At 67.1% G+C, this 55,258-nt stretch carries 56 protein-coding genes, 1 pseudogene and 1 riboswitch (2 of these 58 running past the window's edge); of the genes and pseudogenes, 28 read left to right on the plus strand and 29 right to left on the minus strand.

Annotation, left to right across the window (positions count from 1 at the left end):
- Positions 1 to 180, minus strand: the start of a protein-coding gene (locus CFB40_RS25400) for an ABC transporter substrate-binding protein (protein ID WP_174974265.1). The gene continues 786 nt to the left of window position 1, outside the view; only the first 180 of its 966 coding nucleotides appear in the window; its start codon is at positions 178 to 180; the stop codon falls past the left edge of the window.
- 300 nt (positions 181 to 480) lie between these two features.
- Between CFB40_RS25400 and CFB40_RS25405 the strand changes: the two genes are divergently transcribed.
- From CFB40_RS25405 to CFB40_RS25420, 3 genes are all read left to right on the plus strand, one after another.
- The gene (locus CFB40_RS25405; protein ID WP_089427434.1) at positions 481 to 1,398 is read left to right on the plus strand and encodes an alpha/beta hydrolase family protein; all 918 of its coding nucleotides are present in this window, start codon (positions 481 to 483) and stop codon (positions 1,396 to 1,398) included.
- Positions 1,395 to 1,826, plus strand: a complete 432-nt coding sequence (locus CFB40_RS25410) for a MarR family winged helix-turn-helix transcriptional regulator (RefSeq protein WP_089432723.1) — start codon at positions 1,395 to 1,397, stop codon at positions 1,824 to 1,826. Before CFB40_RS25405 ends, CFB40_RS25410 begins: the two co-directional genes overlap by 4 nt.
- Positions 1,827 to 2,283: 457 nt before the next feature.
- On the plus strand, positions 2,284 to 3,729 hold the full coding sequence (locus CFB40_RS25420; RefSeq protein WP_089427431.1) for a sialidase family protein: 1,446 nt from the start codon (positions 2,284 to 2,286) through the stop codon (positions 3,727 to 3,729).
- Positions 3,730 to 3,798: 69 nt separating this feature from the next.
- Here CFB40_RS25420 and adhP read toward each other — a convergent pair whose 3' ends face one another.
- Positions 3,799 to 4,827, minus strand: a complete 1,029-nt coding sequence (gene adhP, locus CFB40_RS25425; protein WP_089427430.1) for an alcohol dehydrogenase AdhP — start codon at positions 4,825 to 4,827, stop codon at positions 3,799 to 3,801.
- A 579-nt stretch (positions 4,828 to 5,406) separates the two neighbouring features.
- Here adhP and CFB40_RS25430 point away from each other — a divergent pair.
- From CFB40_RS25430 to otsA, 4 genes are all read left to right on the plus strand, one after another.
- On the plus strand, positions 5,407 to 7,485 hold the full coding sequence (locus CFB40_RS25430) for a TonB-dependent receptor (RefSeq protein WP_256976898.1): 2,079 nt from the start codon (positions 5,407 to 5,409) through the stop codon (positions 7,483 to 7,485).
- 466 nt (positions 7,486 to 7,951) lie between these two features.
- The gene (locus tag CFB40_RS25435) at positions 7,952 to 9,571 is read left to right on the plus strand and encodes a methyl-accepting chemotaxis protein (protein WP_089427428.1); all 1,620 of its coding nucleotides are present in this window, start codon (positions 7,952 to 7,954) and stop codon (positions 9,569 to 9,571) included.
- Between the two features lie 111 nt (positions 9,572 to 9,682).
- The gene (locus tag CFB40_RS25440) at positions 9,683 to 9,889 is read left to right on the plus strand and encodes a hypothetical protein (RefSeq protein ID WP_174974261.1); all 207 of its coding nucleotides are present in this window, start codon (positions 9,683 to 9,685) and stop codon (positions 9,887 to 9,889) included.
- A gap of 330 nt (positions 9,890 to 10,219) precedes the next feature.
- A complete protein-coding gene (gene otsA, locus CFB40_RS25445) occupies positions 10,220 to 11,626 on the plus strand; it encodes an alpha,alpha-trehalose-phosphate synthase (UDP-forming) (RefSeq protein ID WP_089427426.1) in 1,407 nt (468 codons plus the stop codon).
- Positions 11,627 to 11,642: 16 nt separating this feature from the next.
- Here otsA and CFB40_RS25450 read toward each other — a convergent pair whose 3' ends face one another.
- Both CFB40_RS25450 and ftsH read right to left on the minus strand, forming a co-directional pair.
- Positions 11,643 to 12,110 (minus strand): OsmC family protein, encoded by a 468-nt coding sequence (locus CFB40_RS25450; RefSeq protein ID WP_089432727.1) that lies wholly within the window; start codon positions 12,108 to 12,110, stop codon positions 11,643 to 11,645.
- A gap of 83 nt (positions 12,111 to 12,193) precedes the next feature.
- Positions 12,194 to 14,169, minus strand: a pseudogene (gene ftsH, locus CFB40_RS25455) (ATP-dependent zinc metalloprotease FtsH).
- 482 nt (positions 14,170 to 14,651) lie between these two features.
- On the opposite strand from ftsH, the gene CFB40_RS25465 reads away from it, so the two are divergent.
- Entirely contained in the window at positions 14,652 to 16,316 is a 1,665-nt protein-coding gene (locus CFB40_RS25465; RefSeq protein WP_089432729.1) for an acid phosphatase, read from the plus strand.
- A gap of 101 nt (positions 16,317 to 16,417) precedes the next feature.
- On the opposite strand, the gene CFB40_RS25470 is transcribed toward CFB40_RS25465, so the two are convergent.
- Both CFB40_RS25470 and CFB40_RS25475 read right to left on the minus strand, forming a co-directional pair.
- On the minus strand, positions 16,418 to 17,914 hold the full coding sequence (locus CFB40_RS25470) for an FAD-dependent oxidoreductase (protein ID WP_089432730.1): 1,497 nt from the start codon (positions 17,912 to 17,914) through the stop codon (positions 16,418 to 16,420).
- Positions 17,915 to 18,180: 266 nt separating this feature from the next.
- On the minus strand, positions 18,181 to 18,390 hold the full coding sequence (locus CFB40_RS25475; RefSeq protein ID WP_089427420.1) for a hypothetical protein: 210 nt from the start codon (positions 18,388 to 18,390) through the stop codon (positions 18,181 to 18,183).
- Between the two features lie 461 nt (positions 18,391 to 18,851).
- Between CFB40_RS25475 and CFB40_RS25480 the strand changes: the two genes are divergently transcribed.
- The 5 genes from CFB40_RS25480 to CFB40_RS25500 are packed head-to-tail and all read left to right on the plus strand — an operon-like array spanning position 18,852 to position 22,769.
- Positions 18,852 to 19,268 carry a nuclear transport factor 2 family protein gene (locus tag CFB40_RS25480; protein WP_089429092.1) on the plus strand — a complete coding sequence of 139 codons (417 nt, stop codon included), beginning with the start codon at positions 18,852 to 18,854 and terminating at the stop codon, positions 19,266 to 19,268.
- A 3-nt stretch (positions 19,269 to 19,271) separates the two neighbouring features.
- Complete coding sequence (locus CFB40_RS25485) at positions 19,272 to 20,129, plus strand: SDR family NAD(P)-dependent oxidoreductase (protein ID WP_089427419.1); 858 nt, start codon at positions 19,272 to 19,274, stop codon at positions 20,127 to 20,129.
- Between the two features lie 40 nt (positions 20,130 to 20,169).
- A complete protein-coding gene (locus CFB40_RS25490; protein WP_089432731.1) occupies positions 20,170 to 20,928 on the plus strand; it encodes an SDR family oxidoreductase in 759 nt (252 codons plus the stop codon).
- Positions 20,929 to 20,965: 37 nt separating this feature from the next.
- Entirely contained in the window at positions 20,966 to 21,802 is an 837-nt protein-coding gene (locus tag CFB40_RS25495) for an SDR family NAD(P)-dependent oxidoreductase (protein WP_089432732.1), read from the plus strand.
- Between the two features lie 58 nt (positions 21,803 to 21,860).
- Positions 21,861 to 22,769, plus strand: coding sequence for an NAD-dependent epimerase/dehydratase family protein (locus CFB40_RS25500; RefSeq protein ID WP_089432733.1), 909 nt, complete (start codon positions 21,861 to 21,863; stop codon positions 22,767 to 22,769).
- 97 nt (positions 22,770 to 22,866) lie between these two features.
- Here CFB40_RS25500 and CFB40_RS25505 read toward each other — a convergent pair whose 3' ends face one another.
- From CFB40_RS25505 to CFB40_RS25530, 5 genes are all read right to left on the minus strand, one after another.
- Positions 22,867 to 24,732 (minus strand): phosphoenolpyruvate carboxykinase (GTP), encoded by a 1,866-nt coding sequence (locus CFB40_RS25505; RefSeq protein WP_089432734.1) that lies wholly within the window; start codon positions 24,730 to 24,732, stop codon positions 22,867 to 22,869.
- Positions 24,733 to 25,257: 525 nt separating this feature from the next.
- The gene (locus tag CFB40_RS25515; protein ID WP_089427414.1) at positions 25,258 to 26,034 is read right to left on the minus strand and encodes a glucose 1-dehydrogenase; all 777 of its coding nucleotides are present in this window, start codon (positions 26,032 to 26,034) and stop codon (positions 25,258 to 25,260) included.
- 107 nt (positions 26,035 to 26,141) lie between these two features.
- Complete coding sequence (locus CFB40_RS25520; RefSeq protein ID WP_089427413.1) at positions 26,142 to 26,897, minus strand: SDR family NAD(P)-dependent oxidoreductase; 756 nt, start codon at positions 26,895 to 26,897, stop codon at positions 26,142 to 26,144.
- Positions 26,898 to 26,906: 9 nt separating this feature from the next.
- Positions 26,907 to 27,773 carry an SDR family NAD(P)-dependent oxidoreductase gene (locus CFB40_RS25525; RefSeq protein WP_089432735.1) on the minus strand — a complete coding sequence of 289 codons (867 nt, stop codon included), beginning with the start codon at positions 27,771 to 27,773 and terminating at the stop codon, positions 26,907 to 26,909.
- A 55-nt stretch (positions 27,774 to 27,828) separates the two neighbouring features.
- Positions 27,829 to 28,329: a nuclear transport factor 2 family protein gene (locus CFB40_RS25530; protein WP_089427411.1), complete on the minus strand. Its 501-nt coding sequence runs from the start codon at positions 28,327 to 28,329 to the stop codon at positions 27,829 to 27,831.
- A gap of 212 nt (positions 28,330 to 28,541) precedes the next feature.
- On the opposite strand from CFB40_RS25530, the gene CFB40_RS25535 reads away from it, so the two are divergent.
- A complete protein-coding gene (locus CFB40_RS25535) occupies positions 28,542 to 29,054 on the plus strand; it encodes a nuclear transport factor 2 family protein (RefSeq protein ID WP_089432736.1) in 513 nt (170 codons plus the stop codon).
- 51 nt (positions 29,055 to 29,105) lie between these two features.
- Positions 29,106 to 29,822, plus strand: coding sequence for an EthD domain-containing protein (locus CFB40_RS25540; protein WP_089432737.1), 717 nt, complete (start codon positions 29,106 to 29,108; stop codon positions 29,820 to 29,822).
- 231 nt (positions 29,823 to 30,053) lie between these two features.
- Here the strand turns inward: CFB40_RS25540 and CFB40_RS25545 are convergent, their stop codons facing one another.
- The 3 genes from CFB40_RS25545 to CFB40_RS25555 form a co-directional block, all read right to left on the minus strand.
- The gene (locus CFB40_RS25545; protein WP_179255305.1) at positions 30,054 to 30,683 is read right to left on the minus strand and encodes a HEAT repeat domain-containing protein; all 630 of its coding nucleotides are present in this window, start codon (positions 30,681 to 30,683) and stop codon (positions 30,054 to 30,056) included.
- A 253-nt stretch (positions 30,684 to 30,936) separates the two neighbouring features.
- Complete coding sequence (locus CFB40_RS25550; protein ID WP_089432739.1) at positions 30,937 to 31,845, minus strand: alpha/beta hydrolase; 909 nt, start codon at positions 31,843 to 31,845, stop codon at positions 30,937 to 30,939.
- Between the two features lie 56 nt (positions 31,846 to 31,901).
- Positions 31,902 to 32,609, minus strand: coding sequence for a TetR/AcrR family transcriptional regulator (locus tag CFB40_RS25555; protein WP_089432740.1), 708 nt, complete (start codon positions 32,607 to 32,609; stop codon positions 31,902 to 31,904).
- A gap of 395 nt (positions 32,610 to 33,004) precedes the next feature.
- Here CFB40_RS25555 and CFB40_RS25560 point away from each other — a divergent pair, with 395 nt between their 5' ends.
- From CFB40_RS25560 to CFB40_RS25575, 4 genes are all read left to right on the plus strand, one after another.
- Positions 33,005 to 33,508: a YbaK/prolyl-tRNA synthetase associated domain-containing protein gene (locus CFB40_RS25560; RefSeq protein ID WP_089432741.1), complete on the plus strand. Its 504-nt coding sequence runs from the start codon at positions 33,005 to 33,007 to the stop codon at positions 33,506 to 33,508.
- Positions 33,509 to 33,571: 63 nt separating this feature from the next.
- Positions 33,572 to 34,210 carry a helix-turn-helix transcriptional regulator gene (locus CFB40_RS25565; protein WP_011355097.1) on the plus strand — a complete coding sequence of 213 codons (639 nt, stop codon included), beginning with the start codon at positions 33,572 to 33,574 and terminating at the stop codon, positions 34,208 to 34,210.
- Between the two features lie 61 nt (positions 34,211 to 34,271).
- Complete coding sequence (locus CFB40_RS25570) at positions 34,272 to 35,246, plus strand: threo-3-hydroxy-L-aspartate ammonia-lyase (protein WP_089427405.1); 975 nt, start codon at positions 34,272 to 34,274, stop codon at positions 35,244 to 35,246.
- Positions 35,247 to 35,363: 117 nt separating this feature from the next.
- A complete protein-coding gene (locus CFB40_RS25575) occupies positions 35,364 to 35,612 on the plus strand; it encodes a hypothetical protein (protein WP_089427404.1) in 249 nt (82 codons plus the stop codon).
- Between the two features lie 34 nt (positions 35,613 to 35,646).
- On the opposite strand, the gene CFB40_RS25580 is transcribed toward CFB40_RS25575, so the two are convergent.
- From CFB40_RS25580 to CFB40_RS25600, 5 genes are read right to left on the minus strand one after another with little or no spacing between them, the layout of a single operon-like run.
- Positions 35,647 to 36,471, minus strand: coding sequence for an SDR family NAD(P)-dependent oxidoreductase (locus tag CFB40_RS25580; RefSeq protein WP_089432742.1), 825 nt, complete (start codon positions 36,469 to 36,471; stop codon positions 35,647 to 35,649).
- A 5-nt stretch (positions 36,472 to 36,476) separates the two neighbouring features.
- Positions 36,477 to 37,352, minus strand: coding sequence for an SDR family NAD(P)-dependent oxidoreductase (locus CFB40_RS25585; RefSeq protein ID WP_089432743.1), 876 nt, complete (start codon positions 37,350 to 37,352; stop codon positions 36,477 to 36,479).
- A 31-nt stretch (positions 37,353 to 37,383) separates the two neighbouring features.
- The gene (locus tag CFB40_RS25590) at positions 37,384 to 38,376 is read right to left on the minus strand and encodes an NADP-dependent oxidoreductase (RefSeq protein ID WP_089432744.1); all 993 of its coding nucleotides are present in this window, start codon (positions 38,374 to 38,376) and stop codon (positions 37,384 to 37,386) included.
- A 49-nt stretch (positions 38,377 to 38,425) separates the two neighbouring features.
- Positions 38,426 to 39,058, minus strand: coding sequence for a Dabb family protein (locus CFB40_RS25595; protein WP_089432745.1), 633 nt, complete (start codon positions 39,056 to 39,058; stop codon positions 38,426 to 38,428).
- Positions 39,048 to 39,392: a hypothetical protein gene (locus tag CFB40_RS25600; RefSeq protein ID WP_089427399.1), complete on the minus strand. Its 345-nt coding sequence runs from the start codon at positions 39,390 to 39,392 to the stop codon at positions 39,048 to 39,050. The genes CFB40_RS25595 and CFB40_RS25600 overlap by 11 nt, the downstream gene beginning before the upstream one ends.
- Positions 39,393 to 39,559: 167 nt before the next feature.
- Here CFB40_RS25600 and CFB40_RS25605 point away from each other — a divergent pair, with 167 nt between their 5' ends.
- The 8 genes from CFB40_RS25605 to CFB40_RS25635 all read left to right on the plus strand — a co-directional run bounded on the left by CFB40_RS25605 (position 39,560) and on the right by CFB40_RS25635 (position 47,059).
- Positions 39,560 to 40,618, plus strand: coding sequence for a helix-turn-helix domain-containing protein (locus CFB40_RS25605; protein ID WP_089432746.1), 1,059 nt, complete (start codon positions 39,560 to 39,562; stop codon positions 40,616 to 40,618).
- A gap of 89 nt (positions 40,619 to 40,707) precedes the next feature.
- Positions 40,708 to 40,900: riboswitch (cobalamin riboswitch) on the plus strand.
- An 89-nt stretch (positions 40,901 to 40,989) separates the two neighbouring features.
- The gene (locus tag CFB40_RS38795; protein ID WP_174974230.1) at positions 40,990 to 41,157 is read left to right on the plus strand and encodes a hypothetical protein; all 168 of its coding nucleotides are present in this window, start codon (positions 40,990 to 40,992) and stop codon (positions 41,155 to 41,157) included.
- Between the two features lie 83 nt (positions 41,158 to 41,240).
- Positions 41,241 to 43,169, plus strand: a complete 1,929-nt coding sequence (locus CFB40_RS25610) for a TonB-dependent receptor domain-containing protein (protein WP_089433312.1) — start codon at positions 41,241 to 41,243, stop codon at positions 43,167 to 43,169.
- A 235-nt stretch (positions 43,170 to 43,404) separates the two neighbouring features.
- Entirely contained in the window at positions 43,405 to 43,974 is a 570-nt protein-coding gene (locus CFB40_RS25615; protein WP_089432747.1) for a YdeI/OmpD-associated family protein, read from the plus strand.
- Between the two features lie 113 nt (positions 43,975 to 44,087).
- Positions 44,088 to 44,933, plus strand: a complete 846-nt coding sequence (locus CFB40_RS25620) for a GNAT family N-acetyltransferase (RefSeq protein ID WP_089432748.1) — start codon at positions 44,088 to 44,090, stop codon at positions 44,931 to 44,933.
- Positions 44,934 to 45,028: 95 nt separating this feature from the next.
- Positions 45,029 to 45,601, plus strand: a complete 573-nt coding sequence (locus tag CFB40_RS25625) for a TetR/AcrR family transcriptional regulator (RefSeq protein ID WP_089427396.1) — start codon at positions 45,029 to 45,031, stop codon at positions 45,599 to 45,601.
- 29 nt (positions 45,602 to 45,630) lie between these two features.
- Positions 45,631 to 46,626 carry an alpha/beta hydrolase gene (locus tag CFB40_RS25630; protein ID WP_089427395.1) on the plus strand — a complete coding sequence of 332 codons (996 nt, stop codon included), beginning with the start codon at positions 45,631 to 45,633 and terminating at the stop codon, positions 46,624 to 46,626.
- A gap of 19 nt (positions 46,627 to 46,645) precedes the next feature.
- On the plus strand, positions 46,646 to 47,059 hold the full coding sequence (locus CFB40_RS25635; protein ID WP_089432749.1) for a DUF6331 family protein: 414 nt from the start codon (positions 46,646 to 46,648) through the stop codon (positions 47,057 to 47,059).
- Here the strand turns inward: CFB40_RS25635 and CFB40_RS25640 are convergent.
- On the minus strand, positions 47,052 to 47,684 hold the full coding sequence (locus tag CFB40_RS25640; protein WP_089432750.1) for a LysE family translocator: 633 nt from the start codon (positions 47,682 to 47,684) through the stop codon (positions 47,052 to 47,054). The genes CFB40_RS25635 and CFB40_RS25640 overlap by 8 nt on opposite strands.
- A 65-nt stretch (positions 47,685 to 47,749) precedes the next feature.
- Between CFB40_RS25640 and CFB40_RS25645 the strand changes: the two genes are divergently transcribed.
- Positions 47,750 to 48,262: an Lrp/AsnC family transcriptional regulator gene (locus tag CFB40_RS25645; protein WP_441299788.1), complete on the plus strand. Its 513-nt coding sequence runs from the start codon at positions 47,750 to 47,752 to the stop codon at positions 48,260 to 48,262.
- 122 nt (positions 48,263 to 48,384) lie between these two features.
- Here the strand turns inward: CFB40_RS25645 and CFB40_RS25650 are convergent, their stop codons facing one another.
- The 9 genes from CFB40_RS25650 to CFB40_RS25695 all read right to left on the minus strand — a co-directional run.
- Positions 48,385 to 49,725 carry a collagen-like triple helix repeat-containing protein gene (locus CFB40_RS25650; RefSeq protein WP_089432752.1) on the minus strand — a complete coding sequence of 447 codons (1,341 nt, stop codon included), beginning with the start codon at positions 49,723 to 49,725 and terminating at the stop codon, positions 48,385 to 48,387.
- A 325-nt stretch (positions 49,726 to 50,050) separates the two neighbouring features.
- Positions 50,051 to 50,842 carry a DUF2182 domain-containing protein gene (locus CFB40_RS25655; RefSeq protein WP_089432753.1) on the minus strand — a complete coding sequence of 264 codons (792 nt, stop codon included), beginning with the start codon at positions 50,840 to 50,842 and terminating at the stop codon, positions 50,051 to 50,053.
- Positions 50,839 to 51,483, minus strand: coding sequence for a DUF1326 domain-containing protein (locus tag CFB40_RS25660; protein WP_089432754.1), 645 nt, complete (start codon positions 51,481 to 51,483; stop codon positions 50,839 to 50,841). The genes CFB40_RS25655 and CFB40_RS25660 overlap by 4 nt, the downstream gene beginning before the upstream one ends.
- Before the next feature lie 190 nt (positions 51,484 to 51,673).
- A complete protein-coding gene (locus CFB40_RS25665) occupies positions 51,674 to 51,973 on the minus strand; it encodes a hypothetical protein (protein WP_043186617.1) in 300 nt (99 codons plus the stop codon).
- 267 nt (positions 51,974 to 52,240) lie between these two features.
- The gene (locus CFB40_RS25675; RefSeq protein ID WP_089432756.1) at positions 52,241 to 52,489 is read right to left on the minus strand and encodes a hypothetical protein; all 249 of its coding nucleotides are present in this window, start codon (positions 52,487 to 52,489) and stop codon (positions 52,241 to 52,243) included.
- 98 nt (positions 52,490 to 52,587) lie between these two features.
- The gene (locus CFB40_RS25680) at positions 52,588 to 53,115 is read right to left on the minus strand and encodes an acyltransferase (RefSeq protein WP_089432757.1); all 528 of its coding nucleotides are present in this window, start codon (positions 53,113 to 53,115) and stop codon (positions 52,588 to 52,590) included.
- 3 nt (positions 53,116 to 53,118) lie between these two features.
- Complete coding sequence (locus tag CFB40_RS25685) at positions 53,119 to 54,063, minus strand: electron transfer flavoprotein subunit alpha/FixB family protein (protein WP_089432758.1); 945 nt, start codon at positions 54,061 to 54,063, stop codon at positions 53,119 to 53,121.
- Between the two features lie 16 nt (positions 54,064 to 54,079).
- Positions 54,080 to 54,829 carry an electron transfer flavoprotein subunit beta/FixA family protein gene (locus CFB40_RS25690; RefSeq protein WP_089432759.1) on the minus strand — a complete coding sequence of 250 codons (750 nt, stop codon included), beginning with the start codon at positions 54,827 to 54,829 and terminating at the stop codon, positions 54,080 to 54,082.
- Between the two features lie 38 nt (positions 54,830 to 54,867).
- Positions 54,868 to 55,258, minus strand: partial view of an SDR family NAD(P)-dependent oxidoreductase gene (locus CFB40_RS25695; protein WP_089427384.1) — the final stretch only. The gene runs 398 nt beyond the window's last position; only the last 391 of its 789 coding nucleotides appear in the window; its start codon lies beyond the right edge, outside the window; it ends in the stop codon at positions 54,868 to 54,870.

The raw sequence follows: 55,258 nt of genomic DNA on the forward strand, positions 1-55,258 counted from the left end.
GGCCTGGAAATGCTTCCACTCGATCGTGTAAGGCAGGTCCTTCAGCACGCCGGACGCCTCCATCGACGCCTGGATGTTGAAGTAGTTCTGTTCACCGACGCGCAGCGTGACGGTGTCCTTGGCCATGCCCGGCTGCGCGGCCAGCGCCAGCAAGAGTGCCGTGACGATTCGACTCAACAACGTGATCTCCCGGAGGGTTGGCGGGCGGCCGCGCGAGAGCGGCGCCCGTGGTCCGCCGTGCACGGTGGTCGGCGGAACGGATGGAACCGCTGAAGATACGTCGATCTTCATCATGAAACAAACGCAATATTCTTCTATGCAAAGATGCAAATGTTTTATGACATGGCCGGCGTCGCCGGATGCCGCCGGTCGCACTTAAGGGAATCCGGTTCGAATGAATCCTCGACAGATATTTCGCGCACGAAATAAATCACGAACTATATTTCGCATACGAAATAACTACCCGTAACGAGGACAGCCATGACCTCCGAGCCCATCGAGTTTTCCGCCGCCGACGGCTACGCGCTGCACGGCACGCTGTGGTCGCCGGACGCGCCGCCGCGCGCGCTGGTGCTGATCCATCCGGCAACGGCCGTGCCGGAGCGGCTGTATGCGGGCTTCGCGCGCTTCCTGACCGAACGCGGCTTCGCGGCGCTCACCTACAACTATCGCGGCATCGGCGCGTCTCGCCCCGCGCGCCTGGGTGCGTTGAAGGCCCGCATGCGCGACTGGATGGAACTCGACGTGGGCGCCGCGACCGCGTGGGCGCGGCAGGCGTACGAAGAATTGCCGCTGCTGGCGGTCGGCCATAGCGTCGGCGGGCACGCGATCGGGCTGTCCGCCGCGACGCCGCACCTGCGTGCGGCCGTGCTGGTCGCCGCGCATGCGGGCAGCACGCGGCTGATCACGCAGGCGGCCGAACGCCTGAAGGTGCGGCTGATCCTGCGCGTGCTCGGCCCGCTGATGTCGGCGCTGCTCGGCTACGTGCCCGGCAAGCGGCTCGGGCTCGGCGAGGACATGCCGGCCGGCGTGTTCCGCGAATGGAGCCGCTGGACCACGCTGCCGCACTATTTCTTCGACGATCCGACACTCGGCGCGGCCGAGCGTTACGCGAAACAGCAGTTGCCGATCCTCGCGCTCGGCTTCGACGACGACCCGTGGGCGAACCCGCCGGCGATCGGGCTGCTGGTAAGCTATCTGACCCGCGCGGCGGTCGAACGCCGCCAGATCGATCCGCACGCGGCGGGCAGCGGCCCGGTCGGGCACATGGGCTTCTTCCGCAGCCGCCCCGGCACCGTGCTGTGGCCCGACGTGGCCGACTGGCTCGCGCAGGCGCTCGACTCGCCGCGAACCGCGGGCCGCCCCTCCCTTTCCATTGCAGCCGGGAACCCAGCTTGAGCGAAGACCAACGACTGTTTTTCATGTTGAACATCGGCCAGCGGCGCGTGCAGCGCTGGATCGACCGCAAGGCGGAGACCGAGACGCGCGCGAGCGCCGCGCAGGCCGGCGCGCTGTTCTGTCTCGCGAAACAGGATGGCGCGCTGATCGGTGAAGTCGGCGCCGCGCTGCAGCTCGCGCCGTCGGCGATGACGGGGCTCGCCGATCGGATGGCGAAAGCCGGCCTCATTACGCGTCACGCCGATTCGGACGACGGCCGCGCGACGCGCCTGTACCTGACCGACGCAGGCCACGCCGCGCTCAAGCGTGCGCGCGTGCTGCTGCGCGAACTCAACGGCAAGCTGTGCGACGGGTTTTCCGACGACGAACTCGATGTCGTCGCGCGCTGGCTGCATGCGTTGCAGGAGCGGTTTCCGGCGGAGCGCTGAGCGGCACCTTCCGGCATCGCCACCGGCACTCACCGGCCCCATCGAAAGCGATTCCGATTCGCATTTTCGATTCGATTTTCATGCCGCCTCGACGGCATTTTTTGCGCGCCCGCCGCCCTCTTCCGGCAACGCTTTCCGGCTACGCACTGTTACAAAAAACTGCCTGCCGGGTGGCAATCGAATCGCCTACATTGCAATCCACCTCGACACATTCGTCGCCTGCCCGGGCAAGTCTTCCCGCCCGGTCGACATCGCAGACACACCCGACAATCAATGAAAATGAAAAGGAGTCTTAACCGAAGTGCTGGCGGCATCCAGCATACGCGGATTGCGATGACCGAAGCGGCATCCTGAACGACACGTATCGGCCTGATGCGCGGCAGACGACGCCGCGCGCCGGATCGCGCCGCCGCGTCGTGCTGCGCCATCGCACCCGCACGTCAACGAGGAGCAGTCCATGCGACGCATGATCGTGTCCCACTCGCTTGTCACCCGCCTGTCCGCCGCGATGGCGATGGCCGCCGCTGCCGCGGCGCACGCCGATCCCGTCGTCGTGTCCGGCCCGAGCCCGTTCGCCGCCTGCACCATCGGCGGCCCCGGCACCAACTACGTGAACGCCGAAGTCGAGCCGTGGCTATCGGTCAACCCTGCCAACCCGATGAACATGATCGGCGTGTGGCAGCAGGACCGCTGGTCGAACGGCGGCGCCCACGGGCTCGTCGCCGGCTACACGTTCGACGGCGGCGCGACCTGGGCACGCACGCCGCAGCCGTTCAGCGCATGCGCGCCGGGCGGGCTCAAGTACGAGCGCGCGTCCGATCCGTGGGTCTCGTTCGGGCCGGACGGCACCGCGTACTCGGTGTCGATTTCGTTCAACCAGTCGAACAACAGCAATGCGGTTGCCGCGTCGGTTTCGTCCGACGGCGGCCAGACCTGGAGCAGCCCGGCCGTGCTGATCGCGAACGACGAGCCGACGACGCAGTTCTTCAACGACAAGGAATCGGTCACCGCGAACCCGGTGAAGGCCGGCACGGCGTATGCGGTATGGGACCGCCTCGAGCTGCCGAACGGCAACCCGTACGCGAACCTGCACACGAAGGCATTCCGCGGCCCGACGCTGTTCTCGAAGACGACCGACGGCGGCAAGACGTGGAGCGCCCCGAAAGTGATCGTCAACGTGCCTTCACGCCAGCAGACGATCGGCAACCAGATCGTGGTCGATCCGAGGAACGGCACGCTCTACGATTTCTTCGACCTGATCCAGCCACCGTTCAGCAAGGCGGCCGGCAAGGTCGCGTTCATCAAGTCGACCGACGACGGCGCAACGTGGACGAAACCGCAGGTGATCGCCGGCCTGCAGACGGTCGGCGTCACGGATCCGGTCACCGGCGAACCGGTGCGCACCGGCGACATCATTCCGGAACCCGCGATCGATCCCGCGTCGGGGCAGCTGTACGTCGTGTGGCAGGACAGCCGCTTCAACGGCGGCACGTACGACGAGATTGCGGTATCGACGTCGAAGGACGGCGGCGCGACCTGGAGCGCGCCACAACAGTTGAACACGCCGACCGGGCGCCCCGCGTTCAATCCGTCGGTGCGCGTCGACAACACGGGGGCCGTGATGGTCACGTACTACGACTTCCGCGACCTGCAGGCCGGCAACACCACGACGCTGCCGACCGGCTTCTGGCGCAAGATCTCGCATGACGGCGGCACCACGTTCACCGACGAGCGGCGTGTCGGCGGCCCGTTCGACATGAAGCTCGCGCCCAACGCCGAAGGTTTCTTCATCGGCGACTACCAGGGGCTCGACGTGCTTCCATCGTCGTCGTTCCATCCGTTCTTCGTCCAGACCAACGCGGGCAACCTGACGAACCGCACCGACGTGTTCTTCGCACCATGACACTGGCATGACCGCCACGCCGTCGCACGACGCGATGCGTCGCGCGGCGGCGTGGGCGTGTTCACGGCATCAATGCATGTCGGTCAGCACGATGCGCCCGTCGACCTTGCCTTCGCGCAGCTTCGCGAACACGTCGTTGATGTTGCCGAGCCGGTCGCGATGGATATGCGCGCGCACCAGGCCATCGGCCGCGAAGTCGAGCGATTCCTGCAGGTCGCGCCGCGTACCGACGATCGACCCGCGCACGGTGATGCCGTTCAGCACGGTCGAGAAGATCGGCAACGGGAAATCGCCCGGCGGCAAGCCGTTGAGCGCCACCGTGCCGCCGCGCCGCACCATCCCGAGCGCCTGCGCGAACGCGCTGCGCGACACGGCCGTGACGAGCACGCCGTGCGCACCGCCGATCTCCTTCTGGATCACCTTGGCCGGATCGTCGGTCGACGCGTCGATCGTCAGTTCCGCGCCGAGCTGCCGCGCCAGCGCGAGCTTGTCGGGTGATATGTCGATGGCCGCGACGTGCAGGCCCATCGCACGCGCATACTGCACGGCCACGTGCCCGAGGCCGCCGATGCCGGAGATCGCGAGCCACTGGCCCGGGCGCGTATCGGTGACGCGAATGCCCTTGTAGACGGTGACACCCGCGCACAGGATCGGCGCGATCTCGTCGAACGTAACCTGCGCGGGCAAATGGCCGACGTAGTCGGGATCGGCCAGCACGTATTCCGCGTAGCTGCCGTTCACCGAATAGCCGGTGTTCTGCTGGCCGTGGCACAGCGTTTCCCAGCCCGTGTGGCAGTACTCGCAATGGCCGCAGGCCGTGTAGAGCCACGGCACGCCCACGCGATCCCCCTCGCGCACGTGCGTGACGCCCGCACCGACCGCCGCGACGATGCCCACGCCTTCATGCCCCGGAATGAACGGCAACGTCGGCTTGACCGGCCAGTCGCCATCTGCGGCGTGCAGATCGGTATGGCACACGCCCGACGCCTTGATGTTGACGAGGATCTGGCCGGGCCCCGGCGTCGGCACGGGCACTTCCTCGATGCGCAGCGGTTCGCCGAATGCGTGCACGACGGCCGCTTTCATGGTTTGGGTCATGGGTCGCTCCTGCCTGGTCAATGAGCGATCCAGTATCCGGTTTCGGAATCGGACGACGTTGATACGCATCAACCCGCGGGGCAATGCACGGCGATGGCCACCGCTACAAGGCGTCGCACCGTCGCGCGACGCGAAATCGCGCTGGCTCCCGACTCAGGAGCGGCGGTCCGCGCCCGCTGCATCGATCAGCGCAGGGCTGCTTCGGGCGGGCCGCTTCGACGGACACCGACGCGGGCAACACGCACCGGGCCGGCGAATCGGCAACGCGTCGGCATGCGCATCGCGTCCTCCGGTTCAGGCGAGCGTTCCGAACACCGCGCAGACGGTTTCCGCTCCCGCCGCCATTTCCCCCGTCCGACAGAAACCCGACAGGATCCCGCCATCCGGCTTGGATTTTGAGATGATATAACATATCATTTCGCGTGCTCGTCCGCCTGACGCCGTTCTACTGTGGGCGGCCGAGCCTCGCCGAGCCATGTTCCAACGGGTCACTGCGCGTCGCTGACGCAACAATATATCGTATCCAGCCGTGACCTGCATCGCTCGTTATCCGATCCGATTCCAACCGATTCACCGACCATGCGCGACCTCCCTCGTCTACCGCTTCGCCCGCTCTCGTCCCTTTCGCTGATGCTGTTCGCCGCCGTCGCGCACGCGCAGACCGAGCCGCCCGCCGGGTCCGGCACGCCGCCGACCACCACGCTCGCCCCGATCTTCGTGACCGCGAACCCGCTCGGCGACAACGAACTGATCGCGCCGACCGCCCAGCTATCCGGCGATGCGCTGACGCGCCGCCAGGCCGATTCGCTCGGCGAAACGCTGAACGGGCTGCCCGGCGTGTCGACCACCACCTACGGGCCGATGGTCGGCCGCCCGATCATCCGCGGGATGGATGGCGACCGGATCCGGCTGCTGCAGAACGGCGTCGCGGCGTACGACGCGTCGTCGCTGTCGTACGACCACGCGGTGCCGCAGGACCCGCTGTCGATCGAACGCATCGAGATCGTGCGCGGCCCGGCTGCGCTGCTGTACGGCGGCAATGCGGTGGGCGGCGTCGTCAACACGATCGACAACCGGATTCCGCGCGAAGCGATCCAGGGTGTGACGGGGGCGCTCGACGCGCGCTACGGCGGCGCGAACTCGGTGCGCGCGGGCGCCGCGCAGGTCGAAGGCGGCAACGGCCGCTTCGCGTTCCACGTCGATGCGTTCGACCGCGAGACGAGCAAGCTGCGGATTCCCGGCTACGCGCGCAGCAGCGCACAACGCGCGATCGACGGCCCCGACGCGCCGCAGCCGTACGGCAACGTACCGAACAGCGACGGCCGCGTGCACGGCGGCGCGGTGGGCGCGTCGTACACGTGGGCGGACGGTTTCGCGGGCCTGTCCTACAGCGGCTACGAATCGAACTACGGCTCCGTCGCGGAAAGCGACGTGCGGCTGCGGATGCGCCAGGAGCGCCTCGCGCTCGCGTCCGAGGTGCGCAACCTGAGCGGGCCGTTCACGAAGCTGAAATTCGACTTCGCGTACACCGACTACCGTCACAAGGAAGTCAACAACGGCGAAACCGCGACCACCTTCCGCAATCGCGGCTACGAGGCGCGCATCGAGGCAACGCATCGCAAGATCGGCCCGTTCGAAGGCGCGATCGGCGTGCAGTTCGGCCAGAACACGTTCTCCGCGCTCGGCGACGAATTGCTCGTGCCATCCACGCGCACCAACAGCGTCGCGCTGTTCGGCCTCGAGGAATGGCAGGTCGTCCCGGCGCTGAAGCTGAGCCTCGGCGGCCGCTTCGAACACGTGAAGGTCGATCCCGATCCGGCCGGCGTCGAGAAATTCGCGGGGGCGCAGCCGCGCGAATTCAACGCGGGCAGCCTGTCGGCCGGCGCCCTGTTCTCGCTGACACCCGTGTGGTCGGTGGCGGCCAACGTCGCATACACCGAACGCGCGCCGACCTTCTACGAGCTGTATTCGAACGGCCCGCACGACGCGACCGGCCAGTTCCTGATCGGCAACCCGAACGCGTCGAAGGAAAAGGCCGTATCGACCGACCTGTCGCTGCGCTATGCGAGCGGGCCGAACCGTGGCAGCGTCGGCGTGTTCTACAACCGCTTCTCGAACTACCTGACCGAGTACAACACCGGCCGCGTCGTGAACGGCGACGACGAACCCGTCGCGCCCGGCACCGACGGCGCGCTGAACGAAGCGATCTATCGCGGCGTGCGCGCCGAGTTCTACGGCATCGAGCTCGACGGCAAGTGGCGCGCGTTCGCGCGGCGCGGCCATACTGTCGACCTGGAGCTGACCGCCGACTACACGCATGCGCGCAACGTCGACACGGGCCAGCCGCTGCCGCGCATCGCGCCGCTGCGCGCGACGCTCGCGGCCGACTACGGCTACGGCCCGTTCGGCGCGCGTGCGCAAGTCACGCACGCGTGGTCGCAGCATCGCGTGCCCGACAACGATCTTTCGACGGACGGCTACACGTCGCTCGGCGTGATGCTGACGTACAAGTTCCGCGTCGGCCCGACGCACTGGCTCGCGTACCTGCGCGGCGACAACCTGACGAACCAGGAGATCCGCTATTCGACGTCGGTCGTGCGCGGCTTCGCGCCGCAAGGCGGCCGCAGCGTGATGGCCGGGTTGCGCACCACGTTCTGACCCTCTCACGGTCCGCGGCGCCCGCCGCGGGCCTCTCTCCGGCGCCCCCCCTGCGCCGCGAGTTCCATTGATCCGCCATTACCGCCAATTTCGCGGCATTCGCCGACGACGCGCACCAGTTCCCTCCCCAATTAATTCGAAACCCAATTCCAATATTCACCCATAAATCGAAACAGATTCATCAGACAATTATTAGCAAAACAAGTGTTTTTGTTTCACCCATGAAAACCGGTTTCGAATTCCACGTATAAACCTTTTAATTACGGGCACTCCGCCGATTTTTGATCAAAATCAGGAGCGCCCGTCTGGCAACGATTCCAGCGCTAAAAAAACTAATATCAGGGTTTTCGACGGGTAAAGAATCATCCCGGATACCCGTTAATGCCGGCACGAGCCCGTATCTGGTCGAACAATAAATTCAATTCGTCAACCACACGCACAGAGGCACACTGTGAAAATCGCCAGAATGAGCATCAAAACAAAACTCCTTGGCGGCTTCGGCCTGCTCGCCGCGGTCGTCGTGATCGTGTCGGGCATGGCACTCAAGGCGCTATCCGATACGAACGCCGAATTTTCCCGCTACATGAACGGCATCAATGCGCGGGCGACCGTTTCCGCGCAAATCCGCACCGCGGTCGACCGGCGCGCGATCGCCGCGCGCAACCTCGTGCTCGTGACCAAACCATCCGACGTCGAGCTCGAACTGGCCGAGGTCAACCAGGCGCACAAGGACGTGCAGGATCACCTCGCGAAGCTCAAGGACCTGATGGCGAACGCGACGGACACCTCCGATCGCGCGCGCGAACTGGTGGCCGACATCGTCCGTATCGAAACCAGCTACGGGCCCGTCGCCCTGCGCATCGTCGGGCTCGCGCAGGCCGGCAAGAAAGACGAGGCGACCGCCGACATCGACGGCAACTGCCGGCCACTGCTCGCGCAACTGGTGCGCGCAACCGATGCATACGCAACCTATACGCATGAGCGCGAGCTCGCGATCGCGCAGCAATTCGCGGATCGCTATGCGATGGAGCGCAACCTGCTGGCCGGCATCTGCCTGATCGCCGTCGCGGTCGCGGCATGCGGCGGCCTGTGGCTGACGCGCAAGATCACGGTGCCGATCGGCTCGGCCGTGGACGTCGCGCGCACGGTCGCGAACGGCGATCTCGGCAGCCGCATCAACGTGAGCGGCAACGACGAGACGCGCGATCTGCTCGACGCGCTGCGAACGATGAACGAGCGGCTGATCGGCATCGTCGGCCGCGTGCGCGATTCGTCGAACAGCATCGCGCACGCGGTCAGCGAGATCGCATCGGGCAACCTCGACCTGAGCCAGCGCACCGAGGAACAGGCCGCGTCGCTGCAGGAAACCGCCGCGACGATGGAGGAATTCACGTCGACGGTGCGCCTGAACGCGGAGAACGCGCAACAGGCCAGCTCGCTCGCCGCGAACGCATCGGACGTCGCGCAGCGCGGCAGCGCGGTGGTCGGTCGCGTGGTCGACACGATGACGGAGATCGGCCAAAGCTCGTCGAAGATCGCGGACATCACGGGCATCATCGAAGGCATCGCGTTCCAGACCAACATCCTTGCGCTGAACGCGGCCGTCGAAGCCGCGCGTGCGGGCGAACAGGGGCGCGGCTTCGCGGTGGTCGCCAGTGAAGTGCGCAGCCTCGCGCAACGTTCGTCGACGGCGGCGAAGGAGATCAAGGAACTGATCTCCGCGTCGGTGCAGACGATCCGCGACGGCTCCGAACTCGCGGGCGAAGCCGGCAAGACGATGTCGGACGTCACGCAGGCCGTCGCGCGCGTGACGGACATCATGGGCGAGATCGCGGCCGCGTCGGCCGAGCAGAGCCGCGGCATCGACCAGGTGAACCTGACGATCACGCAGATGGACGAGACGACCCAGCAGAACGCGGCGCTCGTCGAGCAGGCCGCGGCCGCATCGAAGTCGCTCGAGGCGCAAGGCCACGAGCTGTCCGAAACGGTTGCCGCGTTCCGGATGCCGTCCGGCACGCACGTGGCGTCGCTGGGCGAGTACGCGCAAGCGCCCGCCGTGCAGCACTGGCAACCGGCCACTGCGTAACCTCGGAACCGCGTAACCGCGTAACCGATACCGCAAGGAGACGACGATGCGCCCGCTGTTCCGCCGATCCGCCTGCATCACGCTTGCGCGCACCGCGCGATGCGCGGCCGCATGCGGCACGCGGTGCAGTTGCATATCGTCGCCGTCCGGCGCGGCCGGTTCGCCTGCACGACGTCGCGCGTGCGCGGCACGCCTGCACGTCGCTTGGTGTCGCTCGCGCGTCGGCGCAGCCACGGCATCGCCGGTCCCTTCCACCGACCGGCGCGGGCCGCGCGCGCACGTCATGAAATGCACATCGTCACGCTCGATCGCGCGTGACGTGCGCGCTTGCGCATCACGCGGCGCACGCTGAATGGCCAGCGCTGCGCAAGTTTCGGTCCCGCCCATGTTTCTCACGTTGCCATACCGGCGTCATGGAGATCGCGCTGCATTCGCACGTGCGTCGCGCGCCGATGCAGACTTTTAAAACAGCCGAATGACGAGTATGCTTAAAAAAGCACTCCGCGATCGGACTGCGAGTCGCGTGCCCTGACTCCCGACCGATCGCATTGCGGCCCCGTCGCTGCGCGCACCGCGCGTCGATGGCGGCGTCTGCTTCTCGCGCCACGGCCGCACGAACCCTTCCCTCAACAATCGTCAGGAGAGCTGGTGAGCCGACTCGTCGTCGTATCCAATCGCATTGCAGATCCCCGTAAAGCCGCGGCCGGCGGGCTCGCCGTCGCCGTGAAGGACAGCCTGCAGGAATCCGGCGGCGTCTGGTTCGGCTGGAGCGGGAGGCTACGCGGCGGCGACGACCAGCCTGCGCACGGCGACGAGGTGCAGATCCAGAACGTCGGCGGCATCCAGCTCGCGACGATCGATCTCGACCCGCAGGATTACGACGCGTACTACCTCGGTTATTCGAACAACGTGCTGTGGCCGGTGTTTCACTACCGGCTCGATCTCGCGCAGTTCGACCGCCGCTTCGCCGACGGCTACCGGCGCGTGAACCAGCTGTTCGCGCGCAAGCTGCGCACGCTGCTGCGCCCCGACGACACCATCTGGGTCCACGACTACCAGCTGATTCCGCTCGCCGCCGAGCTGCGCGCGATGGGCTGCACGAATCCGATCGGCTTCTTCCTGCACATTCCGATGCCGCCGCCGCCGATCATGGCCGCGATCCCGGAACACGAATGGCTGATGCGTTCGCTGTTCGCCTACGATCTCGTCGGCTTCCAGACCGAGTCGGATCTGCTTCACTTCGAGCATTACGTCGAAGCGGAAGCCGGCGCCGCGCGGCTGCCCGACGGCCGCCTGCGCGCGTTCGGCCGCACGCTGTCGGCCGGCGCATTCCCGATCGGCATCAACGTCGACGAGTTCGAATCGCTCGCGCGCGATCGCGACGGCCTCGACATGTTCGAGCGAATGCGCGATGAATACTCGCGCCGCCAGTTGCTGGTCGGCGTCGACCGCCTCGACTACACGAAGGGGCTGCCGCAACGCGTGCATGCATTCCGCCAATTGCTCGAGCAATATCCGGAGAACCGCAACCGCGCGACGCTGATCCAGATCGCCGCGCCGAGCCGCGAGGATCTCGGCGCATACGACGACCTGCGGCGCGAGATGGACAGCCTGTGCGGCGCGATAAACGGCGACTACGGCGAACTCGAATGGATGCCGATGCGCTACATTCACCGCACCGTCGCGCGCAAGCGCCTGCCGGGCCTCTACCGCGCGAGCCGCGTTGCGCTCGTCACGCCGCTGCGCGACGGGATGAACCTCGTCGCGAAGGAATTTCTCGCCGCGCAGGATGCCGCCGATCCGGGCGTGCTCGTGCTGTCGCGTTTCGCCGGCGCGGCCGAGCAGTTGAAGTCGGCACTGCTCGTCAATCCGTACGACACGCAAGGCACCGCGCAGGCGATCCAGCGCGCGCTCACGATGCCGCTCGAAGAGCGCCGCCAGCGCCACGCGGCGCTGATGGCGATCGTGCGCAAGACCGACGTGCACTGGTGGCGCACGCGCTTTCTCAACGCGCTCGCTGAGGCCGCCGAAGTCGCGGCCGCGACCGAATCCTGACCCACCTGACGCGCGTTCACGCGTCCGTCGTCGCGCGTTCGAGCACCGCGCCGTTCACGTCGCACAAGTCGATCGACACCGGAATGCCTTCGCGCAGGCTCTCCGTCAGTACGCAGTACGCATCGAACTGATCGAGCATACGCGTCGCGACCGCGAGATCGGCCCACGTCTTGCCGATCGACAGCCGTACCGACATCGCGCCCACGCGCACCCGGCCCGCTTCGTTCTGCACCATGTCGACGTCGATATGCGCGGCAATCGGCTGCGGATCGACATGCTGCTTTTCCAGCGCGAACTGCAGGCTCGCCGCGAGACAGGTTGCAACGGCCGCGGCCAATAACCGGATCGGGTTCGGCCCGCGCCCGTCGCCGTGCGGCGGCGGTTCGTCCGTGAGCACCGGCGCCAGCGTCGTGCCGGCAAATACCACTTCGAAACAGAAACGCGCCTGCTGCGCGACATCGACCGATACGTGCGCCTCGCTCATGGCGACTCCGTGGAGATCAACGGGGAAAGGAATGACGGCACGCAGTCGCTTCGACGCGCGCCGCTCGCCGATTCATGGCATCTTCAGCGCTCGGGTTCGCGTGGCGGCCCGTACGCGACGAAATCGCGCTCGATTGAGGACGCCTGCTCTGTCTCGACCGCGCCGTCGCGTGCGCCGGCTGCGTCGTCCGGCGCCGGCGTCGTGGCGGACGACGGTTCGGCGCGCCCGTCGATCAGCGCCTGCAGCGCATCACGTTCGAGCACTTCGCATTGCAGCAGCCGGCGCGCGATGCGTTCCAGCGCATCGCGACGTTCGCCGAGCGTGGCCGCGACGCGGGCATGCGCGTCGGTCAGCAACGTATGCACCTCGTCGTCGATCATCCGCGCGGTGTGCTCGCTGCAGCGGCCGTCGCCCGCATGCCATACGCCCGGCATGCCGGTACACGTGTCGCCGTCATCGAAAGTCACGAGCCCGATCTTCTCGCTCATCCCGTACTGCATGACCATGTGGCGCGCCATCGCGGTCGCGCGCTCGAGATCGTTCTGCGCGCCCGTCGACACGTCGCCGAACACGAGTTCCTCGGCAGCACGGCCGCCGAGCAGCGCATCGATCCGGTCGAGCAGCTCGCTTCGGCGCAATACGTAGCGATCCTCGGTCGGCACCTGCTGCGTGTAGCCGAGCGCCGCGACACCGCGCGGAATGATCGACACCTTCTTCACCGGATCGCAATGGGTGCGGCTTTCCGCGACGAGCGCGTGGCCGGCCTCGTGATACGCGATGGTCAGCTTCTCCTGTGCGTTCATCACGCGGCTCTTGCGCTCGAGGCCCGTCAACGCGCGGTCGATCGCCTCGTCGAAGTCGGCCATGCCGATTGCCTGCTTGCCGAGTTCGGCCGCATGCAGCGCGGCCTCGTTGACGACGTTCGCGAGATCCGCGCCGACGAAGCCCGGCGTGCGCGACGCGAGTTCGCCGAGATCGACGTCGTCCGCGAGTTTCACGCGCTTCACGTGCACGCCGAGGATCTGCCTTCGGCCATTCACGTCGGGCCGGTCGATCGCGATGTGACGATCGAAGCGGCCCGGCCGCAGCAGCGCGGGATCGAGGATCTCCGGCCGGTTCGTCGCGGCCATGATGATCACGCCGGAACCGGCCTGGAAGCCGTCCATCTCGACGAGCAACTGATTGAGCGTCTGCTCGCGTCGTCGTTGCCTGACATCGGGCCGACGCCGCGCACCTTGCCGAGCGCATCGAGCTCGTCGACGAACACGATGCACGGCGCCTTCTGCTGCGCCTGCTCGAACAGGTCGCGCACGCGCGCCGCGCCCACCCCGACGAACATCTCGACGAACGCCGAGCCGCTGATCGAGAAGAACGGCACGGCCGCCTCGCCGGCCACCGCGCGCGCGAGCAGCGTCTTGCCGGTGCCCGGTGCGCCGACCACGAGCACGCCCTTCGGGATCTTGCCGCCGAGCCGCTGGTAGCGGTCGGGGTTGCGCAGGAACGCGACGAGCTGCTGCAGCTCGGCCTTCGCTTCGTCTATGCCCGCGATATCGTCGAACGTGATGCCGGTTTCCTGCTGCACGTACACCCGCGCGCGGCTCTTGCCCATCCCGGTGAAATCCTGCAGCCCGCCGCGCCTGCGCAGCATCATGTTCCAGATGAACACGAACAGCACGAGCGGCAGCAGCCACGACGCAAGCGATGCAACCCAGCTCGTGTCGGGCGCACCGTGATAGCGGATGCCGGCGGCGGTCAGCGTGTCGGTCAGGTGCTCGTCGGTCACGCGGTTGGTCGTGAAGTGCCACGGCGCGCCGGCCTGCCGCACGGCCGCGGCTTCGGATGCCGGCAGCATCGTGCCGGCCTGCGGCATCTTCAGCGTGCCTGAGATCGATACGGGGCCGACTTCGAGATCGTCGACGAGCCGGGCGGCGACGAGCTGGTGGAAATCGCTGTACGCGATCGGCGCCGACGTCGGGCGCAGCATCAGCAACTGCGCGGCGAACAGCACGAAGAAGCCCGCCGCGATCAACAATCCCGGGTAGTCGAATTTCCTGTCCATGGCGTCGGGCCGGACGTGCGCGCTACGCTTGCGTTGCGCGGCACGGCGGACGGGTGCGGGCACGCGCGCAGCCGGCGCGCGCCGTCGGCGGCCATGCGGAAGCGGCATTCATGCGCGCCATCGTCGCCTCGCTTCATCGCCTCGTTCGTCGCATCAATGGCTCCGCGGCGACGCCGTCGGCCGGCGCCGCCGCGCAATCCTCGCCCGGGCGGCACGCTTGCGACGCGCCGCCCCTGAATCCAGTCTAGTTCGCGCGCGGGCGTCGCGCATGGCCCGAGACGCGCGTCGAATCGTCCGACAAACACCTTTCATCCGCCCCCGTTGCCGCGTTATAGTCGCATTCGTGACATTTTTGTGACAGATGCATCGCACCAGCCCATCCGTAACCGGGGCCGTTGCTTTCCATCCCGCGGCGCGGCAGCCTGTGCGACGCCGCCGCGCATCACGCCCCCGTCCACCCGCCCATTCGAGGAACCCACGACGTGAACGACACCCCCGATCGCCCCGACGACCTTCCCGCCGATCCCGACCGCCGCCGCGTGCTCGGCGGCCTCGCCGCGCTCGGTGCGGGTGTCGCGCTCAGCGGCTGTGAAACCACCACAGGCAGCGCGCCGCGTTCGGCCGCCGACCTGCGCATCGACGAAGCGTTGCGCCAGCGCGTGCGCCACATCGTCGTGATCTATGCGGAAAACCGCAGCTTCGCGAACCTGTACGGCGATTTCCCGGGCGTGCGCCATCCGCTGAGCGAGGTGCGGCCCGAGCACGCGCAGCAGCTCGATCGCGACGGCAAGACGCCGCTGCCCGTGCTGCCGAAGATCTGGGGCGGGCTCGTGCCGCAGGCGCAGGAAGTGGACGGCAAGCGCTACGCGATCGCCGAGCGCGACATCGACAAGCTGCCGAATGCGCCGTTCCTGATCAAGGACGCACAGGGCAACGCGCTGCCGAACGGCGTGATCACGCGCGACCTGTGGCACCGCTTCTACCAGAACCAGATGCAGATCGCGGCCGGCCGCAACAACCAGTTCGCCGCGTGGGCCGATTCGGGCGGCCTCGTGATGGGTCATTACCGCAATTCGGCCGACACGCTGCGGCTGTGGAATCTCGCGCGGCAATACACGCTGTGCGACAACTTCTTCATGGCGGCATTCGGCGGGTCGTGGATGAACCACATGTTCCTGATCTCCGCGCAGCCGCCGCTCTATCCGGACGCGCACAAGCATCCGCATGCGGCGAAACTGCTGTCGAAGGTCGAAGGCGACGATCCGACCGGCACGCGCCTGAAGCTCGCCGACAATTCGCCGGCGTCCGCGCTCGACGGCCCGCCGAAGTTCGTGGCCGACGGCCCGCTGACGCCGGACGGCTACGGCGTGAACACGATGGCGCCGCCGTACCAGCCGAGCTACGTGCCGCCGCCCGATCCGGGCAACGCCGCGTATGCGGATCCGGCCGACCATCGCTTGATGCCGCCGCAGGGCTATGCGACGATCGGCGATCGCCTGTCGGAAAAGAACATCGACTGGGCGTGGTACAGCGGCGCATGGCAGTACGCGCTCGAGCATCGCGACACGGGCACCGTGCCCGATTTCCAGTACCACCACCAGCCGTTCAACTATTTCGTGAACTACGCGCCGGGCACCGACGCGCGCCGCAAGCACCTGCGCGACGCGGGGCTCGGCGACGAGCCGTCGACCAACCACTTCATCGCCGACATCGACGCGGGCCGCCTGCCGGCCGTCACGTTCTACAAGCCGCAGGGCAACCTGAACATGCACGCAGGCTACGCGGACATCGAATCGGGCGACCGTCACATCGCGACCGTGATCGATCATATCCGGCGCGGGCCGCAATGGGACCACACCGTGATCGTGATGACGCACGACGAGAACGGCGGCTGGTGGGATCACGTCGCGCCGCCGGAAGGCGACCGCTGGGGCCCGGGTTCGCGGATTCCGGCGCTCGTGATCTCGCCGTTCGCGAAGAAGGGCTTCGTCGATCACACGCTGTACGACACGAACTCGATCCTGCGCTTCATCAGCCGCGTGCATGGGCTCGCGCCGCTCGACGGCGTCGTCGCACGCAACAAGGCGTTCGCCGCGCGCGGCGCGACGCCGCCGGGTGATCTGACGAATGCGCTCGATCTGGGCTAAGGGTCGACTGGCTTGACTGGTTGGTTGCTTGGTTGCTTGAAACGACGACGCCCCGGGCGATGTGATTGCCCGGGGCGTCGTTCATTTCGCGCCTGAAAACACTACGCGGCGCGGCGCACTGCGTCGCACCCCGCTTGCGCGGCGTGACGCCCGGCCTGCCGGCCGAAGAACGTCGCGTCGGCCAGCGACAGCCCCGAGCTGTACCCGGCGCCCCAGCGCGGCAGCCCGCAGGTCGTGCGGCCCGCCGCATAGAGCCCCGGCACCGGCGCGCGCGATGCATCGACCACCTGCCCGGTCGGCAGCGTGTCGAGCCCGCCGAGCGTGAAGTGTGGATAGAACGCGAAGTCGATCCGGCAATCGAGCGCGACGAACGGCGGCTCGATCAGCGGCTGCAGCCACTGCTTCGCCTTGTGGAACAGCGGATCGGTGCCGTCGGCCGCATGGCGGTTGTAGACGTCGACGGTCGCCGTCAGCGTGCCGGCCGGCATCTGCAGGTCGCGTTCGACTTCCTCCCACGTTTCGCCGGCCGCCGCGATGCCGATCCGCGCGATCGCGGGCGGCTCCTGGTAGGTGGCCTGGTCGACGAGCAGGTAGATCCGGTCGTCGGCCTGATGGAACGCGTGATGGCCCGTGCGACCGTGATAGCCGTCCTCGTTGATGAAACGCTGGCCGCGCGCGTTCACGAAGATCCCCTTGATCAGCGATTCGGGTGCGTAGAACGGCAGGCTGACGAAGCCTTGATCCATGTGAATCGCCGCGCCGCCCGCGCTCTGGCCAAGCAGGATGCCCGAGCCGTCGTCGCCGGGGCTGCCGATCGGCTCGTCCGAGCGCAGGAACTGCGGCGCATGCCGGCGCACCATCTCGCGGTTCATCGCGAAGCCGCCCGCGCACAGGATCACCGCGCGACGCGCCCGTACGAATGCCGTCTCGCCATAGGCGCGCAGCACGACGCCGCATACGGCGCCGCCGTCGTCGACGATCAATGCGAGCGCGCGCGTGTCGTAGCGCGTCGCGACGCCGAGCGCCGCCACACGTTCGGCCAGCACGCGCATCAGCATCTGTCCGCCGCCCCAGCCGGGCCATTGCGGCGTGTGCCCGCGCGGGCACGGCTTCGCAGCCTCGCTGAACGGCCAGGCTTCCTCGCTGCCCGACCAGATCAGGCAATCGTCGGTTTCCGGTTCGACGATCCGCTCGGATATGAACGTGTTCTTGTACGTGAGGCCCTGCGCGACGAGCCAGTCGTGGTGCGTCAGGCTGTCGTTCGCGTAGAGGCGCACTTTCGCCTCGTCGGCGTCGCGGCCGCCGGCCAGCATCAGGTAGCGGTACAGATCCTCAGTGTCGTCGGTGAAGCCGGCCTGCCGTTGCGCGGGTGTGCCGCCGCTGCCGCCGAGGTAGATCTCGCCGCCCGACAGCGCGCTCGTGCCGCCGTAGCTCGACGCGCGCTCGACGATCAGCGTGTCGGCGCCGGCGCTTGCGGCTTCGATCGCCGCGCAGGCGCCGGCCGCGCCGAAGCCGACGATCACGACATCGTGTTCGGCGTCCCAGCGAGGCACGTCGCGGGTGTTCAGGGGGTGAGTCAGGGAATAGTCGGATGACATGAGGAATGGGTCAGCGTTTGGGGAAATCTGCGGAAATCGGCGGAGGTGGCAAGGGACTGACGCGGACGTTACCGCCGATCCGGTTGCCGAGACGGACGTACGACGGTGCGCGTGCAACGCGCACGTCCGTCTCTCGTCCGGTTGAAGTCAAAGCGCGTAAAGCGGGATCGGCGCGCGGCGACTCCACCGTTGCCGTAGCGAATCGCATCCATACGCCATCGCGCCGCCACCGCTTCCGCGCTGCGCGGCGCGCGGCCGCGCCGATGTCACATGCCGCGCATCGCGGCAAAACCGAAGTGCGACGGATCGATCGGCACGCAACCGGTCGGCAAACCGTTCGCGTCGACCGAACGGCATTGCAGGATGCCGGCCGCATACGGCGGCGACGGGACCTGATCGGCGCCGTATCGCGCCATCGCCATGGCAGCGAACGTCCCTATCGCCAATACGCACAGCTTGCGAGTCGTCAGTCTCATGATCGTCGTCCCCTCCGGTTGTCCGCTGGTGCGGTTCGTGTCCGGCGTGCATCACATGCGGTACCGGATGACTGCACGGTAGCCAGCGCCCGGCCGCCGGCCATCGTCCATTTCGACTAGGGGCAAACGCTGAGCGGACGATGCGCGGCCTGACGCATCGCAACATCGCGCGCCGCGGCTTCGCCCACGCGGAGGAAACGCGGCACGTGGCGCGCCTGTCGCGGCCGGCCATACGAATCGTCAGACGCATCTCGCACACCGGCCACCGCACCGCACCATCCATGCGCCCTCACGTGACTCGCGGCGGCCTGCCCCGGTGTTTTCCCCGACCCGCGCCCTGCTCCGTATGGATGATGAATCCCGGCCTGCGCGATGCGAACCTGCGCGTCGACGTCGCAATGCCGCCGCGTCGGCCCGCCTTGCGCGGCCGACGCGTTCCGTTCTTCCACGGGAGCCCACGCATGACCGATTCCAATCCCCGCCACGCGCTGTACGAACTGGCGTGCCGCTACGCGCAAGCCGTCGACCGGCGCGACTGGCCACGCCTCACCACGCTCTTCACCCCCGATGCCACCCTGGCCGGCCCCGGCTTCCGCTTCGACGACCGCGACGCGATCGTCGCGGGCATGCGCGTGATCGAGCGCTACGAGGCGACCCAGCATCACGTGCACAACCAGCTCGTCACGCTCGACGGCGGCGAGGCCGATGTCGAGACCTACGGCGTCGCCTGCCACGTCTACGTGCGCGACGGCGTGAAGCGCAAGCTCGACTGGGGGCTGCGCTATCGCGATCGTTGCGTGGTCGACGGCGGCACGTGGCGCTTCGCCGCGCGCACGCTGCACGTCGACTGGGCCCAAGACCTGCCGCTGGAGGGCTGAACGATGCGCACCTCCGCTCCCCTCGACGGCCGCACTGCACTCGTGACGGGCGGCGCCGGCGGCATCGGCGCGGCCTGTGCGCACGCGCTCGTCGCCGACGGCGCGGCCGTCGTGCTGATGGGCCGCCGCCGCGACGCGCTCGAACGCACGCAGCGGCAACTGACCGACGCCGTGCCCGGCAGCCACGTCGCGATCCATGCGGGCGACGCCTGTGACGAAGGCGACCTGCAGGCCGCGCTCGACTGCGCGTGGGCGCTCGACCATCGCCTCGACATCGTCGTGCCGACGGTCGGCGGGGCGGGCTTCCGGCCGCTGCTGCTGCACGACGCCGACACCTTCCGCGCCGAAATCGACCTGAACCTGCACAGCGCGTTCGCCGCGATCCGTCATGCGGCGCCGCGGCTCGCCGACAGCGGCGGCGGCGCGATCGTCTGCATTTCGTCGACGGCCGCGCAGATCAATTTCCGGTGGCTGTCCGCGTACTGCACCGCGAAGGCCGCGCTCGAAGCGCTCGTGCGCGGCGCGGCCGAGGAACTGGCCGGCGCGAAGATCCGCGTGAACGCGGTGCGCCCGGGCCTCACGCGCTCGGAAGCCACCGCGCCGATGTTCGACAACCGCGCGCTCGTCGACAGCTTTCTCGAACAGATCCCGCTCGGCACGCTCGGCGAACCCGAAGCGATCGCGCATGCGGTGCGCTATCTCGCCGGCCCCGAGTCCGGCTGGGTGACCGGCCAGAGCTTCGCGGTCGACGGCGGCCATGAGCTGCGCACCAACCCGCGCGTCGACGACACGATCGCGCAGATCTACGGCACGGCCGCGCTCGACGCGATCAAGGCCGGCCGCGTGCCGGGCACCGCATGAGCGCCTGCCCTTTTTCAACGTCAAAGGAATCCGAACGAACATGAATCGAGTCGCAAACAAGGTCGCGCTGGTCACCGGCGCGGCAAGCGGCGTCGGCCGCGCGGATGCGCTGCTGCTCGCCGCGGAAGGTGCGCGTGTCGTGCTGACCGACATCGACGAGGACGCGGGCCTTGCGCTCGCCCGCGAGATCGGCGACGCGGCGCTGTTCGTCCGCCACGACATCGCCGACGAAGCCGGTTGGCAGCACGCGATCGCGTCGACGCTCGACCGCTTCGGCCGCCTCGACGTGCTCGTCAACAACGCGGCGATCTGCCCGGTCGGCTCGATCGAGGACACGAGCCTCGACACCTGGCGGCGCGTGATGCGTACCAATGCCGATGGCTATTTCCTAGGCTGCCAGTACGCGATCGGCGCGATGAAGGGCAACGACACGCCGGGCTCGATCGTGATGATGTCGTCGGTCGCCGCGCTCGGCGGGCTGCCGATGATGTGCGCGTACACCGGGTCGAAAGGCGCGGTGACGGCGCTCGCGCGCAGCGTCGCCGTGCACTGCAAGCGCAGCGGCTACCGGATCCGCTGCAACTCGATCCATCCGGACGGCATCTGGACGCCGATGACGCAGGCGCTGATGCCCGATCTCGACCCGGCCGCGCTCGGCATCGGCAGCGATCCGATGGCGCGCATGTGCGACCCGCAAGACGTCGCGAATCTCGTGCTGTTCCTCGCGTCCGACGAATCGCGTTTCGTGAACGGTGCGGAGCTGCGGATCGACAACGCGCAACTGGTGTCGTCGCTGTGACGCGGCTCATTGCTTTCCCGTTCAAAGGAGTCCATCGATGATTTCATTCACCGGCAAGACCGTGCTGGTCACCGGCGGCGGCGCGGGCATCGGCCGTGCGTGCGCGGAAGCGTTCGGCGCGACCGGCGCGCGCGTCGCGGTAGCCGAGATCGACCCGACCCGCGCGCAGGACGTGCGCCAGGCACTCGAAGCGGCGGGCGTCGATGCGCTCGTCGGCACCGTGGACGTCACGCGCCGCGACGAGGTCGAAGCATTCGCGCGCACCGTCGATGCACGCTTCGGCGGCCTCGACGTACTCGTCAACAATGTCGGCGATTTCCTGCAGATCGCGAAACCGTTCGACGACTGCACCGACGACGACATCGCACGGCTGTTCGACGTGAACCTGCGCCAGGTCTTCATCGTCACGCGCGCGATGCTGCCGTTGCTGCGCAAGCGCGGCGCGGGCAGCAGCATCGTCGGCGTGTCGTCGATCGAAGGCTTTCGAGCGATTCCGAACTGCACCGTGTACGCGTCGTTCAAGGCCGCGCTGACCGGCTTCACGAAGAGCCTTGCTCTCGAACTCGGGCCGGCCGGCATTCGTGTGAACCAGATCGCCCCCGAAACCACCGAGACGCCGCAGGTGCCCGTCAGCGCGATGGTCGCGGCCGAGCATCACGGCCATATCCCGCGCTGGATCCCGCTCGGGCGCTTCGGCGCGGCCGGCGATATCGCGGGCGCCGCGCTGTTCCTCGCGAGCCCGCTCGCTGCCTGGGTCACCGGCACGACGCTGCATGTCGACGGCGGCGCGCTCGCGGCGGCCGGCTGGTATCGCGACCCGAACGGCTTCTGGACCAACCTGCCCGTCGTCACGGGCAACGGCTTCAATTTCTGAGCGGCACCGCTCGCCTGTTCATTTCACGCGGCGAAATGGCGCCGCTTTCGGAGACATCATGAAGATCCTGATCGTCGGCGGCACCGGCCTCATCGGCGGCCATGCCGCGCTGCACCTGCACGCGCAGGGCAACCCCGTCACGCTCGCCGCGCGCAAGCCGCCCGCACCCGGCAGCGCGCTCGCGCGGTTCGACGTGCTGCTGCGCGACTACGTGGCCGGCAACTTCACGCGCGACGACCTCGCACCGTTCGACGCGGTGGTGTTCGCGGCCGGCAACGACATCCGCCACCTGCCGCCCGGCACCGACGAAGCCGCGCACTGGGAACGCGCGAACGTCGACGCTGTGCCGCGCTTCTTCGCGCTGGCGCGCGAGGCAGGCGTTAAGCGTGCGGTGCTGGTCGGCAGCTTCTATCCGCAGGTCGCGCCGGCGCTCGTCGACACGGTGCCGTACGTGCGCTCGCGCCATCTCGCCGACGAACGCGTACGCGCGCTCGCGACGCCGTCGTTCGCCGTGTGCAGCGTCAACGCGCCGTTCGTCGTCGGGTCGGTGCCGGGGCTGCGCAACGAGATGTTCGCGGCGTACGCGGGCTACGCGCAGGGCCAGTTCGCGGGGCTGCCCGTGTTCGGGCCGGCCGGCGGCAGCAATTTCATCTCGACGCAATCGCTGTCGGAAGCGATCTGGGGCGCATTGCAGCGCGGCGAAGCGGGCAAGGCCTACCTCGTCGGCGACGAGAATCTCAGCTTCGCCGATTACTTCGCGGCCTTCTTCCGCGCGGCCGGCAATCCGCAGGACGTGCCGTCGCTCGACCAGGAGCATCCGCTGCTGCCCGACATGGCGATCTACACGGGGCGCGGCAACGTCGTGTCGTACGAGCCCGATCCGGCCGACAGCGCGCTGCTGCGCTACCGGCGCGGCGACGTGCAGCGCGCGGTGGACGAGGTCGTCGCGCATTGCCGCGCGCAGTAAGCGAACGGCGCGTGTGCGGAGCCGATGCAAAAACGTCCCGCCGCCGGCGATGCAGGCCGGCGGCGGGACGTCAGGATGACTACGCGAATGCGATCCGTCAGGCGCCGATGCGCTGCTCGATCTTCTTCATCGTATCGGTCATTTCGGCCGGCAGGCGCAGCTTCAGCATATCGAACAGCGCCGCATGAAGCTTCAGCTCCTCGCGCCACTCATCGGCGTTCATCGACGTCACCGCATCGAACTGATCGCGCGTGAAATCGAGGCCGTCCCAGTGCAGGTCCTCATACGCGGGCGATACGCCGAACGCATGCTCGCCGCCACCACCGGTGCCTTCGAGACGATCGAGCATCCACTTCAGCACGCGCATGTTCTCGCCGAAGCCCGGCCACACGAACTTGCCGTTCGCATCCTTGCGGAACCAGTTCACGCAGTAGATTTTCGGCAGTTTCGCGCCCGCGCCTTCGAGCTGCTTGCCGAGCTTGAGCCAGTGCGCGAAATAATCGCTGACGTTGTAGCCGCAGAACGGCAGCATCGCGAACGGATCGCGACGCACGATGCCCTGCTGGCCGACCGCTGCGGCAGTCGTCTCCGAGCCCATCGTCGCGGCCATGTACACGCCTTCGACCCAGTCACGCGCCTCGGTCACGAGCGGCACAGTCGTCGAACGGCGGCCGCCGAAGATGAATGCGTCGATCGGCACGCCGGCCGGGTTCTCCCAGTCGTCGTCGATCGACGGACACTGCGCGGCCGGCGCCGTGAAGCGCGAATTCGGATGCGCGGCCTTGCGGCCCGTCTCCTTGCCGATCTCAGGCGTCCACGGGTTGCCCTGCCAGTCGGTCAGCTTCGCGGGCGGCGTGTCGGTCAGCCCTTCCCACCACACGTCGCCGTCTTCCGTCAGCGCGACGTTCGTGAAGATCACGTTTTCGGTGAGCGTCGAGATCGCGTTCGGGTTCGTCTTCACGCCGGTGCCCGGCGCGACGCCGAAGAAGCCCGCTTCCGGGTTGATCGCATACAGTCGGCCGTCGCGGCCCGGCTTCAGCCATGCGATGTCGTCGCCGATCGTCGTGACCTTCCAGCCGTCGAAGCCCTGCGGCGGAATCAGCATCGCGAAGTTGGTCTTGCCGCACGCGGACGGGAACGCAGCCGCGACGTGATACTTCTTGCCGGCCGGCGACGTCACGCCGAGGATCAGCATGTGTTCGGCGAGCCAGCCCTGGTCGCGGCCCATCGTCGACGCGATTCGCAGCGCGAAACACTTCTTGCCGAGCAGCGCGTTGCCGCCGTAGCCCGAGCCGAAACTCCAGATCTCGCGCGTTTCCGGGAAATGCACGATGTACTTGACCGGGTTGCACGGCCACCGCACATCCTGCTGGCCGGCTTCGAGCGGATGGCCGACGCTGTGCACGCACGGCACGAACTCGCCGTCCTCGCCCAGCACGTCGTACACCTCACGACCCATGCGCGTCATGATCCGCATGTTCACGACGACGTACGGACTGTCGGACAGTTCGACGCCGACGTGCGCGATCGGCGAGCCGAGCGGGCCCATCGAAAACGGCACGACGTACAGCGTGCGGCCGCGCATCGAGCCGCGGAACAGGCCGTTGAGCGTCTCGCGCATTTCGGCGGGCTCGATCCAGTTGTTGGTCGGGCCGACGTCGTCGCGCGAGGCCGCGCAGATGAACGTGCGATCCTCGACGCGCGCGACGTCGGACGGATCGGATTGCGCGAGATACGAGTTCGGGCGCTTCGCCGGGTTCAGGCGCGTGAGCGTGCCCTGGTCGACCATCGCCTGGCACAGCGCGTCGTTTTCTTCCTGCGAACCGTCACACCACACGACGCGCTCGGGCTCCGTCAGCGCCGCGATACGCGACACCCAGTCGATCAGCTTGCGATGTTTGACGAAAGCCGGCGGAGCGATCAGCGGGCCGTGTGTTGCTTCGGCCAAAGTGTTTTGCGACATGAGGATGTCTCCAGATTATTGGGCGGGGATGGGGGTTGCGGGGCGAGCCCGCGAGATGGGGTATGCGATTGGAGCGCAGGGTGCGGCGGCGCGCAGGACGGGACGCGCGAGCGGAGCGCGCGTCGATGCCGCGATGCGTGCGAGAGAAGGTGATGTCTCTTTAGTAATTGCGAACGCGAGTTTCGCCATACAAGCAACCTGCCGTACAACTCCATGACGGCCAGCATACCATCGCCGTTATTCGGCAAACGTTGCGTTGCAACAAGAAACAACTATGTCGGCGCGCCGGCACGCCGGTTGCATGTGCGTGCTTTTTACAGCGCCATGGCGCGCGCTTTGGGGACGAAACGGCCAGGACGGCCGTCCGGCAAGGGTTTCGCGGAAGCGGCAAAATTGCCGCACCGCTCCCGCGTGGGGCCCACGCGAGCGCGGGCCGGGCGAATTCACGTTTTCGCTACTCAGGCAAACCCTGAATTAGGTTGCGTACACAAACATCTGACGTGAGCGGGTCGCAGGCACCCCTGCTCAAAACGGCGCGCCGGGCAATCCGGGGTAATACGCGCCTGCCGCCATCCCGCCGTCGACGGCCAGCTCGGCGCCGTTGCAGTACGACGCTTCGTCGCTCGCGAGGAACAGCGTCGCGCGCGCGATTTCGTCGGGCAGCCCGACGCGTTGCAGCGGCACGTTCGCATAGTGCTGGTTGATTTCCTCGAGCGGCGCGCCGGTCGGGTTCGACATCGCGGTGTTCACGCCGCCCGGATGGATCGAATTCACGCGCACGCCCTGATGGCCGAGTTCGAGCGCCGCGACCTTCGTCAGCCCGCGCACGCCCCACTTGCTCGACACGTACGCGGCCAGCGCGTTCACGCCGCGCAGCCCGTCCACCGACGAGATGTTGACGATCGACCCGCTCTTCTGCGCGATCATGCGCGGCGCGATGGTCCGGATGCCGACGAACGTCCCGACGAGGTTGATCGACACCGCGCGCTCGAATTCGCGTTTCGACAGCTCCGTGATGCCGCCGAACGTCAGCACGGCTGCATTGTTGACCAGTACGTCGATCCGGCCGAACTGCTCCATCGTCGCTTCGGTCACGCGCACCCAGCTCGCTTCGTCGGCGACGTCGAGCCGCATGAAGCGCGCCGCGTCGCCGAGTTCGCGCGCGAGCGCTTCGCCCTCCGCGTCGAGTACGTCGCCGATCACGACGCGCGCGCCTTCCTCGACGAACAGCCTGCACGTCGCCGCGCCCATGCCACGCGCACCACCCGTGACGATCGCTACCTTTCCTTCCAGTCGACCCATGTCGTCCTCGCTTCGATTCCGGTTTGCCGGCTGCCGCGCGCAAGTGCGCATGCTCGCCGGTTCGTGATTGGCACGCGGCAAGCACCGCGCGCCGTCGGCCCCCGCCGTCAGCCCCAGTAAGCCTGCCCGCCGTCGAGCGGCAGCGTCGCGCCCGTCAGGTAGGCGGCATCGCGGCTCGCCAGAAACACGATCGCGCGCCCGATGTCCTGCTCGCAGTCGCCGACGCGGCCAAGCGGAATCGTGCGAAAAAACGCCGCGGCTTCCTGCGGATTTGCGTCGACCCAGCCTTTCAGGCCCGGCGACAACGCGTGCGGCGCGACCGCGTTCACGCGGATGCCGTCCACGCCCCATTCGCAGGCCGCCGCGCGCGTCAGCGCACGAATCGCCTCCTTGGTCGCCGCATACGCGCCGTAGCCCGACGCATCCCAGCGCACCGCGGCCGACGACGCGAAATTGACGATCACGCCGTCGCCCTTCAGATGCGGATGGCACGCGCGCATCATGCGCAACGTCGCGATCGGCCCCGATTCGAGCCCCGCCAGGAAACTCGCGTCGGTCACGTCGAGCAGGCGGCCGAGCGGCACGACCTGCGCGTTGTTGATCAGGATCTGCACGCCACCGAACCGCGCGACGACGTTGTCGACGCATTGCTCGATCTGCGTCGCGTCCATCACGTCGCACACGAACGGCTCGGCCACGCCGCCGCGTGCACGAATCGCCTCGCAGGTCGCGAGCAGCTTGTCGAGGGTGCGACCGACCACCGCGACGTGCGCCCCTTCCGCCGCGAGCGCCTGCGCGACGCCCTGGCCGACGCCCTGCCCCGCGCCCGTCACGAGCGCGACCTTGCCTGTCAGGATGCCCATGCGTGCTCCTCAGGCGACGATCGCCGGATGCGCCTGCACGGGCCCGCCGAGCAGTTCGCGGTAAGAAGGCGGCTGCTTGCCGTCGAGATCGGCGATGCCGTACCGCAGCGCGGCTTCCGCGCCGACGAGCACCTGCCCCGACAGCGCCATGCGCTGCGGATCGCCGTGGATCGCGTGAATCACGCGGCCCGTGAATTCGGGGCTTTCCGCGACGAGCGAGAATTCCTTGTACAGCTCCGGGTGTTCCTCCCACACGCGCGTCGTGCGCTCGGTGCGCAGCGGGCCCATCCAGATCGACACGGCCGCGACGTCGAACGGCTTCAGGTCGACGGCCATGTCCTTCGCGAACTTGTCGACGCCGGACTTCTGCGCGCCGTACGCCGCGCCGTGCATGTAGCAGCTCGCGCCGAACGACGACGTAAACGCGATCAGCCCGCTGCGGCGCCGCGCCATCAGCCGCGCCGCGTGCCAGCTCGCGACATAGGCCGAGCGCAGCCCGACATCGAGGATGTTGACGAGGTCGAGCGACTTCTCCCAGAACGGCCCCGGCAGGATCAGCTGATCGTGCAGGTAGGTCGCGTTGTTCACGAGCATGTCGAGCCGCCCGCTTTCGCGTTCGACACGCTCGAACAGCGCCTGCACCTGTGCATCGTCCGCGTGGTCGCAGGCCACCGCGATCCCGCGCCCGCCGAGCGCATCGATCTCTCGTGCAGTCTCGTGGATCGTGCCGGGCAGCGGCGCATCGCCTTCATTCTGCGAGCGGCCCGTTACATAGACGGTCATGCCGGCCGCGCCGAGCGCGCACGCGATGCCCTTGCCCGCGCCGCGCGATGCGCCCGTCACGACGGCGACCGGCGCATCGTGGTTCTGTGTCATGTTCGATGTCTCCTGTGGAATGTGCTGGGCGCCACGTGGATGGCGTTCGCGTGCGTCAGGCGGCCGGCGGCTGCGCGCCGGCGAACAGCACGCCCGGCGCATCGCCTTCGTAGCGGGCCGACAGCGTCGACGTGACGACGCAGCGCGTGCCCGCGATCTTCCATTCGCCGCCGACCTTCCGGTATTCGTCGTCGTAGTACGCGCCGAGCTGCGTGAGCGTGCGCGCGTTCGTGTCGATCATCTGGTAGTGCAAGCCCCACGTGCCGCGTGCATGCGTCGCGTCGAGCACATCGATCTCGGGATTCACGCCGTGGTGCATCTCGACGATGTGCGGATGGCAGCCGAGTTGCGCGAAGACGTCGACGAGCGCGTCGCGTGTATCGAACGTACCGATCCGGCCGTAGTCGATCTGCACGGGGCCGGGCGCGAAGCAGTCGCGCATCCCTTCCGGATCCTTGCGGTCGCAGCAGGTGAAGTAGCGCGCCTTCAGCCGGCGGATTGCGTCGGCGTCCTCGAGCCGGCGCACGCGCGCTTCCAGCGATTCGATGAGGGTCATCCTGTCTCCTTGTTTCGTGCCGGCGCGGTTCGAAGGCCGCGTCGATGCCACGTTACCGCCGCGCGATGGGTCGGCCATCACCCGTTCGGATGAAATCCGCGATTCGTTTCGGCAGCGCTGTTTGAGCGTGTCCGCAGCATTCGTCCGAACAGACGATGTGATGCAGGCGGCTTCGTTCCTACCATCGAACGACACCACCACGAGACCCGGCGATGGACGACACGACCCGCACGCTCCACGAGTACGAGCAGATCCGACAGCTGAAGTACCGGTATTTCCGCGCGGTCGACACGCACGACTGGGCGCTGCTCGCGGATTGCCTGACCGAAGACTGCGAGGCGCGGCTGTATGGCGGCCGCTATGCGTACGACGGCCGCGACGCGTTCGTGTCGAGCCTGCGCGCGCTGATCGGCAAGCCGACCTTCCTGACGATGCATCACGGTCATCACCCCGAGCTCACGCTGGTCTCGGCCGATCACGCGTGCGGCGTGTGGTTTCTCGAGGATCACGCGATCAATCTTGAGGATGACTACCTGCTGCACGGCACCGCGTTCTACGACGACCAGTACGTGAAACGCGATGGTGTGTGGTGCATTCACGCGACACGCCACGAGCGGCTGTTCGAAACCGTCACGTCGCCGATTCCGCCGTCGTTCACGCTGACCGCGAACCGGTTCGCGCCGGATGCGCATCAGACGGCCGGATCGACTGAAGCCGCTTCCTGAATCCCGGCGGCGATGCCGCCGATCCTGTCATTTCCCTCTGGAGCCGGAGCAATGGAGAAAGTCATTTACGTGTTGTGGTGCGATACGCAGGCCGCGCCCGATCAGTGGAGCCGCACGGTGCGCGCGCAGCTGGCCGACAAGCTGCTGTCGCTCGGTGCGCACGGCGTGCAGGTGAACGTCGCCGATGCGGATGTCGCGCCGGCCGCCGGCTTGAAGCAGACCAACACGCATCCTGGCATCGACGGGATCGTCGCGGTGTGGATCGATAGCGCGAATGCGATGTTCCGCCAGCCGTTCGACGACGCGGTGCGCGCCGTGGTCCCGCACATGGCGGCGTATCTCGTCACCGAGTCGCAGCCGATTACGAATACGCGCTTTCCGGCGCGTCCGGGCGAGCGGACGACGGGTTTTTCGCAGCTCGCGTTTTTGAAGCGGCCACCGCGGCTGACGCACGAAGCTTGGCTCGACGTGTGGCACGGGCATCACACGCGCGTCGCGATCGATACGCAGGACAACTTCCTGTACGTGCAGAACGTCGTCGTGCGCGCGCTCACGCATGCGGCGCCGGGGTACGACGCGATCGTCGAGGAATGCTTCCCCGCTGCGGCGATGACCGATCCGCATGCGTTCTTCGATGCGGTCGGCGATGACGAGAAGTTTCAGCGGAATGTAGCGGAGATGATGGACAGCTGTGGGCGCTTCATTGACTTCGACAAGATCGATGTGGTGCCGACGAGTCAGTATGTGGTGAAGGCGGTGCGGGGGTGAGCTGGAGTGATCGCACGGTGCGGTCGCCCTATTCCCGATTGACTGCCGTGTTCCATTTTGAGCCGGAGGAGCGTCGCCAACACACAACGGCTCGCTCCAATCGATAGTTGAACGTGGGGCACTGCGGCGAACGCCTGAATGCTGGCGAGTACTACCGGACGCGAACGGATTCGGGTGCCCGCCGCAATAGATGATCACATCGTTTCGCAACGTTCATTGAATCACCTGTCGTTACCGTCGAGGAGGAGCAGATCCATCGGCGGCGTCCGCGACAGGCTGGCCGTCACGTGCCTGGATCGCTTCTATCGCCGCCTGAGCCGAAATCTTCACATCGCGCTTGCGCGACTTTAGATTCTGCGTGATGGCAGGCAACGCTTTGCACGTGCCAATCCGGTTGAGCGTGGATTGACAGTAGATGACGTCATAGGGATCTGAAGTGGTCGCGAGAATCTCCAGCAACTCGTCTTCAGCCTGGGGGTTTGCGCAACCATTGAGTGACCGTATCGCGGAATGCCTCACGAGCCAGCGCTTGTCCTTGAGAAGTGCAAACAGGGGCCGGACATCGACGCCTCCCGGCTTCGGGATGTCAGCAAGCCGATCAAGGAGACTTGCCAGCGCATACTTGTCCGGCTCTCTGGACGAGTATTCGATCAGGCGTACCGCGCACTCGCCGCTGAGACAGTTCTTTCCGATCTTGCCGATGATGAAGTACGCTGCAGACCGCTGCTCCTTTTTGGGCTTCTGGCCGAGGAATACATCGAGTTCATCAACCAGAGACATGTCGCCAAGCAGTTCCGCTTCGCGATGTGCCTGCCAAGAGATGGAATCGTCCGAGCTAACGAAGTCCTGACGATCTGTCATCCGTTGAATTAGCTCGAGTAGCGCTTGTCGCATCACCGCACCCTTCGAAAAGAAATGACGACTCTAACAGCTTGGCCGTATAAACGAACCCATGAGCCGGTCGGTGCAGGAATGGTCACCGATCTGTGCATCTGATGCGAGTGACCGGCACGGGCCGATGCGGTCACGCTCGCGACAGCAGACACTCGCCGCCATCCGGCGGCTGCCGGCCCGCTACAGGCTGCCCCGACAATCGCATCGTATTCGATCGAGATTAGCGCCGACTCACTGCAAATCTGTGCACGAACGCCGAAACTGCCTCCACGACACCGTCCGCCAGTGGCAGATCCGGGTTCGAATAAGCAGCGAAGTTTTCGTGCAGATCCGCCGTGCGGACGGCCTTGAGAACGTGATTGGCGTCGGCGATCAGCGCCATTTCGGCCTGCGGATTTGCTCGCTGTAACAGTTCCGCGTCCTGCACGGCAACCTGGATATCCCGCGCGCCCTGCACGATCAGCACGGGCTTCACGTAATCGGCCAGCAGTGCCGCCGGGTCGATGGTCAATTCGCTGATCAGGAAGCGCTGGACTTGCGGCCTGAACGACGGCATGAGCGCCGGATCGATGTCGGTCGCGTCTACCCCATTCCCCGCTTCCAGCGAATCGAGGATCGACATTGCATTGTCCAGGATCGGCGCATTTGCAGGGTTCGACCGCAGTTGCTGCCTCAATACGGGCGCGAGCGGACGCCCCGCCGTGGCGACCAGAATCAGGCCGGCGATGTCGGCGGATTGCCGCGCCGCCAGCAACGCCACCAAACCGCCCTCGCTGTGCCCCAACACCCATACGCTGGAAGCACCTGTCCGCGCGCGGATGGCGGCTACCCACGAATGGACGTCCGCCGCGTAGTCGTCGATCACGACATCATTGGCATCCGGTATCGCCGACGCGCTGCCGTACATGCCGCGCTTGTCGACTCGTACCGACGCGATACCTTCTTCGCACAATCCTTCCGCGAGCAACCGGTACGTCGACGCCTGAAGCCAGCTCGGCGCGTTGCCATTTCTGTCGGTCGGGCCCGAGCCCGGCACGATCAGCACCACCGGCATATCGCCGGTGTCCGGGGACAACAGCGTGCCCTTCAACGGACCGGCAGGGCCCGGCGCTTCGATTTCCGTCTGCATGGTATGCAAAAGCCCCCCTGGTCATGAGCTACCGACAATCGCTCCAACAGTGCAGCTCACGGCGCCTTGGCCAAAGCCAGAATGGCCGTCACCGCATCGTCCTCGATTCCCTTGATATCCGACGGAAACCGATTCCTTTGCGGTATCAACACGATGAGCCCCTCGATCTGCGCCGTAACGAGTGCCGCGCGCCGGATGCGCACCGCTTGTGGCAGCGCCGGGTTCACGGCTTCAATGAGGCCGGCGATCACGCCGCGTTGAAATTCATACCCCTCTTCAAGCATCTTCCGCGCGAACTCCTGCGTTTGGGCCAGTGCCCAGAAGTTCACGAACAGGCTTTGGGTCTTGGGCTGCTTGCTGTCTTCGAGCAAGAGTCTGACCACTTTCTCCAGCCGGCCCTCGGGTGTCAGCGACGTGTCCGCGCGCACGCCGTCGTACGTATTGGCGTACGCCTCCCGCGTCACGGCAAGGATCGCCTCGAAGATGTCTTCGCGCGTGGGAAAGTAGTGCTGCAGGTTCGACAGCGCCAACCCGGCTTTTGCCGCGACCTTCCTCATGGTCAGCCCGCCGTAGCCTTCGTCCACGAAGATCTCGATCGCACTGGCCATAATCTTGTTCACAGCGTTCTTGCCGCGTTCGGTCAAGACGCGTCCGTTATCGAGAGCCGCCCTCTTCAAGAATTCCTCCTGCTGCCCCGTGAGCGCATGCCCGGGGCGATGGTGCTGATGGCGCGTCAGCGCCGCCGATGCCTGGTCGCAGACCAACCACGCCGCATCCGCTCCGCGCACGGAAGTGGTGATATAGGTTGGTCGACCGGATTTCGCAAAACATCGATGCCCCACACGCGGCCGTGTCGGTTCCACTGCAGGGACCGCAAGGCGGAACCTGACGGCGACATTCTACGCAGGATTGGAAATCCGGGGAGAGGCACCGATGTCGATTGACGAGCGTACGCATGACATGTTCGATACCCGTCACAAAATGGGTCGAGCGACACATTCTCGTCGATGCGCCCGAACGCCCTCGACTCCCCGCTCTCCCGTCCCTTTGCCAGGCCCATGACAAAAAGTCTATAATTTGACAATCCATCGACCGGCACGCCGAAGCATACGAACCCGAGCGCGCCCCCGATTCCCCGGCCCAATTTGCCCGGAGCGACATGAGCGACTACCCCGTTTTCGACACGCTTTGCGATCTGCTGAACACGTCCGGCGCGCGGTTCCGTGTGCTGGAGCATCCGGCCGAAGGGAAATCCGACGCCATCGCCGCGCTGCGCGGCACGCGCCCCGAACAGGGCGCGAAGGCGATGCTCTGCACGTTCAAGGATGGCGGAGACACCACCGCGCTCGCGGTGATTCCCGGCCATCTGAAGATCGATTTCCGCAAGGTCGCCGATGCGGTCGGCCGCCGCAAGGCCACCCTCGCGTCGCCCGACCTCGCGGCCACCGTCACGCGCTGCGTGATGGGCGCCGTGCCGCCGTTCGTGTTCGACGCCAGCGTGACGCTCGTCGTCGACCCCGCCCTGGTCGAACGCAACACCGAGATCGCTTTCAACGCGGGCCGCCTCGACCGCTCCGTCGTGCTCGACGCGGCCGACTACGTGCGGATCGCGCAGCCGCTGCTCGCCGACATCACGCGGCCGGAAGCCGCGGAAGGCGAGTAACACGCCGGTTGCCCCTTCCCCCGCAGCCGTCGCATCGATCCGAAACCTGACCGCGAAACCATCATGACCACTACCCGGAAACTCGTGCTGTCCGAACAGGCGTCGCTGATCGAACAGGTGCAGCGCATCGCCGAAGGGCTCGGTGCGATGTTCGCGCCGTTCACCGAGGTCGTGGTTCACGACCTGCGCACGCCGAAGCACGCGATCCTCGCGATCCACAACAACCTGTCGGGGCGCGCCGTCGGCGATCCCGCGACCGAGCTCGGCCTCGCCCGCATCGCGGACGACGATTTCCCGCCCGTGCTCGCGAACTACCCGAACCGCTTCGCCGACGGCCGCACCGCGAAAAGCACGTCGATCGGCATCAAGGATTCGACCGGCCGCTATGTGGCCGCGCTGTGCCTGAATGCCGACGTCACGCTGTTCCGCGGCTTCCAGGGCATGCTGAACCAGTTCTGCAGCACGGACGGCGAAGCCGTCGCGGAAACGCTCGATCCGGCCGGCGCGGACGCGATCCGCCAACGCATCGACGCATTCGCGATGCGCCTCGCGACGACGCCGCGCGAACTGAAGACCGACCAGCGCCGCGAGCTGATGCAGACGCTGAAGGCCGACGGTTTCCTCGAAGTGCGCCGCGCGATGGAGATCGTGTCGCAGCATCTCGGCGTCTCGCGCGCGACCGTCTACAACGATGCGAAATGACGCAGGCGCGTGACACGCGCTGCTTTCCCGCTGAACGATTTCAACGACCACCAGGCAATCCATGAACGCTCCGACTCTCCCCACCTACGACGACGTTGCCGCCGCCGCGGCCCGGCTCGAAGGCCATGCGCACCGCACACCGGTGATGACGTCGCGGACGATCGACGAAGCGCTCGGCGCGCAAGTGTTCTTCAAGTGCGAGAACCTGCAGCGCATGGGCGCATTCAAGTTCCGCGGCGCGTTCAACGCGCTGTCGCGCTTCGATGCGGAGCAACGCCGCAACGGCGTCGTCGCGTTCTCGTCCGGCAACCATGCGCAGGCGATCGCGCTGTCGGCGCGCATGCTCGGCATTCCCGCGACGATCGTGATGCCGCAGGATGCGCCGGCCGCGAAGATGGCCGCGACGCGCGGCTACGGCGGCAAGGTCGTGACCTACGACCGCTACACCGAGGATCGCGAGCAGATCGGCCGCGATCTCGCCGCGCAGCACGGCCTCACGCTGATTCCGCCCTACGACCACCCGGACGTGATCGCCGGCCAGGGCACGGCGGCCAAGGAACTGTTCGACGAAGTCGGCCCGCTCGATGCGGTATTCACGCCGCTCGGCGGCGGCGGCCTGCTGTCGGGCACCGCGCTCGCCACGCGCGCGCTGTCGCCGCACGCGACGCTGTACGGCGTCGAGCCGGAAGCCGGCAACGACGGCCAGCAATCGTTCCGCTCCGGCGCGATCGTGCATATCGACACGCCGCGCACGATCGCCGACGGGGCGCAGACGCAGCACCTCGGCAACCTGACGTTCCCGATCATCCGGCGCGACGTCGACGACATCCTGACCGCGACGGACGCGGAACTGATCGACTGCATGCGCTTCTTCGCCACGCGTATGAAGATTGTTGTCGAGCCGACCGGCTGCCTGTCGTTCGCCGCGGTGCGACGGATGAAGGACGCGCTGCAGGGCAAGCGCGTGGGCATCGTGATCAGCGGCGGCAACGTCGATCTCGAGAACTTCTGCGCGCTGGTGTCGGCGCCGGCATGAACGTCGCGGCGCGCATGAATATTCCGTCATCCGCGCCGCATCGCTCCTTCACGTCGCGTTAAGTTTCGCGCCCTAGACTGATGATGTTGTCCCGCAGTCAGTCGTGAAGGAGCCACCATGAAATCGCACGCGATCGTCGCCGCCGCCCTGGCGGCTGCTTCCCTTTCGGCGTTCGCTCAACCGGGCGTGACGTCATCCGGTTTTCCCGCAGCGTCGCCGCACGACGCCGTCGCGCAAGCGACGCACCGCTCGCCCGGCGCGTTGCCGCACGCCGGCTTCGTGCTCGCGAAGATCGATCAGAACAATACGCCGCCCGATCGCGGCGGCGACCCGAGCGGCCGTTCGCACTCCGGCATGCGCATGTGACGGCACGCGCCGGGCGCTGTGCCGCGCCCGGCCCTCAGAACGCAGGCAGCGACGGATCGCGTGACGCGACGATGTCGTCGGTACGCCGCTGCAGCGCGCCGTCGATCGTCTCCGGTTGCGGAATCAGCCAGTAGCGCCCGTCCCGGATGCCGTCGAACACCCGCGCGGCGAACGCGTCGGGCGTGAGCCCGTGCGCGTTCAGCATCGCGCGCATCGTGTCGACGAAGCCACGCACCTCCGGCCGGTCGTGCACCGCGCCGAACGGGTCGTTGAAGATGCCCGACTGCACGGGGCCCGGCGCAAGCAACGACACGCCGACCGGTGCGCCCAGCATCTTCAGTTCTCCATACAGCGATTCCGTCAGCGCGACCACCGCGAATTTCGTTGCCGAATAAGGCGACATCAGCGGGCTGGGCAGGAACCCGCCGACCGACGCGGTATTCACGACGCGCGCCGGCACGTTGCGCTCGAGCATCCGCGGCACGAAGCTGCGGATGCCGTTCAGCACGCCGTGCACGTTGATCGCGAAGCTGCGCTCGAAGCGTTCCGGCGTGATTTCCCAGCTGAAGCCGGTCGCCATCACGCCCGCGTTGTTGAACAGCAGGTCGACGCCGCCGAAGCGCTGCCAGGCCGCTTCCGCCAGCGCGTCGACGGCTTCCGGCCGGCTGACGTCGGTCGGCACGCACAGGACGTCGGTGTCGAGCGTCGCGGCGAAGGCGTCGAGCTTCGCCGGGTCGAGATCGGCCAGCACGACGCGCATGCCGAGCCCGGCGGCGTGGCGTGCGAGCCCGCTGCCGATGCCGCTGGCCGCGCCGGTGATCACGGCGGTGCCGCCGTCGAAGCGAATCGGGTTCGTCATGTCAATCAAAGTCCTGTCGGGTCGATGTGGGGATGCGCATACGCGGGAACCACCGGCGGCGGCAGCACCGTGCGGCCGTCGAGCGAGCGCACCGCGAGTTGCTGCGCGAGCGGGAAATGCAGGCTGTGCGTGACGAGGCCCGTGCGTTCGCGCGCCGGCAGGCGGCACAGCGCGAGCGCGGTCTCGGCGAGATACGCGACGTCCTCGGTCGGATAGCCTTCGGGGATGTAGCGCGCGGCACCGGGCGTGCGGATCGCCGTGCTCGGCGCGACGAGATTCACCGCGATGCCGTCGGCTTCGAGTTCGGCCGCGAGCCCCTGCGTGAAGCGCGACAGCGCCGCCTTCGCCGCCGCATAGACGGTCGCGCCGCCCGCGCGCGAGAAATCGTCGAACGGCCGCAGCGGCGGCAGCGCCGTCACCGAGCCGACGTTGACGATCCAGCCGGCGCCGCGGGCGCGCATCAGCGGGATCGCGGCCTGCGCCAGCGCGAACGGAATCCGCAGATAGTGTTCGATCGTCGTGTCGAACATCGTCATCGGCATCGCGTCGACGCACGCGTAGTCGGCCACGCCCGCGTTGTTGACGAGGATGTCGAGGCCGCCGGCGGCTTGCGCCGCGTGCCCGACGAGCGCGTCGCGCTCGGCCGCGTTCGACAGGTCGGCCGCCAGCGCAATGGCGCGGCCGCCGGCCTGCTCGATCAGCGCAACCGTTTCGGCGAGCGTGCCGGCGGTCGTCGCCGATGGCGTGAGGCTGCGCGCCGTCACGACGACGGTCGCGCCTTCGGATGCGAGGCGCTGCGCGATCGCGCGGCCAATGCCGCGGCTTGCGCCCGTCACGAGCGCGCACTTGCCGGCCAGTACGCCGGTTCGGATATCGGTCATCGTTGTCTCCTGTGTTGTGCGTGCGGGCCGCTCAACGGGCGATATCCGCAACATGAAGCACCAGCTTCGTTTTCGCCTCGCCCGTTTGAACGAGATCGAGTGCGCGGGCCGCCTGTTCGAGCGGGAAACGGTCGAAGCGCGGCACGCGCAGCGCGCGCTTTTCCAGTTGCGCGGCGATCCGGCCAAGCGTGCCGCCGCTCGGCATCCGGCTGTAGGTCATCGCGGTGCGCAGGCCGCGTCGTGCGGCAACGGCCGCCGTCGCGGCGAGCCGCTCCGCATCGCCGGCCGCGAGCGTCATGATGTTCACCAGCGTGCCGCCCGGCGCCAGCAGGTCGAGTGCATCGGGCAGCGTGTCGCCGCCGACCGCGTCGAGCACGAGGTCGACACCGCCGGGCGCCCAGGCGCGCAGCGCCGCGGCGATGTCCTGCGCGCGATAGTCGATGCTCGCCGCCGCGCCCAGCGATTCGACCGTCTCGCGGTTGCGCGCCGAACACGTTGCCGCGACGCGCGCGCCGCCCTGCACGGCAAGCTGGATCGCGAACGTGCCGACCGCGCCCGCGCCGCCGTGCACCAGCACGGTCTGGCCCGCCTTCAGCTCGCCGTCGTCGAACAGGCCGGCCCATGCGGCAAGCGCAGGCGTCGGCACCGTGGCGGCTTCCGCCAGGCTCACCGCGTCGGGCACGCGCACGACCGAGTCGTGGCGCACCGCGACGAATTCCGCATACGCACCCCAGCGCCCCGCGCCGACGTCGGTCTGCGCGAACACGCGCATGCCGGGCGCGAACCCGTCGACGCCGTCGCCGACCGCTTCGACCACGCCGGACGCGTCGAAGCCGATCACGAACGGAAACGTGTATTGCATGAAGGCGCCGAGGTAGCCTTCGCGGCATTTCCAGTCGGCGGGATTGATGCCCGCGTAGGCCACGCGGATCAGCACGTCGCCGGGGCCCGGCGTCGGGGCCGGCACGTCGGCCATTCGCAAGGTGTCGGAATGACCGACGCGGTCGATCAACAGGGCTCGCATCTTCGTGTCTCCAGGGTTGGTTTGATGTCAGCTCGATGTGGGCTGCGCGTCACGCCGCCGTGTCCGCCAGCAGGCTCGACGCGAGCGGACAGAACGCATGCGAGATCGCATCGACCGTCCAGTCGGGGCTTTCAACGTCGAACCGGCGATCGACCCAGCCCCAGTGATACGGATGCATCAGGTATTCGCCGAGCAGATCGCCGACGTGCGCGAATTCCTGCTGCCACACATGCGTCCACGCGCCGGGCGTTTCGATCCGGCTCAGGCGCCAGTTGCGGATGCCGGGCATGAACGCGGGCATCTGCAGCAGTTCGCGTTCGAGCGCAGCGATCTGCGCTGCGCCGGCCTGCGGCCGCACGCGCAGCATCAGCGTGCGCCAGACGCCGTCGCGCAGCGCCGGTTCGCGCAGGCCGCCGCCGATCGAGCGGCATTGAGCGCCATCGATGCGCTCGATGCCCGGCAATTGAGCCAGCGCCGCAAAATCCGCCGTGCCGTCGGCCGCCGAATCGTCGCGCAACACGTCGAGCGTGTAGTCGCCCGCGCCCCAGCTGCCGTCCAGATTGCGTGCCAATGCCACGCGTGTCGTGCCAACCCGCGCGTGCGCGGCTTGGTGCAATGCATGCTCGATCGCGCCCGCATCGCAATCCGAGGACACGAATACCTGTGCCGTGTCATGCCGCATGATCGACCTCCGTCAGCGCGGGCAGCGGCGCGTCGGCGTCCGTCATCACATGGCGACGGCGCAGGTCGCACAGCGCGTCGACCGCCATCCAGAATCCGACCACATCGGCATCCGTCAACGCACGCATCCGGTAATAGGCCGGCGCGTCGGCCACGTGCCAGGTCAGCCACAGCGTGCTCGGCTGCCCCGGCACCGCGACGGGCGGTGATATCCAACGGCCGGCCGCCGTCAGCCCGCGCGCCGCATGGCCCGGCAGGTAACGGTCGCGCAGCAGTGCAAGCACGTCGGGAATGCGCTCGGGCGCGAGCGTGATTTCGTCTACGATCTGGATCATTCGCGTGTCGTCCGTGGTCGTTCGTGACAGGGATGCGCAGCCGGCCTACGCCGTTCCGGCGAGGCCGAAGGCGGTCGGCGTGGATAGCATTCTTGCGTGGTGACGATTCGCAGACCCCTACCGGCCCGCTCACCGCCCCCTGTCGCAACGATCAGATCGGGAAACTCATGAAACAGCGCGCCATCCCGGCCCGCAGCCGCGTCCTGCCGGGCCTCGGCGCGCGCCTGCTGAGCGAACTCACGCGCAGCGGCGCGCCGCCGGCCGACCGCGATGCGCAGCCGCCGCCACCGGCAGCGACGCCGGGCGATTTCGTCGCGCTGTATCGCGACGCGATCGAACGCCTCGAGGCGCAGGTCGCGCGCGGCGATGGCCACCCGCCGATGCGCAAGCGCGAAGTCGACCTGATGTGCCGCTGCCTGCTGAGCTGCGCGACGCTCGCCGACGCGATCCGCTGCGCGCGCGAATTCGGCGAGATGCTGCCCCCGCGCGCCGGCGCGCTGTCGCTCACCGTGCGCGACGGGCGCGCGACGTTCCGGATGGATTCGCTGCGCCGCACACGCAGCCCGGCCGCGTGCCTCGTCGACCTGACGGGGTTGTTCTGCTATCTGCAACTGTTCGGCTGGCTGATCGGGCAGCCGCTGCGGCCGACCGACGTATGGCTCGGCCATCCGCGCCGCGACGACGCGATGCCGTTGCTCGGGTTGTTCAATGCGCCGGTCGAAGTGGGCCGCAAGACCTACGGCTTCGCATTCGATGCGGCGCGGCTCGAATGCCGTGTGGTGCGGCAGCCAGCCGAACTCGACGCGTTTCTCGTCGATTTTCCGTTTCGCCTGATCGATGCGGCGCCGGCCGTCGTATCGTGGGCGCAGCAGGTGCGCGGCTTTCTCGACGCGGCGCTCGCGCACGAGCAGGCGTTGCCGGCACTCGCGGAGCTGGCCGTGTGGCTCGGCGTGAGCGAGGCGACGTTGCGGCGGCGGCTGGTGGCCGAAGGCAGCGGTTATCACGTGCTGCGGGAGCAATGCCTCTCCGAGGCCGCGCGCCGCTGCCTGCGCGAGTCGGACTGGCCGGTCGCGCGGATCGCCGCGCATCTCGGGTTCGGCGGCGAGGAAGCCTTCCGCCGCGCGTTCGTCAGGTGGACGGGTGTCGCGCCGAGCCGGTACCGGCGCGATTTCATCGCAGCGAACCATGCCATTTCATCAGACATGAAACGCACCGCCGACGCCTGAAAGACAGGATTTCGAAAGTTTTTGCGCATCGATGACGTTTTTTCGCATCCGGGGGCTGTCCGACAATTGACGCGCCGGCGCGCACGCCATTACCCTTGCGCGCTGATGGTTCCCAGGGATGGGATCAAAAGGGAACGCAGGAGAGGCAATGCCTCGAATCTGCGGCTGCCCCCGCAACTGTGAGCGGCGAATCCGTGCCACTGCGTGCCACTGGGAAACCGGGAAGGCCGGCGCGAATCAGGACCCGCGAGCCAGGAGACCTGCCATCGACCCGAGGTCCAAGCAGCCGCACCGGGCGGGGTGTCCCGATGCGCCAACACCGCCTTGGGCGGTGCCCGTTGCATGGACGGCCCGACCTCAGGATCCGCCCGATGTCCACTGTTACCGCATCCGCTTCCTCACCGGAAGCGTCGCGCCGGCACACCGCCGGCATGCACGGCCCGCCTGCTCGCGCGCGCCGTTCCCTGTCGATCGCGTCCGCCGGCATGTGCCGCGCCGACGCCCGCGACCGCGGCCCGCTCGGCCCGCTCGCGCGATAGCCCGATCACCGATGACAAAACCGGCGCTGCCCGCCGCGCTCCCCCGATCGACGCATGCGCAGCCCGACCACAACGACAGCCTCATGAAGATTCGACACCTCCTTGCCACGTCGGCCGCGACCGCGCTCCTCTCGCCGCTCGCCCACGCAGCCGGCGACACCGCGGTTGCGCAACCGGCCCCGGCCGCCGAAGGCGCCAACCTGCCGACGATCAACGTGACCGACACACGCCGGTTGCCCGAGTCGTTCGACCAGCGCTATGCGACGACCCAGGTGCTCACGCGCACCGATCTCGACCGGCTGTCGCCGAGCGACCCGAGCATCACGCAGGCGCTCGCGACGCTGCCCGGCGTGACCGTCTCGCAGAACGGCGGGCCCGGCTCGTCCGCGTCGGTCAGCATCCGCGGCTCGTCGGCCAGCCAGGTCGCCGTGTTCATCGACGGCATCCGGATCGGCTCGCCGACCACCGGCATCGCGCCGTGGGCGGACCTGCCGACCGAATCGTTCGAACGTGTCGAAGTGATCTCGGGGCCGGCCGCCGCGTCGTTCGGCGCCAATGCGATGGGCGGCGTCGTGCAGCTCTTCACGCGCCGCGCGGCCAGCCAGCCGAACCAGACCACCGTGTCGTTCGGCGGCGGGTCGAACAAGACGTTCGACACGCAACTGCGCACGTCGGGCACCGTGCCGTCGACCGGGCCGCTCGCCGCGCTCGGCGGGCTCACCTACTCGCTCGGCCTGCATTCGTACAACACGGCCGGCATCGACGCGACGCGGCCTTTCGCGTACGGGCACGAGGCGGGCCGCAACCCGTACCACGCGCAGGATCTCGATGCGCGCCTCGGCTACGCGCGCGACAACTGGTCGATCTCGACGTTCGCGCTGTATCACCGGTCCGATCTGTCCTACGACAACCGCGGCTATGCGAATCGCCAGCTCGATCATCAGCTGACGACCGGTCTCGCGTTCCACCTCGATATCACGCCGGACACGCAGTTCGACCAGTCGTTCGGTTATGCGAACGATCGCGGGTTCATCTACGCGAGCGATCCGATCACCCCGACCGACCAGATCAATTCGCAGCGCATCAGCACGTCGACGTCGTTGACGCACCAGGCGCGCGGATTCCATCTGTTCGGGCTGCCGCTGTCGGGCGAAACCAAGCTCGCCTACGACTTCACCCGCGAGCAGGCATTCCTGCCGGTCGACATTCCGAACGGCGTGCCGACGCGCAACGATTCCGCGTTCTCGCTGCATCAATCGGCGACGCTCGGCAGCGTGACGATGTTCCTCGCGGGGCGTCATGAAATCATCGCCGGGCGGTCCGTGAATACGGGTAACGCGGCGCTGTCGTGGACGATCACGCCGGTGTACACGGCGCGCGTGTCGTACGGCAATGCGTTCAAGCTGCCGTCGTTCAACGACCTGTACTACCCCGGCTACGGCAATCCGAACCTCAGCCCGGAACGCAGCACGTCGGTCGAGGCCGCGGTCGATGCGAACACGTCGTACGGTACGTTCACGGCCGCGATCTACGATACGCGCGTCAGCAACCTGATCGCGTACAACCCGGCGACGTTCTCGCCGATCAACATCGGCCGCGCGCATATTCGCGGCATCGACCTGTCGTACAAGGGGACGATCGGCCGCTCGACGCCGGTGAGCGTCGCGGTCGGGATCCTGAATCCGCAGGACGAAACCAACGACTCGTGGCTCAACCGCCGGCCGCGCCAGACGGTCAGCCTCAACATCGATCACACGTGGGACGAACTGCACCTGCATGCGTTGAGCACGGGGGCGTCGCTGCTTTATGGCGGCACGACGTTCGACGATCCGGCCAATTCGACCTATCTGCCTTCGTATCTGACGGTGGGCTTGCGTGCTTCGTACCGGATCAATTCGCACCTGACGGTGTCGGCGACGGTGTCGAATCTGTTCGACCGGCAGTACATGACCGCGTATGGGTACAACACGCTCGGGCGGACGGCGTTCGGGAAGGTGAGTTATACGTTCTGACGGGGATGGGGAGGCTTTGGCCGGATAGGTGGCGAGGCCCCATTTGAAATGGCGTCTCCGATGCCTGCGCCACCGGATGCTTGAAACGGATGATGCCGCCCCAAAACCGGGCGACGGACTGACGGCTACCGAGCGGCCGGTCTTTCGTCGCATCGCGCACGTTGCTGTCCGTATCAACACTGTTAGACTGCGGACGCCCTCCCCGCACATGTAGTCAACCATTCAGGACAGTGACATGACCGAATGCGCGCTAACCTTTACCAGTCAGGTCGAATGGGAAAACTGGTTAGGGCAAAACGGCAGCACGTCGGCCGGAACATGGCTGCGCCTGGCGAAAAAAGGCGCCAGGCAGCGAACCCTCACCTACGAGCAGGCGTTGGAAAGCGCTCTCTGCTATGGCTGGATCGATGGTCAAAAACGGGCCGAGAGCGAGCAATACTGGTTACAACGCTTCACCCCACGCTCCGCAACAAGCATCTGGTCCAAACTCAACACAGACAAGGCTGAAGCACTGATCGCCGCAGGCAGAATGCGCCCGCCCGGCTTGTGCGAAATCGAGAAAGCGAGAAAGGACGGCCGCTGGCAGGCTGCCTACACGTCGGCAAGCAATTCGACCGTGCCGGACGACCTTCAGGCGGCCTTGGACGCCAATCCGGAAGCCCGCACGTTTTTCGCGACACTGAACAGCCGTAACCGATATGCCATCCTGTATCGGATACAGAATGCCAAGAAGCCGGAAACACGGGCGCGCAAAATCGGGGAATTCATCGACATGCTGAATCGCGGCGAAACCATCCATCCATAGATTTTTCGCTGACGGAGAGGTTGCCAAACGGGGCATATAACCTGTCATGGCCGCTTCGGGTCGGCAGCCGGTAACGCAACGCGCATTCCCGAGCGCAGCGACTGGGGTGAACCATGGACCAAGGCGGTGACTTTATCGTGCGCACCATGTCGGCCGACGAAGTAGCGATGTCGGTCGAATGGGCGGCGGCAGAAGGCTGGAACCCCGGCCTGCATGATCCTGCCTGTTTCAGCGCAGCGGACCCGGCCGGGTTCTTCGTCGGCGTCTGGCGCGGCGAGCCGGTCGCGTGCATTTCTGCTGTCGCCTATGACGAACGCTTCGGCTTCATCGGCCTCTACATCGTGAAACCCGGGTTTCGCGGTCAAGGCTTCGGCATCCGAACCTGGCAGCACGGCATGCGTTACCTCGGAGACCGCAACATCGGGCTCGATGGTGTCGTGGCCCAGCAGGCGAACTACAGGAAGTCCGGGTTCGAGCTTGCGTACCGCAACATCCGCTATGAGGGGCGCGTGGACGGCATCGGGTGCGCGCACGTGGTGGCAGCGGCCGACGTGCCGTTCGAGCAATTGCTTGCCTACGATCGCGCATGCTTTCCGTCGGCGCGCGAGCGTTTCATCTCCACCTGGATCGCGCAGCCGGATGCGGTTGCGCTCGCGACGGTCGACGGCGGCCGCGTCGCCGGCTACGGTGTCGTGCGCCGTTGCAAGACGGGCTGCAAGATCGGCCCGCTTTTCGCCGACGACCCAGGCGTCGCCACCGGGCTGTTTCGCGCGCTCGCGGCGCGAATGCCCGGCGAGGTCGTCGTGCTCGACGTGCCGGAAACGAACCCCGCGGCCGTCGCGCTGGCGGAACGGCACGGCATGACGAGCGTGTTCGAAACCGCACGGATGTACACGAAAGAAGCGCCGGCGATTGCGATCGACCGCGTGTTCGGGGTGACGTCGTTCGAGCTGGGGTGATCGTCACGGACATGGCTGTGACCGAATTCGGGAAATTGACATCAACCCAAAACCTAATACAATTAGCCTTTTCGCTAATCTGAATAGCATTCGCTATGGCACGCGCCGGCATCACCCTGGACAAACTCGTCGAAGCCGGCGCGCAACTCGCCGATGAAACCGGCTTCGAGCACCTGACCGGCGCGGCGCTGGCACGTCACTTCGACGTCAAACTGGCCAGCCTGTACTCCCATATCCCGAGCTTCGACGACCTCAAGAGCCGCATCGCACTCTTCGCGCTGAAGGAACTTGCCGATCGCGCGACCGACGCCTTGGCCGGCCGCACCGCCAAGGACGCGCTCACCGCGCTCGCCGACGTCTATCGCGACTACGCCCGCGAGCACCCCGGTCGCTTCGCCGCAGCGCGCCACCCGGTAAGCGCCGAACGCGCCGCCGAAAGCGCGGGCGGGCGGCTCGTCAGGATGACCTCGGCAGTGCTGCGCAGCTACGACATTCCGGAAGCCGAACAGGCGCATGCGATCCGTCTGCTCGGCGGCTTTTTCATGGGCTACGTCACACTTGAAAGCGCGGGCGGTTTCGCGCACAGCGCACCGGCTTCCGACACGTCGTGGTCGCGCAGTCTCGATGCGCTGGACGTGATGCTGCGCCACTGGCCCTCTGCCGCATGACTCGCCCAACGTCCAACGGAACCGAATCGATGAAAGACGAACCCGACGGCGTCGCCCTGCCGAGCCGCGTCGTCCCCTTCCCGGCCTCGATCAGCGACGAAGCGCGAGCCGCGTTGCAACGTCTGGTCGGCAGCGACGGCGTGCCGCTGAACGCGCTGCACGTGATGCCGGCCCCGGACGATTTCGACGCATGGATGCGTGTGAAGGCGGCCGCCGACGCACACTACGCGGCCGCCATCGAGCAACTCGGCGGCCATCTGCGTTCGAGCGTGGAGACGATCCGGACCGGCGCGGCGGACGTGCATGTCGCCACGCCCGAAGCAGCGGCTTCCGGCGAATGCGCGTACATCGACCTGCACGGCGGCGCGCTGGTGCTCGGCGGCGGCGCCGCGTGCCGCGCCGGCGCGCAGATGCAGGCCGACCGGCTCGGCATTCGGTGCTACGGCGTCGACTATCGCCTGCCACCCGAGCATCCGTATCCCGCCGCACTCGACGATTGCATCGCGGCGTATGCGTACGTGCTCGAGCGCTACGCGCCGGAAAACATCGTCATCGGCGGACGCTCGGCGGGCGGCAACCTCGCCGCGGCGATGGTGCTGCGCGCCCGCGACGAAGGCTTGCCGCTTCCGGCCGCGCTGGTGCTGCTGTCGCCGGAAGTCGACCTGACCGAATCCGGCGACAGCTTCGAAACCAATCGCCTCGTCGATGTCGTGCTGCCGGCGTCGCTGATGCCGAACAACCTGCTCTACGCGAACGGCGCCGATCTCGCGCATCCGTATCTGTCGCCGCTGTTCGGCGATTTCTCCGCCGGTTTCCCGCCGACCTTCATCCAGAGCGGCACGCGCGATCTGTTCCTGTCGAACGCGGTACGCCTGCATCGCGCGTTGCGGCGCGCGCAGGTGCCGACCGAGCTTCACGTATTCGAAGGGATGCCGCATGGCGGGTTCATGGGCGCGCCCGAGGACAGGGAACTGAGCCAGGAAATCGCGCGCTTCGTGCATGCACATTTGCCGGCGTTGAATTGAACCCGTCGAGCGTCAACCGATGAACGGCAAACCCCACAAGGACGACATCAGCATCGGCCCGGATCGCTGGATCGAATTCGGCGATCTGTCGGGTGGCCACGCACATGCGGCCACGATCGACGCCTGTCTGGCAGAGGTCATGCCTTTGATCGATGCGCTGGAGACAAACTGTGTCGCCGAATGCTGCGGCATCGACGCGTTCGGTTTCTGGCCGGACGAGATCAAGGTTGCGGTGGCCACGCGGGATCGCGATGCGCTGGCGCGACTCGCCGACGATCTGCTGACGGTTCAGCATTCGATCGACGCGTTGCCGTCCGATTTCGTCGTCAGCACGCGAATGAACCAGTATTTCCGGAAAGCCGTCGTGGTCGAGTTGCTCGCGCATATTCGGACGACGGTCGACGCGATCCACGCGGCGCATCGGCCTAGATGACCCCGCGCACGCCCGCGACTACCTGACTCACGCCGAATACCGCGATCACCGCCGCCGACACGCGCGACAGCCCGTGCATGAACGCGAACGACATCTTCGTGCGCAGCGCGGCGGTCGTGCCGCTCAGGCATAGCCACCACGTCGCGGAACCGATGAACACACCGGCGACCATCAGCGCCACGGCCGGCCACACCGCCCCTTCCCGCGCGCCCGACAGCGGGCCGAGCGCCGCGAAAATTCCGACGAACGACAGGATCGTCATCGGGTTCGACAGCGTCAGGCCGAACGTCGTCACAAAATCGCGCAGGACGGTCGTGCGCGGCAGGTCGCGCTGCGCCGTCGACGCGGCCGGCGCCTGGCGCGCGATGGCCCACGCCAGCCACACGAGAAACGCGCCGCCGCCGATTTTCAGGCCGACGGTCAGCATCGGGAACGCCGTAACGATACCCGCGATGCCGAGCGCGCCGAGCAGGCCGTAGATCGCATCGGCGCATGCGGCGCCGACGCCCGTTGCGAATCCCGCCTGAAAACCGCGGCTCAGGCTGCGCTGGATGCACAGCATGCCGATCGGCCCGACCGGCACCGCGATCGACAGCCCCATCACGACTGACTTGATGAACAGCATCGCCTGCTCCCTGCGACATGTAACGTGTTGAACAGGCATCGTAGGGAAAGTCCCGTCATCGCTGAATGCGGTTTTTAAGGAAAAATGGCCGCTCCGCCTTAAAAATTTCCGCCGCGATGGACGATCTGGACTGGAAGGTAGTGACGCTGTTGCAGGCCAACGGCCGCATCAGCTACACGGAGCTGGCGCGCCAGGTGCACCTGTCGGTGCCGGCGGTAACGGAGCGCGTGAAGCGGCTTGAAGCGGCCGGCGTCATCGAGGGCTACACGGCCCGGATCAACCTTGCCGCAGCCGGCTATCCGGTCAGCGCGCTGATCGGCATCACGGTGCCGCAACCGGCAAAAGCAAAATTCCTCCGGTTGCTGGAGACCATTCCCGAAGTCGTCGAATGCCATCACGTGACGGGCGCGGACTCGTACATGATGCGGCTCGCCGCGATCAGCATGACCCATCTCGAACAACTGATCGAACGCATCAACCTGTATGGCGAAACACGCACGTCGATCGTGATGTCGACGCCGCTGCCCGCACGCGGGCTGGCGCGGCCGCCGTCGCAGCGCGACGTCGTTCGCGGTTGACACATCGAGAGGCCCCGTCCGATCCGCTTCCCGCAGGGGATCATCAAGCCATTCTGGTTGGCGGTAACCGGCGGCCGATTGTCGGTTGGCCGGTTACCGCCAGGACGATCTCAATCGATCGGTTACTTGCCGGCCAAGCCACCCAAGCTGCCGAGCAGGCCGCCCACCAGCCCCGTCACGGGTGCGAGCGGGTTGGAGAGACTACCCAACGGTGAGCCACCGCCCGTGCCGCCCGTACCGGTCGTGGAACCGTTGTGGACGATCGCCGTATTACCGCCGACCACGCTCGTCACCAGGCCCGCGACCGGCACCGCGCCGTTCGCACCGCCCGGGTTCACGAGGCCGCCCGCATTGGTCACGGTGTTGCCGACCGCGCGCACGAGGTCGCCGACGCCGCTGACCAGCGGCTGGGGCGACGTGGACGTCACCTTCCATCCCGCCGACGTGATCGCGCCGCCGATCTGGCCGAGCAGGCCCGCGACGGGCTGCCCGAGGCCGGTCGCCGTGCCGACCTGCTGCGTGACCTGGCCGACGGTCGTGACGAGCGGCGTGATCGCCGTGCTGATCGCCTGCGTCGTCTGCTGGACCGGGCCCGACGACAGGGCCGCGCCGAGCATCGTGCCGCCCGTCTTGAGGCCACCGGCGACGGTATCGAGCAGCCCGCCGACCGGCGTCGTGAGCGGCGCCAACGGCGACAGCGGGCCGGTGCCGAGCGCCTTCACCGTGTCGCTGAGGCCGGTGACCGGGTTGCTCGTCGAGCCGACGATGGAACCCAGCCCGGCGACCGTCGTGCCGACCGGGTTCGCCGTGAAGCCGGTCTGGCCGATGCCGTTGCTCACGGCGTTCGACGTGTCGCGGATGATCGTGCCCGCGCCCGCGACCGTGTTGCCAAGGCCGGTGGTCACGCCCTTGGTCGGTCCCGGCGGGCTCTCGCCGGAAATCGTGGCGCCGGCGTCGATGACGACCGCGCCGACGGCGCTGACGATGCCGTTCGTGCCGGGGGTGCCGCTTGTGCCGCTTGTGCCACCGATTCCGCTCGTTCCACTTGTGCCGCTGGTTCCACTTGTGCCGCTGGTTCCGCTCGTCCCGCTGGTTCCACTCGTACCGCTGGTTCCACTCGTGCCACTGGTTCCACTCGTGCCACTGCTTCCGCTCGTGCCGCTGGTTCCACTCGTGCCACTGGTTCCACTCGTCCCGCTGGTTCCGCTCGTGCCGCTGGTTCCACTCGTACCGCTGGTTCCACTCGTACCGCTGGTTCCACTCGTGCCACTGGTTCCACTCGTCCCGCTGGTTCCACTCGTCCCGCTCGTACCACTCGTCCCGCCAGTGCCGCTCGTACTCGTTCCGATCGTGTTACCACCCGGCTTAGGCGCCGTTACATCGCTGCCGCCACACGCCGCCAGCGCGCAAGCCGCCGCAATGGCGGCGACCGCAACGTTCGCCTTGATGAAATGATTCTGCATGGAAGCCCCCGTTCGCTTTCTAGCTCGATCATCCCGACAAGCACCTATCGTGCCATTGTGATCGGCATCAACGACGACTTCACGCCCACGCCGGACTGCCCTGTTCCAACGGCCGTCCGGGGCCCAACGCGTCGCATCCGGGCTCGCCTTCATCAGCGAGATCGAGCCTTGCGTTCCGGGTAACGCGTGCGTAACGCAGGCCCGGCGTTACGTAGCATCCCGCAGTGCAAATACCGGCATCGCTCGACGCGGGACCGGCCGCGGCCGGCCGTCACCCGTCCATGGCGATTCCGCACGTCCGCGCCGGCTTGTCCATGACGGCCCGTCACACGATCAACGTCGCACCGGCCCACGCAATCAGCACGACGCCCAGCGCGCGCCCCACACGTTCGCCGCCGGGCAGGATCTTCTCCGCGAACACGAAGAGCGACAGCGCGGCGATCCACACGACGTTCATCACGCCGCCGACGAACAGCAGCGCCATCAGCAACCAGCAGCAGCCGACGCAAACCATGCCGTGCCGCGCGCCAAGCAGGAAACTGCCGGTGACGCCCGGACGCCAGTGCGCGACCAGGAACCCGGCCGGCGCCCGGCATTGCCGAAGGCACGCGCGTTTCAGCGACGAGAATTGATAGAGCCCGGCGAGCGCCAGCACGATCGCGGAAAGGACGGCGCTCTTCGACCACAGCATCATCGCGGAGATCAGCCCGGCCGGCTGCAGCATCGCCTGAAGCAGCGCCGCGCCGATCGAGAACGCCAGCCATGCGGCCAGGTAGCCGGCCAGCAGCGACAGCGACGTGAACGCCGAACCCGCCCCGTCCACGCCGCGCTGTCGCAGCACCCGCCGGTACAGCATCACGAGCGGCGCCGCGCTGGGCGTCATCATCGCGATCATCATCACCCACCACATCACGATCACGGTGGCCAGTGACGGATCCATGCTACCCATGGCGCCCTTCAGGCGATGCGGAAAGAGCGCAACGGCGGTCATGTCCAGCGCCGACATGCCGGTTCCCGCGCCCGTCAAAAGATAGAACCAGCACAGACCGACGAGCGCCGCGATGCCGAGCAGCGCGATGACGCGCTCGCGCCCGAGCCAGTGGTCGACGGGAGTCATGCCGCGACGCGATGCCTGACCACCCCGTGGTTGTTCAGGTGCAGCCGCGCGAACTGCGCATAGCTGCCGTCGAGGGTCAGCGGAATGTGGCCTTGCGAGCGCGACGTGCCCGAGCCGATTTCGGCCAGCTCGTATTCGAAGCCGTGCGGCAGGTCGATTCGTGCGCGATGCTCGGCGCCCGACACCGGATTGAGGATGGGATCGCCCGCGAGGTCGAACACGCCGTCGACGTGAATCCGGCCACGCCGCGCATCGACATCGACGTCGAAATCGATCTTCGCGAAGATCGGATCGAACGCCTGCTCGAGCGTCGAAGCGTAGACGGAGAACATCGTCGCGAACGGATCGGTATCCTGACCAGTCATGATCTTCAGCACCGCCTCGCGCTGGGCCGGGCTGGCGCGCTCGTCGACGATCGGCTGGCACCGGCCCCGCCCCTCGTGGACGGCCCCCGGCCACTCGAACACGACCGCGATCCTGACGCCGTCGAGCACCACGTCGCCGTAGTGGCCGCTGTCAATCTCAATCGCCCCCATCGCCGCGCAATGGCCATGGGTCGGCAGCGCATTGAACTGGCACGGGCAACCGTATGAGCAATTGCAATTCATCAATTCGGTGCCCTGAATCTCCCACGGCGTCATGGCCCCACCTCGCGCTCGGCTACACAGGAATGCTTCGAATCTAGTGCACGGCACAGGGGAAATCAAAGCCGTCGCGGCGGCCCGAATCGACGCGTGAAAACCGCCGTTCAAGCGCGCGTGGAAGACGTTTCGACACGCCCGTTCAAGACCGAACCGGTGGACCTCGGCGCATGCGAATCCTGCACGAATCTCACACGACCAGCGACGCGACGATCGCACACCACAACGCACTCGCGCCGCACAGAAACACGCGCCGCGCGACGAACATCCGCGATTCGTCGTCGGGGGTCTTCATCGGTGACGTGGCGAGAAACGGCACACTGACGAGGCACGCGAACCCGGCCAGCGCCGGCAGGATCACGACGTAGTCGCCGAACCGCCACGGCAGCGGCTCGTGCCAGCCCCAGTAGCCGAGAAACAGCATGCCCATCGAAAACATCGTCGCGGCGGCCGAACTGAGCGCGACCACCGATCCCGTCGGAAATTGCATGGCAGCCTCCCCTCGCGCGGCGTGCGCGACGCCGGATCATTATCCGGGCACGGCAGGAAAAAGCACAATGACGGCCGACGGATGGCAACGCTCATCCCGACGTCGAAGCCGACCAGCACGTCGAACGAGCGGAGCCCGATCCCGGTGGCCGGTTGCGCCTGCGGCGCGAGGATGCGGAAGAGGCGCTGACGATTGCGGCGATGCCGCATCGATGATCGTTGTCACGGATTGACAGCGATCGGTTTCGCGTGAAAAAAACGCCAGCCTTCAACCCGGCTTCTTCGCGGCCTGCATGACGGAGATCCAGCCCACCACCGCCGCGGCGACCCAGCAGCACGCGATCATCAGGTCGAGATCCATCCAGCCTTCGAAGTTCGTGCTGTTTTCGAAACTGCAGCGCTGATGGCCCCTGACCCACACGCAGCCACTGATGAACTGCTGGATGTGCATATAAACGCTGTAGACGGCAAATGCCGACGCAATGACTGTGAGCCGCAAACGGACGTGCTTTTTCATGTGACGCGGATGCCGGTGGGAAAGCCTGTGCCGATCTTACGGCAACGGCAAGCTGCCCGGCAATCCGTCGCATCCTGGGTCGCCCGGATGCCCGCTGCTCACCCGTCGATCCGCCTGATCGTCCTCAGGCAGTCCGCCGCCAGTTGCTGATAGATGCGCGTACCGTTCGCCTTCGCGTCGATCTCCGCGTCGCTGAGCGGCCGCACGACGCGCCCCGGCACGCCCGCGAGCAGCACGCCGCGCGGCACGTCGTAGCCGGCCTTCACGAACGCGCACGCGGCGACGATCGTCGTCGCGCCGATCGTCGCGCCGTCCATCACGACCGCATTCATTCCGATCATCGTGTCGGGTTCGAGCGTCGCGCCATGCACGATCGCGCCGTGGCCGACGTGGCTGTTGACGCCGAGCCGGCACGTCTCGCCGATCCCGACGTGCAGCACGCAGCTGTCCTGCACGTTGCTGCCGCCTTCGACGACGATCGCGCCGAAGTCGCCGCGCAGGCTCGCATGCGGGCCGATGTAGCAGCGCGCGCCGATCGTCACGTCGCCGATCACGACCGCGCTCGGATCGACGTACGCGGACGGATCGATGCGCGGCCGCATCCCGTTGAATTCGAACAGCGGCATCGGTCAGAGCGCCGCGGCCGCTTCCGGCACGAGTGTGAACAGGTCGCCGACGAGGCCGTAATCGGCCACGCTGAAGATCGGGGCTTCCGGATCCTTGTTGATCGCGACGATCACCTTCGAATCCTTCATGCCGGCCAGATGCTGAATCGCACCCGAGATGCCGACCGCGATGTACAGCTGCGGTGCGACGATCTTGCCGGTCTGGCCGACCTGATAGTCGTTCGGCACGTAGCCCGCGTCGACTGCCGCGCGCGAGGCACCCAGTGCTGCCGACAGCTTGTCTGCCAGCGGCTCCAGCACCTTCGTGTAGTTCTCGCCGCTGCCCAGGCCGCGGCCGCCCGACACGATGATGCTTGCGCTCGTCAGTTCCGGACGGTCCAGCTTCGTCACTTCACGGCTCACGAACTGCGACTTGCCGGCATCGGCTGCCGCTTCGATCTTATCGACCGACGCGCTGCCGCCTTCAGTTGCCACCGGATCAAACGCGGTCGCGCGCACCGTGATCACCTTGACCGGATCGCCCGACTGCACCGTCGCGATCGCGTTGCCTGCGTAGATCGGGCGCTCGAACGTGTCGGCCGATACCACCGCCGTGATCTCGGAGATCTGTGCGACATCCAGCTTCGCCGCAATGCGCGGCGCGATGTTCTTGCCGTAGGCCGTTGCCGGCGCAACGATGTGCGAGTACCCATTTGCGACGGTCATCACCGTCGCTTCGACGTTCTCGGCCAGACCGTCAGCCAGCTGCGGCGCATCGGCCAGCAGCACCTTCGACACACCCGAGATCTTCGCTGCTGCGTCCGCTGCCGCTTGCGCATGGTGTCCAGCAACGAGCACATGAACGTCGCCGCCGCCCACCACATTGAGCGCCTGTGCGGCAGCGACGGCATTCAGCGTCGCGGCCTTGATCGACGCGTTGTCGTGTTCCGCAATCACCAGAATCGTCATTTCTTTCCGCTCCCTGTTACAGCACCTTGGCTTCGGTCTTCAGCTTCGCGACCAGCGTCTGCACGTCCGGCACCTTCAAGCCGGCTGCGCGCTTCGGCGGCTCGTTCACCTCGAGCACCTTCAGGCGCGGCGTCACATCCACGCCGAGGTCGTCGGGCTTCACGGTTTCGAGCGGCTTCTTCTTCGCTTTCATGATGTTCGGCAGCGTCACGTAGCGCGGCTCGTTCAGGCGCAGATCCGTGGTGACGACGGCGGGCAGTTGAAGCGACAGCGTTTCCGCACCGCCGTCCACTTCACGCGCGACCGTCGCACGGCCATCGGCCACCACAACCTTCGAGGCAAACGTCGCCTGCGGCAAACCCGCCAGCGCGGCCAGCATCTGCCCGGTCTGGTTCGAATCGTCGTCGATCGCCTGCTTGCCGAGGATCACCAGCTGCGGCTGCTCCCTGTCGACCAGCGCCTTCAACACCTTCGCGACGCCAAGCGGCTCGACGCCTTCATGCGATTCGACGAGGATCGCGCGATCCGCGCCGATCGCCAGCGCCGTGCGCAGCGTTTCCTGCGCCTGCGCGACGCCGACCGACACGGCCACCACTTCCGTCACGACGCCGGCCTCCTTCAACCGCACGGCCTCTTCCACCGCGATCTCGTCGAACGGGTTCATCGACATCTTCACGTTCGCGACGTCGACGCCCGTCCGGTCGGATTTCGCGCCGACCTTCACGTTCGCGTCGACCACGCGTTTCACTGCCACGAGCGCTTTCAACTGCCTGTCTCCTGTTCCGTTGCGTGCGCCGCGCCGCGTCAGCGCGCGGTAAAGCCGCCGTCGATCACGAGCTCCGCGCCTGTGACGTAACGGCCCGCCGGCGACACGAGATACAGGATGCCGGCCGCGATGTCGCGCGGGCTGCCGATCTTCGCCATCGGCACGTTGGTCTGCATGTACTCGAAGGCGCGATCGGGGTCCTGCCCCATCTGGCGGAACGCGTCCTCGAGCATCGGCGTGCGGATATAGCCGGGATGCACCGAGTTCGCACGGATGTTCTTCGCCGCGTACAGCATCGCATCGACCTTCGCCATCATCCGCACCGCTGCCTTCGACGCGTGATACGCGGGCACGTCCGGGCCGCCGACGATCCCGTACATCGACGACAGGTTCACGATCGAGCCGCCGCCGGCCGCGTCGATATGCGGA

Origin of the sequence: Burkholderia sp. AU31652 (assembly GCF_002223155.1) — a bacterium.
In the GTDB taxonomy this organism is placed as follows: domain Bacteria; phylum Pseudomonadota; class Gammaproteobacteria; order Burkholderiales; family Burkholderiaceae; genus Burkholderia.

What these genes read in the sequence shown, in the direction of transcription:
- CFB40_RS25405 (WP_089427434.1), top strand. Translation starts at nt 481, where the DNA reads ATGACCTCCGAGCCCATCGAGTTTTCCGCCGCCGACGGCTACGCGCTG.
- CFB40_RS25420 (WP_089427431.1), top strand. Translation starts at nt 2,284, where the DNA reads ATGCGACGCATGATCGTGTCCCACTCGCTTGTCACCCGCCTGTCCGCC.
- adhP (WP_089427430.1), bottom strand. Translation starts at nt 4,827, where the DNA reads ATGACCCAAACCATGAAAGCGGCCGTCGTGCACGCATTCGGCGAACCG.
- CFB40_RS25430 (WP_256976898.1), top strand. Translation starts at nt 5,407, where the DNA reads ATGCGCGACCTCCCTCGTCTACCGCTTCGCCCGCTCTCGTCCCTTTCG.
- CFB40_RS25435 (WP_089427428.1), top strand. Translation starts at nt 7,952, where the DNA reads ATGAGCATCAAAACAAAACTCCTTGGCGGCTTCGGCCTGCTCGCCGCG.
- CFB40_RS25440 (WP_174974261.1), top strand. Translation starts at nt 9,683, where the DNA reads ATGCGGCACGCGGTGCAGTTGCATATCGTCGCCGTCCGGCGCGGCCGG.
- CFB40_RS25450 (WP_089432727.1), bottom strand. Translation starts at nt 12,110, where the DNA reads ATGAGCGAGGCGCACGTATCGGTCGATGTCGCGCAGCAGGCGCGTTTC.
- CFB40_RS25470 (WP_089432730.1), bottom strand. Translation starts at nt 17,914, where the DNA reads ATGTCATCCGACTATTCCCTGACTCACCCCCTGAACACCCGCGACGTG.
- CFB40_RS25475 (WP_089427420.1), bottom strand. Translation starts at nt 18,390, where the DNA reads ATGAGACTGACGACTCGCAAGCTGTGCGTATTGGCGATAGGGACGTTC.
- CFB40_RS25480 (WP_089429092.1), top strand. Translation starts at nt 18,852, where the DNA reads ATGACCGATTCCAATCCCCGCCACGCGCTGTACGAACTGGCGTGCCGC.
- CFB40_RS25485 (WP_089427419.1), top strand. Translation starts at nt 19,272, where the DNA reads ATGCGCACCTCCGCTCCCCTCGACGGCCGCACTGCACTCGTGACGGGC.
- CFB40_RS25490 (WP_089432731.1), top strand. Translation starts at nt 20,170, where the DNA reads ATGAATCGAGTCGCAAACAAGGTCGCGCTGGTCACCGGCGCGGCAAGC.
- CFB40_RS25495 (WP_089432732.1), top strand. Translation starts at nt 20,966, where the DNA reads ATGATTTCATTCACCGGCAAGACCGTGCTGGTCACCGGCGGCGGCGCG.
- CFB40_RS25500 (WP_089432733.1), top strand. Translation starts at nt 21,861, where the DNA reads ATGAAGATCCTGATCGTCGGCGGCACCGGCCTCATCGGCGGCCATGCC.
- CFB40_RS25505 (WP_089432734.1), bottom strand. Translation starts at nt 24,732, where the DNA reads ATGTCGCAAAACACTTTGGCCGAAGCAACACACGGCCCGCTGATCGCT.
- CFB40_RS25515 (WP_089427414.1), bottom strand. Translation starts at nt 26,034, where the DNA reads ATGGGTCGACTGGAAGGAAAGGTAGCGATCGTCACGGGTGGTGCGCGT.
- CFB40_RS25520 (WP_089427413.1), bottom strand. Translation starts at nt 26,897, where the DNA reads ATGGGCATCCTGACAGGCAAGGTCGCGCTCGTGACGGGCGCGGGGCAG.
- CFB40_RS25525 (WP_089432735.1), bottom strand. Translation starts at nt 27,773, where the DNA reads ATGACACAGAACCACGATGCGCCGGTCGCCGTCGTGACGGGCGCATCG.
- CFB40_RS25530 (WP_089427411.1), bottom strand. Translation starts at nt 28,329, where the DNA reads ATGACCCTCATCGAATCGCTGGAAGCGCGCGTGCGCCGGCTCGAGGAC.
- CFB40_RS25535 (WP_089432736.1), top strand. Translation starts at nt 28,542, where the DNA reads ATGGACGACACGACCCGCACGCTCCACGAGTACGAGCAGATCCGACAG.
- CFB40_RS25540 (WP_089432737.1), top strand. Translation starts at nt 29,106, where the DNA reads ATGGAGAAAGTCATTTACGTGTTGTGGTGCGATACGCAGGCCGCGCCC.
- CFB40_RS25545 (WP_179255305.1), bottom strand. Translation starts at nt 30,683, where the DNA reads ATGACAGATCGTCAGGACTTCGTTAGCTCGGACGATTCCATCTCTTGG.
- CFB40_RS25550 (WP_089432739.1), bottom strand. Translation starts at nt 31,845, where the DNA reads ATGCAGACGGAAATCGAAGCGCCGGGCCCTGCCGGTCCGTTGAAGGGC.
- CFB40_RS25560 (WP_089432741.1), top strand. Translation starts at nt 33,005, where the DNA reads ATGAGCGACTACCCCGTTTTCGACACGCTTTGCGATCTGCTGAACACG.
- CFB40_RS25565 (WP_011355097.1), top strand. Translation starts at nt 33,572, where the DNA reads ATGACCACTACCCGGAAACTCGTGCTGTCCGAACAGGCGTCGCTGATC.
- CFB40_RS25570 (WP_089427405.1), top strand. Translation starts at nt 34,272, where the DNA reads ATGAACGCTCCGACTCTCCCCACCTACGACGACGTTGCCGCCGCCGCG.
- CFB40_RS25575 (WP_089427404.1), top strand. Translation starts at nt 35,364, where the DNA reads ATGAAATCGCACGCGATCGTCGCCGCCGCCCTGGCGGCTGCTTCCCTT.
- CFB40_RS25580 (WP_089432742.1), bottom strand. Translation starts at nt 36,471, where the DNA reads ATGACGAACCCGATTCGCTTCGACGGCGGCACCGCCGTGATCACCGGC.
- CFB40_RS25585 (WP_089432743.1), bottom strand. Translation starts at nt 37,352, where the DNA reads ATGACCGATATCCGAACCGGCGTACTGGCCGGCAAGTGCGCGCTCGTG.
- CFB40_RS25590 (WP_089432744.1), bottom strand. Translation starts at nt 38,376, where the DNA reads ATGCGAGCCCTGTTGATCGACCGCGTCGGTCATTCCGACACCTTGCGA.
- CFB40_RS25595 (WP_089432745.1), bottom strand. Translation starts at nt 39,058, where the DNA reads ATGCGGCATGACACGGCACAGGTATTCGTGTCCTCGGATTGCGATGCG.
- CFB40_RS25600 (WP_089427399.1), bottom strand. Translation starts at nt 39,392, where the DNA reads ATGATCCAGATCGTAGACGAAATCACGCTCGCGCCCGAGCGCATTCCC.
- CFB40_RS25605 (WP_089432746.1), top strand. Translation starts at nt 39,560, where the DNA reads ATGAAACAGCGCGCCATCCCGGCCCGCAGCCGCGTCCTGCCGGGCCTC.
- CFB40_RS38795 (WP_174974230.1), top strand. Translation starts at nt 40,990, where the DNA reads ATGTCCACTGTTACCGCATCCGCTTCCTCACCGGAAGCGTCGCGCCGG.
- CFB40_RS25610 (WP_089433312.1), top strand. Translation starts at nt 41,241, where the DNA reads ATGAAGATTCGACACCTCCTTGCCACGTCGGCCGCGACCGCGCTCCTC.
- CFB40_RS25615 (WP_089432747.1), top strand. Translation starts at nt 43,405, where the DNA reads ATGACCGAATGCGCGCTAACCTTTACCAGTCAGGTCGAATGGGAAAAC.
- CFB40_RS25620 (WP_089432748.1), top strand. Translation starts at nt 44,088, where the DNA reads ATGGACCAAGGCGGTGACTTTATCGTGCGCACCATGTCGGCCGACGAA.
- CFB40_RS25625 (WP_089427396.1), top strand. Translation starts at nt 45,029, where the DNA reads ATGGCACGCGCCGGCATCACCCTGGACAAACTCGTCGAAGCCGGCGCG.
- CFB40_RS25630 (WP_089427395.1), top strand. Translation starts at nt 45,631, where the DNA reads ATGAAAGACGAACCCGACGGCGTCGCCCTGCCGAGCCGCGTCGTCCCC.
- CFB40_RS25635 (WP_089432749.1), top strand. Translation starts at nt 46,646, where the DNA reads ATGAACGGCAAACCCCACAAGGACGACATCAGCATCGGCCCGGATCGC.
- CFB40_RS25640 (WP_089432750.1), bottom strand. Translation starts at nt 47,684, where the DNA reads ATGCTGTTCATCAAGTCAGTCGTGATGGGGCTGTCGATCGCGGTGCCG.
- CFB40_RS25645 (WP_441299788.1), top strand. Translation starts at nt 47,750, where the DNA reads ATGCGGTTTTTAAGGAAAAATGGCCGCTCCGCCTTAAAAATTTCCGCC.
- CFB40_RS25650 (WP_089432752.1), bottom strand. Translation starts at nt 49,725, where the DNA reads ATGCAGAATCATTTCATCAAGGCGAACGTTGCGGTCGCCGCCATTGCG.
- CFB40_RS25655 (WP_089432753.1), bottom strand. Translation starts at nt 50,842, where the DNA reads ATGACTCCCGTCGACCACTGGCTCGGGCGCGAGCGCGTCATCGCGCTG.
- CFB40_RS25660 (WP_089432754.1), bottom strand. Translation starts at nt 51,483, where the DNA reads ATGACGCCGTGGGAGATTCAGGGCACCGAATTGATGAATTGCAATTGC.
- CFB40_RS25665 (WP_043186617.1), bottom strand. Translation starts at nt 51,973, where the DNA reads ATGCAATTTCCGACGGGATCGGTGGTCGCGCTCAGTTCGGCCGCCGCG.
- CFB40_RS25675 (WP_089432756.1), bottom strand. Translation starts at nt 52,489, where the DNA reads ATGAAAAAGCACGTCCGTTTGCGGCTCACAGTCATTGCGTCGGCATTT.
- CFB40_RS25680 (WP_089432757.1), bottom strand. Translation starts at nt 53,115, where the DNA reads ATGCCGCTGTTCGAATTCAACGGGATGCGGCCGCGCATCGATCCGTCC.
- CFB40_RS25685 (WP_089432758.1), bottom strand. Translation starts at nt 54,063, where the DNA reads ATGACGATTCTGGTGATTGCGGAACACGACAACGCGTCGATCAAGGCC.